General features: G+C 60.4%; 41 protein-coding genes and 2 pseudogenes (2 of these 43 running past the window's edge). 25 read left to right on the top strand and 18 right to left on the bottom strand.

The genetic code is table 11. The features are described 5' to 3' along the window. Both FW764_RS09145 and FW764_RS09140 read right to left on the bottom strand, forming a co-directional pair. Window positions 1–612: the 5' portion of a lysophospholipid acyltransferase family protein gene (locus FW764_RS09145; protein ID WP_446433653.1), read on the bottom strand. Its footprint begins 201 nt before the window's first position; the window shows 612 of its 813 coding nt (coding positions 1–612); its start codon is at window positions 610–612; its stop codon lies beyond the left edge, outside the window. Then, window positions 588–1,307, bottom strand: a complete 720-nt coding sequence (locus tag FW764_RS09140; protein ID WP_446433652.1) for a beta-ketoacyl synthase chain length factor — start codon at window positions 1,305–1,307, stop codon at window positions 588–590. Before FW764_RS09140 ends, FW764_RS09145 begins: the two co-directional genes overlap by 25 nt. Before the next feature lie 348 nt (window positions 1,308–1,655). Here FW764_RS09140 and FW764_RS09135 point away from each other — a divergent pair, with 348 nt between their 5' ends. Further along, a complete protein-coding gene (locus tag FW764_RS09135; RefSeq protein WP_446433651.1) occupies window positions 1,656–2,426 on the top strand; it encodes a ParA family protein in 771 nt (256 codons plus the stop codon). A 179-nt stretch (window positions 2,427–2,605) separates the two neighbouring features. Here FW764_RS09135 and trxC read toward each other — a convergent pair whose 3' ends face one another. Beyond that, window positions 2,606–3,040 (bottom strand): thioredoxin TrxC, encoded by a 435-nt coding sequence (gene trxC / locus FW764_RS09130; protein WP_446433650.1) that lies wholly within the window; start codon window positions 3,038–3,040, stop codon window positions 2,606–2,608. A gap of 234 nt (window positions 3,041–3,274) precedes the next feature. Between trxC and FW764_RS09125 the strand changes: the two genes are divergently transcribed. Together FW764_RS09125 and FW764_RS09120 are read left to right on the top strand one after the other, a co-directional pair. Continuing rightward, on the top strand, window positions 3,275–3,571 hold the full coding sequence (locus tag FW764_RS09125; protein ID WP_446433649.1) for a type II toxin-antitoxin system HigB family toxin: 297 nt from the start codon (window positions 3,275–3,277) through the stop codon (window positions 3,569–3,571). Beyond that, entirely contained in the window at window positions 3,568–3,969 is a 402-nt protein-coding gene (locus tag FW764_RS09120) for a helix-turn-helix domain-containing protein (protein WP_263274397.1), read from the top strand. The genes FW764_RS09125 and FW764_RS09120 overlap by 4 nt, the downstream gene beginning before the upstream one ends. 5 nt (window positions 3,970–3,974) lie before the next feature. Here FW764_RS09120 and selO read toward each other — a convergent pair whose 3' ends face one another. The 5 genes and pseudogenes from selO to FW764_RS09095 all read right to left on the bottom strand — a co-directional run. Next, window positions 3,975–5,438 carry a protein adenylyltransferase SelO gene (gene selO / locus FW764_RS09115; RefSeq protein WP_446433648.1) on the bottom strand — a complete coding sequence of 488 codons (1,464 nt, stop codon included), beginning with the start codon at window positions 5,436–5,438 and terminating at the stop codon, window positions 3,975–3,977. A gap of 48 nt (window positions 5,439–5,486) precedes the next feature. Then, window positions 5,487–8,825 (bottom strand): mechanosensitive channel MscK, encoded by a 3,339-nt coding sequence (mscK, locus tag FW764_RS09110; protein WP_446433647.1) that lies wholly within the window; start codon window positions 8,823–8,825, stop codon window positions 5,487–5,489. A 54-nt stretch (window positions 8,826–8,879) separates the two neighbouring features. After that, a complete protein-coding gene (locus tag FW764_RS09105) occupies window positions 8,880–10,622 on the bottom strand; it encodes a potassium/proton antiporter (RefSeq protein ID WP_446433646.1) in 1,743 nt (580 codons plus the stop codon). A 169-nt stretch (window positions 10,623–10,791) separates the two neighbouring features. Beyond that, window positions 10,792–11,391, bottom strand: a pseudogene (locus FW764_RS09100) (methyl-accepting chemotaxis protein); the annotation flags it as partial. Window positions 11,392–11,694: 303 nt separating this feature from the next. Continuing rightward, window positions 11,695–12,351 (bottom strand): annotated as a pseudogene (locus FW764_RS09095) (MCP four helix bundle domain-containing protein); the annotation flags it as partial. Between the two features lie 342 nt (window positions 12,352–12,693). Here FW764_RS09095 and FW764_RS09090 point away from each other — a divergent pair. Together FW764_RS09090 and FW764_RS09085 are read left to right on the top strand one after the other, a co-directional pair. Beyond that, entirely contained in the window at window positions 12,694–12,924 is a 231-nt protein-coding gene (locus tag FW764_RS09090) for a hypothetical protein (RefSeq protein ID WP_446433645.1), read from the top strand. Then, window positions 12,921–13,214: a cell division protein ZapA gene (locus FW764_RS09085; RefSeq protein WP_446433644.1), complete on the top strand. Its 294-nt coding sequence runs from the start codon at window positions 12,921–12,923 to the stop codon at window positions 13,212–13,214. The genes FW764_RS09090 and FW764_RS09085 overlap by 4 nt, the downstream gene beginning before the upstream one ends. On the opposite strand, the gene FW764_RS09080 is transcribed toward FW764_RS09085, so the two are convergent. After that, window positions 13,211–15,013 carry an acyl-CoA dehydrogenase gene (locus FW764_RS09080; RefSeq protein ID WP_446433643.1) on the bottom strand — a complete coding sequence of 601 codons (1,803 nt, stop codon included), beginning with the start codon at window positions 15,011–15,013 and terminating at the stop codon, window positions 13,211–13,213. The two genes, FW764_RS09085 and FW764_RS09080, sit on opposite strands and share 4 nt — an antisense overlap. Window positions 15,014–15,164: 151 nt before the next feature. After that, window positions 15,165–19,118, bottom strand: a complete 3,954-nt coding sequence (gene putA / locus FW764_RS09075) for a trifunctional transcriptional regulator/proline dehydrogenase/L-glutamate gamma-semialdehyde dehydrogenase (RefSeq protein WP_446433642.1) — start codon at window positions 19,116–19,118, stop codon at window positions 15,165–15,167. A gap of 461 nt (window positions 19,119–19,579) precedes the next feature. Here putA and putP point away from each other — a divergent pair, with 461 nt between their 5' ends. After that, the gene (putP, locus tag FW764_RS09070; RefSeq protein ID WP_446433641.1) at window positions 19,580–21,064 is read left to right on the top strand and encodes a sodium/proline symporter PutP; all 1,485 of its coding nucleotides are present in this window, start codon (window positions 19,580–19,582) and stop codon (window positions 21,062–21,064) included. 78 nt (window positions 21,065–21,142) lie between these two features. Here putP and FW764_RS09065 read toward each other — a convergent pair whose 3' ends face one another. Next, window positions 21,143–21,631: a DUF2165 family protein gene (locus FW764_RS09065; RefSeq protein ID WP_446433640.1), complete on the bottom strand. Its 489-nt coding sequence runs from the start codon at window positions 21,629–21,631 to the stop codon at window positions 21,143–21,145. A gap of 187 nt (window positions 21,632–21,818) precedes the next feature. On the opposite strand from FW764_RS09065, the gene FW764_RS09060 reads away from it, so the two are divergent. After that, the gene (locus FW764_RS09060) at window positions 21,819–23,837 is read left to right on the top strand and encodes a type VI secretion system Vgr family protein (RefSeq protein ID WP_446433639.1); all 2,019 of its coding nucleotides are present in this window, start codon (window positions 21,819–21,821) and stop codon (window positions 23,835–23,837) included. Between the two features lie 15 nt (window positions 23,838–23,852). After that, window positions 23,853–24,578 (top strand): DUF4123 domain-containing protein, encoded by a 726-nt coding sequence (locus tag FW764_RS09055; RefSeq protein WP_446433638.1) that lies wholly within the window; start codon window positions 23,853–23,855, stop codon window positions 24,576–24,578. Here the strand turns inward: FW764_RS09055 and FW764_RS09050 are convergent. Beyond that, the gene (locus tag FW764_RS09050; protein WP_094949249.1) at window positions 24,564–25,841 is read right to left on the bottom strand and encodes an O-acetylhomoserine aminocarboxypropyltransferase/cysteine synthase family protein; all 1,278 of its coding nucleotides are present in this window, start codon (window positions 25,839–25,841) and stop codon (window positions 24,564–24,566) included. The genes FW764_RS09055 and FW764_RS09050 overlap by 15 nt on opposite strands. 250 nt (window positions 25,842–26,091) lie before the next feature. Here FW764_RS09050 and FW764_RS09045 point away from each other — a divergent pair, with 250 nt between their 5' ends. After that, a complete protein-coding gene (locus tag FW764_RS09045) occupies window positions 26,092–26,928 on the top strand; it encodes a 23S rRNA (adenine(2030)-N(6))-methyltransferase RlmJ (RefSeq protein WP_034117387.1) in 837 nt (278 codons plus the stop codon). 62 nt (window positions 26,929–26,990) lie between these two features. On the opposite strand, the gene msrA is transcribed toward FW764_RS09045, so the two are convergent. From msrA to aceE, 4 genes are all read right to left on the bottom strand, one after another. Further along, entirely contained in the window at window positions 26,991–27,638 is a 648-nt protein-coding gene (gene msrA / locus FW764_RS09040; protein ID WP_083355611.1) for a peptide-methionine (S)-S-oxide reductase MsrA, read from the bottom strand. 71 nt (window positions 27,639–27,709) lie between these two features. Next, the gene (locus tag FW764_RS09035) at window positions 27,710–30,403 is read right to left on the bottom strand and encodes a putative bifunctional diguanylate cyclase/phosphodiesterase (protein WP_446433637.1); all 2,694 of its coding nucleotides are present in this window, start codon (window positions 30,401–30,403) and stop codon (window positions 27,710–27,712) included. A 319-nt stretch (window positions 30,404–30,722) separates the two neighbouring features. Further along, on the bottom strand, window positions 30,723–32,366 hold the full coding sequence (gene aceF, locus FW764_RS09030; protein ID WP_446433636.1) for a dihydrolipoyllysine-residue acetyltransferase: 1,644 nt from the start codon (window positions 32,364–32,366) through the stop codon (window positions 30,723–30,725). A gap of 11 nt (window positions 32,367–32,377) precedes the next feature. Then, window positions 32,378–35,023, bottom strand: coding sequence for a pyruvate dehydrogenase (acetyl-transferring), homodimeric type (gene aceE / locus FW764_RS09025; RefSeq protein WP_083355608.1), 2,646 nt, complete (start codon window positions 35,021–35,023; stop codon window positions 32,378–32,380). Between the two features lie 383 nt (window positions 35,024–35,406). On the opposite strand from aceE, the gene glnE reads away from it, so the two are divergent. The 8 genes from glnE (at window position 35,407) to FW764_RS08985 (ending at window position 45,515) form a co-directional block, all read left to right on the top strand. Next, window positions 35,407–38,346, top strand: a complete 2,940-nt coding sequence (gene glnE / locus FW764_RS09020) for a bifunctional [glutamate--ammonia ligase]-adenylyl-L-tyrosine phosphorylase/[glutamate--ammonia-ligase] adenylyltransferase (protein ID WP_446433635.1) — start codon at window positions 35,407–35,409, stop codon at window positions 38,344–38,346. Window positions 38,347–38,565: 219 nt separating this feature from the next. After that, window positions 38,566–39,600 carry a lipopolysaccharide heptosyltransferase II gene (gene waaF, locus FW764_RS09015; RefSeq protein WP_446433634.1) on the top strand — a complete coding sequence of 345 codons (1,035 nt, stop codon included), beginning with the start codon at window positions 38,566–38,568 and terminating at the stop codon, window positions 39,598–39,600. Window position 39,601: 1 nt separating this feature from the next. After that, window positions 39,602–40,663: a lipopolysaccharide heptosyltransferase I gene (gene waaC, locus FW764_RS09010; RefSeq protein ID WP_446433633.1), complete on the top strand. Its 1,062-nt coding sequence runs from the start codon at window positions 39,602–39,604 to the stop codon at window positions 40,661–40,663. Continuing rightward, on the top strand, window positions 40,663–41,787 hold the full coding sequence (locus tag FW764_RS09005; protein ID WP_446433632.1) for a glycosyltransferase family 4 protein: 1,125 nt from the start codon (window positions 40,663–40,665) through the stop codon (window positions 41,785–41,787). Before waaC ends, FW764_RS09005 begins: the two co-directional genes overlap by 1 nt. After that, a complete protein-coding gene (gene rfaP / locus FW764_RS09000) occupies window positions 41,784–42,590 on the top strand; it encodes a lipopolysaccharide core heptose(I) kinase RfaP (protein ID WP_446433631.1) in 807 nt (268 codons plus the stop codon). The genes FW764_RS09005 and rfaP overlap by 4 nt, the downstream gene beginning before the upstream one ends. After that, the gene (locus FW764_RS08995; RefSeq protein WP_446433630.1) at window positions 42,590–43,324 is read left to right on the top strand and encodes a lipopolysaccharide kinase InaA family protein; all 735 of its coding nucleotides are present in this window, start codon (window positions 42,590–42,592) and stop codon (window positions 43,322–43,324) included. The genes rfaP and FW764_RS08995 overlap by 1 nt, the downstream gene beginning before the upstream one ends. After that, window positions 43,321–44,073: a lipopolysaccharide kinase InaA family protein gene (locus FW764_RS08990; protein ID WP_446433629.1), complete on the top strand. Its 753-nt coding sequence runs from the start codon at window positions 43,321–43,323 to the stop codon at window positions 44,071–44,073. The genes FW764_RS08995 and FW764_RS08990 overlap by 4 nt, the downstream gene beginning before the upstream one ends. After that, window positions 44,073–45,515 (top strand): lipopolysaccharide kinase InaA family protein, encoded by a 1,443-nt coding sequence (locus FW764_RS08985; RefSeq protein ID WP_446433628.1) that lies wholly within the window; start codon window positions 44,073–44,075, stop codon window positions 45,513–45,515. The genes FW764_RS08990 and FW764_RS08985 overlap by 1 nt, the downstream gene beginning before the upstream one ends. A gap of 4 nt (window positions 45,516–45,519) precedes the next feature. On the opposite strand, the gene FW764_RS08980 is transcribed toward FW764_RS08985, so the two are convergent. Together FW764_RS08980 and FW764_RS08975 are read right to left on the bottom strand one after the other, a co-directional pair. Then, window positions 45,520–46,905 carry a hypothetical protein gene (locus FW764_RS08980; RefSeq protein WP_446433627.1) on the bottom strand — a complete coding sequence of 462 codons (1,386 nt, stop codon included), beginning with the start codon at window positions 46,903–46,905 and terminating at the stop codon, window positions 45,520–45,522. A gap of 78 nt (window positions 46,906–46,983) precedes the next feature. Next, window positions 46,984–49,086, bottom strand: coding sequence for a TonB-dependent receptor family protein (locus tag FW764_RS08975; protein WP_446433626.1), 2,103 nt, complete (start codon window positions 49,084–49,086; stop codon window positions 46,984–46,986). A 159-nt stretch (window positions 49,087–49,245) separates the two neighbouring features. Here FW764_RS08975 and FW764_RS08970 point away from each other — a divergent pair, with 159 nt between their 5' ends. The 8 genes from FW764_RS08970 to FW764_RS08935 all read left to right on the top strand — a co-directional run. After that, the gene (locus FW764_RS08970) at window positions 49,246–49,587 is read left to right on the top strand and encodes a YceK/YidQ family lipoprotein (protein ID WP_446433809.1); all 342 of its coding nucleotides are present in this window, start codon (window positions 49,246–49,248) and stop codon (window positions 49,585–49,587) included. Between the two features lie 153 nt (window positions 49,588–49,740). After that, window positions 49,741–51,498 carry a carbamoyltransferase family protein gene (locus tag FW764_RS08965; RefSeq protein ID WP_017138507.1) on the top strand — a complete coding sequence of 586 codons (1,758 nt, stop codon included), beginning with the start codon at window positions 49,741–49,743 and terminating at the stop codon, window positions 51,496–51,498. Further along, window positions 51,482–52,612, top strand: coding sequence for a glycosyltransferase (locus tag FW764_RS08960; RefSeq protein ID WP_446433625.1), 1,131 nt, complete (start codon window positions 51,482–51,484; stop codon window positions 52,610–52,612). Before FW764_RS08965 ends, FW764_RS08960 begins: the two co-directional genes overlap by 17 nt. Beyond that, complete coding sequence (locus FW764_RS08955; protein WP_446433624.1) at window positions 52,612–53,508, top strand: antimicrobial resistance protein Mig-14; 897 nt, start codon at window positions 52,612–52,614, stop codon at window positions 53,506–53,508. The genes FW764_RS08960 and FW764_RS08955 overlap by 1 nt, the downstream gene beginning before the upstream one ends. Further along, on the top strand, window positions 53,505–54,920 hold the full coding sequence (locus FW764_RS08950) for a PIG-L deacetylase family protein (RefSeq protein WP_446433623.1): 1,416 nt from the start codon (window positions 53,505–53,507) through the stop codon (window positions 54,918–54,920). Before FW764_RS08955 ends, FW764_RS08950 begins: the two co-directional genes overlap by 4 nt. Before the next feature lie 57 nt (window positions 54,921–54,977). Beyond that, window positions 54,978–55,862 carry a DUF6625 family protein gene (locus FW764_RS08945; protein WP_446433622.1) on the top strand — a complete coding sequence of 295 codons (885 nt, stop codon included), beginning with the start codon at window positions 54,978–54,980 and terminating at the stop codon, window positions 55,860–55,862. Further along, window positions 55,859–57,013 (top strand): glycosyltransferase family 4 protein, encoded by a 1,155-nt coding sequence (locus tag FW764_RS08940; RefSeq protein ID WP_446433621.1) that lies wholly within the window; start codon window positions 55,859–55,861, stop codon window positions 57,011–57,013. The genes FW764_RS08945 and FW764_RS08940 overlap by 4 nt, the downstream gene beginning before the upstream one ends. After that, window positions 57,010–57,671, top strand: partial view of a glycosyltransferase gene (locus FW764_RS08935; RefSeq protein ID WP_446433620.1) — the 5' portion only. 223 nt of this gene lie beyond the right edge of the window; 662 of the gene's 885 nt are visible here — the first part of the coding sequence; the start codon lies at window positions 57,010–57,012; its stop codon lies off the right edge, out of view. The genes FW764_RS08940 and FW764_RS08935 overlap by 4 nt, the downstream gene beginning before the upstream one ends.

Raw genomic sequence — 57,671 nt, 5'->3', positions numbered from 1 at the left:
GGGGCTGACCTTGATCACCACGGGGGTGATGATTGTCGCACCGCGCAGCGCAATGGCGGCGCCACCGCGATGAAAGGCGGGCGCTGCGCCGGGTGTGGTGCGCGTGCCCTCGGGAAAGATGATCAGCGTTTGCCCTTCACGCAGGGCCTGGGCCGCGGCGTCGAGCATCTCGGCGCTGCCGTCATTGCTGATATAGCACGCGTCACGCACCGGCCCACGGGTGAACGGGTTTTGAAACAGGCTTTGCTTGACCACGCAATTGGTTTGGCGCATCAGGCCGATCAGGAACACCACGTCGATCAGCGACGGGTGGTTAGCGATGATCATCTGGCCCGGTCGTCCAAGTTTTTCCGCGCCTTCGACGCTGTAGGTCAGCACACCAGCACGTTGCATCAGGCGAATGAAGAACCAAAACAGTTTGCTGATGGTGTGGCGAGCGCGGCGCTGGTGTTTTTCAGCACTGCCCGGCAGGCAACTGAGCAACGGGAATACCAGCAAGCGCAGGCACAGCCCGCCCACGCCAAACATAAAGAAGCTGGCGGCGGTGGCGAACAGGCGCCAGTAATAGGCGTCCCGTGGCTTGTCGGTCAGAGCTTGCGTTGCCAGTTCCATACACGGTTCTTCCAAGCATGTTGGCAGGCGACCTGTTCAGTGAGCAGGGTGCGCAGCAGGTTCAGGGCATGGGGCCACTGGGTTTGAGTGAGTTGGACAGCGCCGCTGTTTAGTTCCAATCGCCACTCGTCGCCCGGTGTCAGCAGCAGGCCGAGGGCGTAAGGGAAGGGCACGTCATGGATCCAGTTGGCGTAGGCTTCGGGCGGCTGTTCTTCGGTGATCACCAGCAATACCGCCGGGGCGCCTTCGTTGAGCAATGCGGCGGCTTCGAGCATGCCGTGCTCCAGGCCATCGCCGGCGGCGGCGAGCGCGGTCATTTCGCTGGTTTCATTGCGCAGGATCGACCACAGGCCGATCACCGCGTTATGCACCGACAAGCTGAACTGGGTCGGCGACAGCGGCTGGTCATTGGCCAAGTCGCTGAGGATGTCGAGGGTGCGCGGGGTTTCGCCGTGCCGGGATATAAATACGAGTGGCAGGCCTTCAAGGCCTTCGGCCAGCGGCCAACCCACGCTGAACGCCATGCGCGCCAGACGGCTCAGGCGCCGACGCTGCATGGCTGGCAGGAAGGATACGTCAGGCGAGACATTGCTGGCAGGCAGCGCCACTGGAGCCAGGCACCAGGCGTGCCAGTCGTGCGCACCCTCCAGGCCAGGGGCCCAAGCGCGCCATTGGGCGATGTTGAAAGTGATCACTGAGAAGTTATCCCGCCCCTGCGGGCTTCCATGTGCGGCCGTTGGCCCCGAATACCGGGACAGGGAGCATTAGCCGAATGGCGCGCATTATCCCGGTGCTGCGGGGTTCTAGCAAACATTGGTAAAAAAATGTTCACGGCTGGTTACAGTTTGGTTGGAAAGATTTACAGATTGTCCTTTACCTGAGGTCTGGCTAGGTTGTGGGACTATTCTTTTTCGTGTGTCGGCGACGTATGGCAGTCGAAGCGAGCAGGGCGCTTGATGCAGCAGTGCATGGATGAACGAGGTAGCTAACAGGCGCTTGTGCCCTCTACACTCGGACATTCATTGATACACGGAGGTTTTTCCATGCGGCGTGTGGTGTTCAATCAGAAAGGCGGCGTTGGCAAGTCCAGCATTGCCTGCAACCTGGCGGCGGTCAGCGCAAGTGAAGGCTATAGAACCCTGTTGGTGGACCTCGATGCACAGGCCAACTCAACTCAGTACCTCACCGGGCTGACCGGCGACGATATCCCGATGGGCATTGCCGAGTTCTTCAAGCAAACCCTGTCTTCCGGGCCGTTTTCCAAGAAGAACCGCGTGGATATCTACGAAACGCCGTTCGACAACCTGCACGTCATCACCGCGACCGCCGAGCTTGCAGACCTGCAGCCCAAGCTTGAAGCCAAGCACAAGATCAACAAGCTGCGAAAGCTGCTGGATGAATTGAGCGAGGATTACGACCGAATTTATCTGGATACGCCGCCAGCACTGAATTTCTATGCGGTATCGGCGTTGATTGCTGCTGATCGCGTGTTGATCCCGTTTGACTGCGACAGCTTCTCGCGCCAGGCGCTGTATGGCCTGCTGGCGGAAATCGAAGAATTGAAGGAAGACCATAACGAAGGCCTGGAAGTGGAAGGCATCGTGGTTAACCAGTTCCAGGCCCGTGCGAGCCTGCCGCAAAAGATGCTCGATGAGTTGATTGCTGAAGGGTTGCCGGTACTGCCGGTGTACCTGGCCAGCTCCGTGCGCATGCGCGAGTCGCACCAGGAGAACAAGCCGCTGATTCACCTGGACCCTCGGCACAAGCTGACGCAGCAGTTTGTGGAGTTGCATAACTTGCTGGAAAACGCGTGACGCTTGCCAGCACCACAATAACCCTGTGGCTGGCTGGCTGGCTGGCTGGCTGGCTGGCTGGCTGGCTGGCTGGCTGGCTTGCCTGCGATGCAGGCAACTCGGTCTGCCAGTAACACAGAGGTGATGCCATCGCAGGCAATCCAGCTCCCACATTTGACCGAGTTGATATTGGGTTTGGGTTACACCCCCTGGCTGCGCAACCAACTCATCAACTGCGGCAACGGAAACGCCCCGCTCTGGCGCGCCACTTCGCGGCCGTTCTTGAACAGAATCAAACTGGGAATCGAGCGAATCCCCAACTGCGCCGACAGCTGCTGATTAGCCTCGCTGTCCAGCTTGGCCAACCGACACTTACCCTCCAACTGCCCAGCCGCCTGCTCAAACACCGGCGCAAACGACTTGCACGGCCCGCACCATTCGGCCCACACATCCACCAGCAACGGCAGGTCGCCTTTTATTTGGCTCGCGTAGTCGCCTTGTTTCAGCTCAAAGGGCTTGTTCAGCAACACTGGCTGCTTACAACGCCCGCACTTGGGGGCATCAGCCAAACGTTCGCCGGGGATGCGGTTGAGGCCGTTGCAATGAGGGCAGGGGATGACGAGAGGTTCGGACATTGTGGGCTCCTTGGAATTGGCCATGGAGTGAATTTGGAGTCAGCGACCGGGTTTATCAAGGTGTGGAGCAAATGACTCATACACTCACAGTTTGCCCAAGCTGGTGTGAGGCGGTCTATCTAAGCTGTCAGCGCTTGTTCTGTTTTACGCCATCTGTCTGTTTGCAAATATAGCAAATTGCGATAATTCGGATTCGGATTTAACCTTCATAGCAAGATGCGATAAGGATGTTGCATGCGAGTGATCAGCGAGAAAAGGATCTGGGAAGTAAAGGAAAAGTGGCCACGTTCAGCAACGGCTTTGGATCAGTGGTATCGGGTAATGAAGCAAAACGCCCCCAAAGACTTCGCGGCGATGAAAGCCATGTTTCCCGCCACGGATAAGGTCGGGGAGTTTCATGTATTCGATATCGGAGGCAACAAGCTGCGGCTTGTTGCTGGCGTGGAGTATCGGGCGCAGCGCGTTTACATCAAGCACCTGCTTGATCACCGCGATTATGAGAAAGATAAATGGAAGGAAAAAATAAGATGAGTGCGCTTATGCGAGTAGCGGCCGAACACTGGCAATTTGTTTCGCCAGTGATGCGCAAACCAGAAAACGAGGCGGACTACGACGCGCTGGTGTGTGGTTTGGACGAGTTGTTAAGCCTGGTCGGCGAAAACGAGGACAGCCCGCTGATGAGCTTGGTAGATATCCTCAGTGACTGGATCGAAGCCTACGATCATGAGCATCGCCCAATGCCCGCCGCCAGTGGCGTCGACGTGCTGCGCTACATGATGCGCGAGCACGGTTTAAACCAGAGTGATCTGCCAGGTGTAGGTACACAGTCGGTTGTTTCAGAAATCCTGAGCGGAAAGCGCCAGCTCAACGTGCGGCAAATACGTTGGCTGGCGGAACGTTTCAGGGTGTCAGTGGAAACGTTTATCTAAAGGTTTTATGAAGAGCAACTAATCTCCAAATGCTTACCCCAATCCGGCGGCCGTTGGGCGTATTGCTCCATCCCAGCCTGCTCTTCAAACGGCTTGCTCAGCACTTCATGCAGCCGCCGTACTTCGCTGTAATCACCTGACTCGGCGGCGGCGATGGCGTTTTGTGCCAGGTAGTTGCGCAAGATGTACAGCGGGTTTACCGCATGCATGCGCTCGCGGCGTTGTGCTTCGCTGCACTTCCCGTCCCGTTCAACGCGGGCTTTGTACTGCTCAGCCCAAGCATCAAACCCGGCAAGGTCGACAAAGTCATCGCGCAACCGCGCCACGGCCAGCGCCGCCGACTCATCGCCCAGGCGACGGAAGAACAGTGTGTAGTCCACGCCGCTGTTCTGCATCAGCTTGAGCAACTGTTCCACCAACTTCTGGTCATCGTCTTCGGCGGTGGTCAGCCCCAGCCGGCGGCGCATCAGGTCCAGGTAATGTGCCTGATACAGCGGCAGGTAGAGCCCGAGGGTTTCCTTCAAGGCGTCGACGCTGATAAACGGGGTGAGCGCCTGGGCTAGCGCGCTGAGGTTCCACTGCCCAATCGGCACTTGATTGCTGAAGGAATAACGGCCCTCGTGATCGGAGTGGTTGCAGATGAAGTGCGCGTCAAAGTCATCGAGAAACGCAAACGGCCCGAAGTCGAAGGTGATGCCCAGGATCGACATGTTGTCGGTGTTCATCACGCCGTGGCAGAAGCCATAGGCCTGCCATTTGGCGATCATTTCGGCATTGCGCTCGACGATTTCGCGGAACATTGCCAGGTACGGCTCAGGCTGCTCCATGCACTCGGGGTAGTGCAATGAAAGCACGTGCTCAGCCAATTCTTTCTGCTGCTCGGGCTTTTTGGTGTAGTAGAAATACTCGAAATGCCCGAAGCGGATATGGCTGTGAGCCAGGCGCAATACCATGGCGCCACGTTCCTGTTTCTCACGCCAGACCGGGGTGTTGGAACCGATCACGCACACGGCGCGGCTGCTGGGGATGCCCAAGGCATGCAGGGCTTCAGATGCCAAAAACTCACGAATCGAAGAACGCAATACCGCGCGGCCATCGCCCATGCGCGAGTAAGGCGTCAGCCCGGCGCCCTTAAGGTGCAGGTCCCAATGCTCGCCAGCCTGGTTGTACACCTCGCCCAGCAACAACCCACGGCCATCGCCCAACTGTGGGGAGTAGCCGCCGAACTGATGGCCGGAATAGACCATCGCCCGCGGCTGCGCTTGCGCCCACAGCTTGTGCCCGCCAAACAACTCAGCGAACACCGGCGTTTCGGCTGCAGCCGGGTCGAGATCGAGCAGGGCCATGGCGGCATTGCTCACCACCACCAGGCGCGGCTCGTCGAGTGGCTCAGGCAATACGTGGGTTGAGAACGCGTCGCCAAGGCGTGCGAAGCGGTTGTCGAAGGTCAGTTCGTCGAGGGCTTTCACCGGCCATCTCCAGCAGAATGTCCGAGCATTCTGCTGGGGATAGGCGCGTTAGTCGAGTTTGCTCGGTGGCGGTTCCTGAACACCGCCGTCGTTGGCGGGTTTGGTCGGCGGGTCAACTTCCACCAGCTTGTATTCCTGGCCGTGGAGGTTCTTGAGGTAGATCTCCATCTGGCGGAACGAGATGTTGATGTGGTGGTTCTTGAACTCGCGGTTGATAAAGCGGTTCACCTCGTCGATCACCGGGTTGCGGTCACCGAGGTCGCGCACGTGCATGCGCAGTTCGTGGTCGAGAGTGCTTTCGCCGAAGTTGAGGAAATACACCTGAGGTTCCGGCTCTTTCAGCACGCGCGGGTTTTCTCGCGCGGCCTTGAGTAACAACTCCCTGACCAGGTCCAGGTCGGAGCCGTAGTCCACGCCCAGTTTCAGGGTGACCCGGGTGATGGTGTCGGTCAGCGACCAGTTGATCAACTGGCCGGTGATGAAGGTCTTGTTCGGGACAATGATGTCCTTGCGGTCGAAGTCGGTGATGGTGGTGGCGCGGATGCGGATCTTGCTGACCGTGCCCGACAGGTTGCCGATGGTGATGGTGTCGCCGATACGCACCGGGCGTTCGAACAGGATCATGATGCCGGAGATAAAGTTGGCAAAGATCTCCTGCAATCCGAAGCCCAACCCCACCGTCAAGCCTGCCGCCAGCCATTGTAATTTGTCCCAGCTCACGCCGAGCGTGGACAAGGCGGATACGAAGCCGATGCCGGCAATCATGTACGACAGCAAGGTGGTGGTTGCATACGCGCTGCCTTGGGCCAGATCCAACTTGGACAACACCAGTACTTCGAGCAAACCAGGCAAGTTGCGCGCCAGGGCAACGGTGATGCCGACGATGATCGACGCTCCCAGCAAGTCGCCGATACTGATCGGCACCATGCTGATATTGGCGCCGGTGCCGCTGGAGTATTCGTAAAGGGTGATGTTGTCCAGGTAGGAGAACACGGTGATCAGGTCTTTCCACACCCAATACAGCGCCGCGATGAAACCGCCGAGCAAGGCCAGGCGGATCAGGCGCATGGACTGTTCGTTGACCTGCTCTATGTCCAGGGTCGGCTCTTCGATCACCGTTTCGCCATCCCCGGCTTCCTTGGCCGCCTGGCGTTTGGCCAGGGCGCGTGCGTAGGCCAGGCGGCGTGCGGCAACGCCCAGGCCGCGCACGAAGGTGGCTTCGATCACCAGCCAGAGCATCAGCAGGTACAGGGTATTGATCAAGCGGTCGCTGAGTTTGAGCGCGGTGTAGTAGTAGCCAAAGCACACGGCGATAAACAGGGCGACGGGCAGGGCGGTAAACATCAGGCCCATGGCTTTACGAAACAGTGAGGCTTTTTCGTGGGTCGGGCTGTGGAGCAGCAAACGGCCCAGCAGCCAGGCCATCAGTGCGTAGCAGGTCAACACCACGCCGATGCCCAACACGTCGTCGGCCAGTGCCGCCGGTTGATGCTCGGCGATTGCCACCACGGCCACCAGTGCCAGCACTACCAGCCCGAGCTTGCGCACCCAGCCTTGCAGGAATTGGACCTGGGTTTTTTCCCAACGGAAGTGCAGTTCCGCCACGCCACCCTGCGCGAGGATGCGATAAGCGGTGTAGAACACCAGCCATGCCTGGGCGATTTGCAGCAGGGCCGAGCCCAGGTTGGCGTTTTGCCCACGGGCGTCGATTTGCAACGCGTAGCCGCACAGCGCCAGGCCCAGGGCTACCGGCATAGCCAGCAAGATATTGATCAGGATGGCCTGCGGCGTGTGCCATTGGCTGTCGCGCTTGAAGTGGCCGATGTCCAGATGGACCTTGTTCAGCCGTTGATACAGTGCTTTACGCCGCCATAACAGGGCGCCGATCAACAGTAGCAATGGCAGGAACAGCAGCGGGCGCTGGGTCAGGCCGTCATACAGTTCGCTGACGCTGGAGGCCCATGGCAGGGTGGTGACTTGCTTGCTCAGGTGCGCCGGTACGGTTTCCAGCCACTCGGTGTCCAGCGGCTTGTTGCTGGGGATCCAGAACATTTGCTCGTCGAGTGTCGCGCGCAGGGTGGTGGTGGTACTGAGCAGTTGTTTTTGGTTCAGTTGCAGGGTGATGGATTCGTTCAGCAGCGCGCTCAGTTCACGGCTCAGGCGCTCCAGCAGGTCGCTACGGGTGATCGCCAGTTCAAGCAATGTTCGGCGTAGTTGCGGGGTGACATCATCCGGAGGCTGATTGGCCAGCAGGTTATCCACATAGGTGCTGGGGGTGTTGATTTTCTCGCGTTCCTGGTTGATCTCGAACTGGTACAGGCGAATGTTGGCGATATCGTCCGCCAGATCGCGGTCGACCCTGAGGCTTGGCAGTGCTTGTTTCTGCTTATAGAGAATCTTGGAGAGCAGCAGGCTGCCCTTGAGCACGTTGATCTGCTCGTCCAGTGCCGAGTCGCTTTGGGTCACGGTGTCCAATTGCTGCTTGGTCTGCAGGTTTTTCTGGGTCAGCTCGTTGAGGCGGTCGGTGCTTCTGAGCAGGTAGTCGGACAGCTTCAGGTTGGCCGCGCTTTCGGTGGCCAACAGGCTGCTGCCACCGGCTTTTTGCGCTTCGATGGATTGTTGCGTAACGGTCTGCTGTGACTGCGCCAGGCGCTTCTGGTTGATCAAGGTTTGCAGGTCCTGGATCTCCTGCTCCAGGCGGCTGGTTTTCTCTGTCGTCAGGTCGCGCTGGCTATTGCCCAGGTCCTGCAGTTGGCTGTTGCCGGCCAGTTCCTGACGGCGTAATGGAATCAAGGCATTAAGGGCGGCCAGCTCGGCGTTCAGCAGGTTGCGCTGGTCGCCGGTGAGGGGCTTGCCGTTATCTTTGCCTGCCTTGAGGATGGAATTGATCTGCTGGATGCGGATCTGGCTGCTGCTGATTTCGGTCTGGGCGCGCTCGGGACGGGTTTGGGCGGCAATGGACATGCTATTGGCGTCAGCCATGTCTTTTTGCAGGTCGCCTTGCTGCGTCGTGCGCTGCACCAGCAATTGCTCGAGTTGCGGCACCGGCAAGGAGGAGTAGCGTTGTGTCACCGGGACGATTTTGGTGGCCTTGAGCCGCACCAGCTCGCGCTGGTTGTCGGTTGTCTGGCGCGGGGCGTATTCCAGCTGGCGCTTGAGGTCGGCGAGACGCTGCTCGTAATCCTGCTTGTTGCCCAGGTAGGTCAGGGTCTGTTGCAAGATGGTTTGCAGCGCCTTCATGTCGGCATCGGGCAGCTTGCGGTCGGGCAGCTTGTCCAGGGTTTGCTGGATGGCGTCGGCGCTGGGCGGATCGGCGGCGTAAACGTTGCCGACACAAAGGGTCAGGCCCAGCAGGGCAGTGGCTAAAAAGGTGCGCAGAGTCGTCATGGATACCGGTCGAGCAAGGTAAAGAAGGTGGGGGCGTGGCAATAGCCCCGCAGTTTAGAGGAAGAGGCCAGGGCCTGGACGACTTCCTTCGGGAAATTTGACGCCGACTTTTCCGATTCTGTTCCCGTCCATGACCGCAACGGTCCAAAGCGTATTGTTCCATTCCACTTGGTCGCCTACAACGGGTGCACCGCCGACCTTCTGGGTGATGAAGCGGCTCAATGGCATATCCGGGTCGATACCGTCGAGTTTGAGGCCGTACAGGGCCGAAACCGCGCCTAGTTGGGCGTCGCCTTCAAGGACAAAGTCGCCGAAGAAGCGCAGGTCGAGGCCGCGTTGCGGTGCCTGGCTGAACAGTTTGCCCAGGGCCGGCAGGTTGTGTTCGTGGCCGATCACGCAGAGCAAATCATCGACTTCCAGCACCGTGCTACCCGACGGGTGGAGCAGTTGCTGGCCACGGAACAGCGCGGCGATCCGCGTGCCTTCGGGCATTTTCAGCTCGCGCAGGGCTGCGCCAATGCACCATTTCTCCACACCCAGGCGGTAAACGAACAGCTCCCACTCGCTGGTGACGTGCACTTCCAAGGCCGCACGGGAAATTGGCGCAGGGTCTGGCGGTACGGTCACTTTCAGCAGCTTGGCCACCCACGGTAGGCTCGTGCCCTGCACCAGCAGCGAGACCAGTACGATAAAGAACGCCAAGTTGAAGTACAGCTGGGCGTGAGGCAGGCCGGCCATCAAAGGGAACACCGCGAGGATGATCGGTACTGCGCCGCGCAGGCCGACCCAGGCGATAAAGGCTTTTTCGCGACCGTGGAACGCTTTGAACGGGAGCAGGCCGACCATCACCGACAACGGCCGCGCAAACAGGATCATCCACAGCGCCAAGCCCAGGGCCGGTAGGGCAATTGGCAGCAAGTCATGCGGCGTGACCAGCAGGCCCAGCACCAAGAACATACCGATCTGTGCCAGCCAGGCCATGCCGTCGAGCATGTGCAAAATGCCGTGACGGCTGCGCACCGGGCGGTTGCCGATCACCAAGCCGCACAGGTACGCGGCGAGGAACCCGCTGCCGTGCAGGGCATTGGTCAGAGCGAACACCAGCAGTCCGCCAGCGATGACGAGGATCGGGTACAGGCCGGTGGCCAGGTTGATGCGGTTGACCATCTGCAGCATTAGCCAGCCGCCGCCCAGGCCGACGATGCCACCGATGCCGAATTCGCGGATCAGGTGGGTTAGCAGGCTCCAGTGCAGGCCGGTCTGGCCGCTGGCGAGCATGTCGATCAGGGTGACGGTGAGAAACACCGCCATCGGGTCGTTGCTGCCGGATTCGATTTCCAGGCTGGCGGTGACCCGTTCGTTCAGCCCTTTGCCGCCGAGCAGCGAGAACACCGCAGCGGCGTCGGTCGAGCCGACGATGGCGCCGATCAGCAAACCCTGAATGATGTTGAGGTTGAACAGCCAGGCGGCGGCCATGCCGGTGAGGCCGGTGGTGATCAGCACGCCCACTGTGGCCAGCGACAACGCCGGCCACAGTGCCACACGGAAACTCGCCACCCGTGTGCGCAAACCGCCATCGAGCAGGATGACCGCCAGGGCGAGGTTGCCCACCAGGTAGGCAGTCGGGTAGTTATCAAAGATGATGCCGCCGCCATCGACGCCAGCGAGCATGCCCACGGCCAGGATAATCACCAGAATCGGGATGCCCAGTCGCGACGAAAGAGAACTCACCAGAATGCTCGCACCTACCAGCAACGCGCCGATCAAGAACAGGCTGTTGATGGTCGTCGCATTCAAAGGCAGTACTCCATGAGCAAGAAAGACGAGGCGCAAACTGACCATGCAGTCTGCGTGCCAGCGATTCTAACCTGTTGAATTGCTGTGCTGTCAAAAAGCTTTTGAGGGTATACATCAATCCAATGTGGGCGCTGGCTTGCCAGCGCCCACAAGGGATCACCGGTGTCAGTTAAAGCCTGAAGCGCCCCACCATCCCATTCAAATCCACCGCCAGGCGTGACAGCTCGCCGCTCGCCGCACTGGTCTGGCCGGCGCCGGTGGCTGATTGCACCGACAGGTCGCGGATATTTACCAGGTTACGGTCCACTTCCCGCGCGACTTGCGCCTGCTCTTCTGCGGCGCTGGCGATGACCAGGTTGCGTTCGTTGATCTCGACAATCGCGGTGTTGATGGTGTCCAGTGACATCCCGGCACCTTTGGCGATGTTCAGCGTCGATTCCGCGCGCTCGGTGCTGTTACGCATCGAATCCACTGCATGCTCAGTGCCGGCTTGAATGCTGCCGATCATCCGCTCGATCTCGCTGGTCGACTGCTGGGTACGATGGGCCAAGGCCCGTACTTCATCGGCCACTACGGCAAACCCACGCCCGGCTTCACCTGCGCGCGCAGCTTCAATCGCGGCGTTCAGCGCCAGCAGGTTGGTCTGGTCGGCCAAGCCACGAATCACGTCCAGCACCTTGCCGATGTCGCGCGATTCATTCGCCAGGTTGCCAATCAGCGTGGCAGTGGCTTGCACGTCGCCGCTCATGCGCTCGATGGCGCTGACGGTTTCCTGCACCAAGTCACGGCCATCGCCAGCAGAGGTGGTGGCGGCGCGCGAGGCTTCGGAGGTGCTCACGGCATTGCGCGCAACTTCTTCGACGGCGCTGGTCATCTCGTTGACGGCGGTGGCGGCTTGTTCGATTTCATTGTTCTGCTGAGTCAGGCCGCGGCCGCTCTCGTCGGTGACGGCGTTCAACTCTTCCGCTGCCGACGCCAACTGAGTGGCGGAACCGGCGATGCGTTGCAGGGTGTCGCGCAGCTTGTCTTGCATCTTGGCCATGGCGGCCAGCAGGCGGCCGGCTTCGTCGTTGCCGTCGACCTTGATCGGGCGCGTCAGGTTGCCTTCGGCGACTTCTTCGGCGGCTTCCAAGGCTTGGGCGATTGGCAAGGTGATGCTGCGGGTCAATAGCCAGGCGAACAGCAGGGTCAACGCCGTGGCAATGATCAGCAGGCCTACCACCAAGTTAAACGCCATATCGTATTGGTCTTTGGCTTGCTGATTGGTGGCGTTGGCCATCGTGTTGTTGAGGTCCAGCAGCCGCGTCAGCACCGCGTTGACCTGCTCGGAGTTGCTCAGCAATTCGGTGTTGAGCAAGGTGCGCAGGTCGTCGATCTGGTTGGCGCGAGACAGGCTCTTCATGCGCTCTTCGATCTGGTGATACTGGCTGAGCAAGCGCACGTATTCGTTGTAGGTCGAGCGTTCTTCGCCAGTCTCGATGAGTTTTTCGTAGACGCCCTGCGCGGTGCGGATCTGCTGGTTGCGCAGTTCAAAGGCTTCCAGGGTCTTTTGCTGCACGTCCGGTTCGCGGTTGGTCAGCAGGCGGTACGACAACACCCGCAGGCGCAGGGTCAGTTGGGTAAATTCGTCAAGGGCGCGAATGCTCGGCACGCTGGACTGGGTGATGTCTTCGGTGGCAGCACGAATCTTGCTCATTTGGTTCAAGGCGAACACACCGAGAAACAACATCAGCGCGCCAATAAACGCAAAGCCAAGAAAGGCGCGCGGCGCGATATTCATATTACGAAGAGACATGCGGGAGTCCTGGGGGGAAGCGCGATCCGTGCGGCCATGAGACGAGGTGTGCATTGCGTATCGGCCATGCGACTAAAGTCTTAAGGGGGCGCGCGCTTTTGTCGCATCTGACGAGGGGTTGGACGGATTCAGGAACCAGATCGGGTAAATGCAGTCACTAAGGCTCGAAAGTGCAGCCCGGCCCTTAAAAATCGGGCTGCGCGCCGGGGATAACCCTGGCATCCGAGGTGAATTTTCTTTATCGTCACCGCCCTTTGAAAAAGCTGAGAAATCAAAATGTTAGAAGCATCCCTCAGCCAGCTTGAACAGCTGGTCACTGACCTCGTACAACAGAATCAAGACCTGCTCGGCAGCAATGAAGCCCTGAAAGCGGAGCTGGCCCGCGCTAAGGACGAAAACGACATCCTGCAACTGAACCTGATGGAACAGGAAGAAAAGCACGGCGCCACCGCCGCGCGTATCCAGGCACTGGTTGAGCGTGTGAGCGCAGGTCCTGTCAGCGCATGAATGAAGGGATAAAGGTCGTTTCGATTCTCGGAGAGGATTACTCGATCAAGGCGCCGGACGGGGAAGATCAGACCCTGATGCACGCTGTGACCATGCTTAAGGCCTCCCTGGCCACCACCAAGAAAAAGTACCCGACGCTGATCGGTGACAAATTATTGGTACTGGCCGCGCTGAACCTGTGCGCCGAGCAGATCGAAATGCAGAAGCACCACCAGCAGGAACTCGACCGTTACCAAGAGCAAGTCAGCGCCACGGTCGACGTGATTTCCAAGGCGATCGGAACGGCTTAGAACCACTCATCCTGCATCCCCACGCACGTGTCATCACGCGCCTCCAGAATCGCCAGTTCATGATGGCAGCTCGGCACTTCCCAGGTCAGGAAGTACCGAGCGGCCTGGAGCTTGCCTTTGTAAAAGGCAGCGTCCGCGGCATTGCCCTTGGCTAAGCCCTCCTCAGCGCGAATCGCCTGCTCCAGCCAGCGCCAGCCAATCACCGTATGCCCGAACACTTTCAAATACAGCGCCGAATTCGCCAGGCTGCTGTTGACCTTGCCTTGGGCGAGATCGGTCAGCAGGCCAATCGTCACGCTTTGCAGGCGGTTAACTAACTGTTCCAGGGGGGCTCGCAGCGCCGTGAGTGACGGGTACTGCTGCGCCCGCGCGCCGGTTTCTGCGATCAGGCGGATCAGTTGCTTGAGGCCCGCGCCGCCGTTCTGGGCGAGCTTGCGCCCGAGCAAATCCAGGGACTGAATGCCGTGGGTGCCTTCGTGGATCGGGTTCAGGCGGTTGTCGCGGTAGTACTGTTCCACCGGGTATTCGCGGGTATAGCCGTGGCCGCCGAGAATCTGGATCGCCAGCTCGTTGGCCTTGAGGCAGAACTCCGACGGCCAGGATTTGACGATCGGTGTGAGCAAGTCGAGCAGTTCGTGAGCTTGCTTGCGTTCGGCGTCGGTTTCCAGGGTGGTGGTGTCATCGAACAGCCGCGCGGCGTACAGGCCGAGATCGAAGGCGCCTTCCACATAGGCCTTCTGCGTCAGCAGCATGCGCTTGATATCGGCGTGCTGAATGATCGAGACCGGCGCGGTGCTGGGGTCTTTGCTGTCGGGCAGGCGACCTTGTGGGCGTTCGCGGGCGTACTCCAGCGAGTAGAGGTAACCGGCGTAACCGAGCATGACTGCGCCCATGCCCACGCCGATGCGCGCCTCGTTCATCATTTGGAACATGCAACTCAGGCCCTGGTGCTGTTTTCCCACCAGATAGCCGACACAGTTGCCGTTATCGCCGAAGTTAAGCGCCGTGGACGTGGTGCCGCGCCAGCCCATCTTGTGGAACAGCCCGGCCAGCAGCACGTCATTGCGCGCGCCCAGGCTGCCATCGTCGTTGACCAGGAACTTGGGCACGATAAACAGCGAAATGCCCTTTACCCCGGCCGGTGCATCCGGCAACTTGGCCAGCACCATGTGCACGATGTTTTCCGACAGCGGATGATCGCCACCGGAGATGAAGATTTTGTTGCCCTTGAGGCGATAGGTATCGTCAGCTGCCGGTTCTGCCCGTGTACGAATATCCGACAGCGACGAGCCGGCATGGGGCTCGGTCAGCGCCATGGTGCCGAAGAAGCGGCCCTCGATCATCGGCTGCAGGAAGCGCCGCTTTTGCGCCTCGGTGCCGAAGCTTTCGATCAGGTTGGCGGCGCCCATGGTCAGGAACGGGTAGGAGGTTGAGGCCGCGTTGGCCGACTGGAAGTGCGCAAAGCAAGCCTGGGACAGCAAGGTTGGCAACTGCATGCCGCCCGCTTCGAAGCTGCGCGCGGCGTTCAGGAAGCCGGCTTCGAGGAACGCGTCCACGGCGGGTTTCACTTCCGGGATCAGGATCGCCTTGCCGTCTTCATAGCGCGGTTCGTTTTCGTCGTTCTTGCGGTTATGCGGCGCGAAGTACTTTTCGGCAATGTTGCGCGCCGTGCTGATGGCGGCATCGAAGGTCTCGCGGTTGTGCTCGGCAAACCGCTCGCGCTCGGTCAGGCCCTCGGCATCGAGGACTTCGTACAGCTCGAAAGCCAGATTGCGGGAACTGAGCAGCGTCTCGGACATGGCGGCTTACCTTTTAGGGAATGGCCTGAGTCTAAGCGTGCGAATAGAGGCTGGATAGCAAGATTGATTTGCGTGATGCAGAGGCAGAACAGCGGCGGGGGATTTGAAATGCGGTCAAATGTGGGAGCGAGCAAGCCCGCTCCCACATTAGTTAGCCAATGGTCATCAGGCTGGCGTTACCACCCGCCGCAGCGGTGTTAACACTCAACGCACGCTCGATCACCAGGCGCTCCAGCGCAATCGCCGTTTCACCCTGCGACAAACCATGCACCCCAACAATCGCTCCGCCACGCTGTGCCACTTGCTGACACACCGCACGCAGTTGGTCGGAGTCGCCGTGGTGCAGGACTGCGTCGAACACCACTTCGTCCTTGGTCCAATCGGGCACGCGCTTGATCTTCGCCTGAATTTCCTTCGGCAGGCGTGGGAACACTGCCTTGGTTAGGTCAGTTTCCGGCCATACCGCCGAACCACCGACGGCCAATACCGCAGCCATTTGCGTCAGCAGGTCGCCTTCTACTTCCGCCAGGCACAACACGTGTTCGCGGGGCAGGATGGCGTAGCTGTTGCGCTCGCCGGTCGGGCCGGCCAGTTGGCGAGTGATACCGCTTTGCGATTGCGCGGCGAACTGGTTGCACAGGGCGCTGAGGTCGCTGAACTTGTTGCTGTCGGCCCAGGTTTTCAGAGCGGTCAGCGGTTGGCTCATGGCATCGCGCAGGCGCATGTCCGGTGCGGCCAACTTGTCGCCACGTACGAAGGATTGCTCGATCGCATCCGTAGGACGAGTCGACAGCAGGCGGTACAGGTACAGCGGCCCACCGGCTTTCGGGCCAGTGCCCGACAGACCTTCGCCGCCGAATGGCTGCACGCCGACCACGGCGCCGACGATGTTGCGGTTCACATAGACGTTACCGGCATGCACGTTGTCGATCACCTTGGCGATGGTCTCATCGATGCGGGTGTGCACGCCCAGGGTCAGGCCGTAGCCAGAGGCATTGATCTGCGAAATAAGCTGGTCGATCTCTTTGCGCTTGTAGCGCACCACGTGCAGCACCGGGCCGAAGATCTCGCGTTGCAGTTCATCGAAACTTTCCAGCTCGATCAGGGTTGGCATCACGAAGGTGCCGCGCTTGATCTCTTCGCCGTCGGCAATCGCCACCTGGTACACGTTGCGGCCTTTGTCGCGCATGGCCTGGATGTGTTTCTCGATGCCAGCCTTGGCTTCGGCGTCGATCACCGGGCCGATGTCCACCGACAGGCGCTCCGGGTTGCCCAGACGGCATTCAGCCATGGCGCCCTTGAGCATTTCGATTACACGGTCTGCCGAATCTTCCTGCAGGCATAGGACGCGCAGGGCCGAGCAGCGTTGGCCGGCGCTGTCGAAAGCCGACGAAACAACGTCGATCACGACTTGCTCGGTCAGCGCAGAAGAGTCGACGATCATCGCGTTCTGGCCGCCGGTTTCGGCGATCAGCGGAATCGGGCGGCCCTGGGCATCCAGGCGACCGGCGACGCTACGTTGCAGCAGGCGCGCGACTTCGGTGGAACCGGTGAACATCACGCCTTTGACGCGATCATCACCCACCAGACGGGCACCGACGCTTTCACCCTGACCCGGCAGCAGTTGCAGCACGCCTTCCGGAATACCGGCTTCGAGCAAAATACGCACGGCTTGTGCAGCCACCAGCGGAGTTTGTTCGGCAGGCTTGGCCAGTACCGGGTTGCCGGCGGCCAGTGCAGCAGCGACTTGGCCGCTGAAAATCGCCAGCGGGAAGTTCCACGGGCTGATACACACCACTGGGCCCAGTGGGCGGTGGGCGTCGTTGGTGAAATCGTTACGAGCCTGTACCGCGTAGTAACGCAGGAAGTCCACAGCTTCACGCACTTCGGCGATGGCGTTGGCGAAAGTTTTGCCGGCTTCGCGAGCCAGCAGGCCCATCAGCGGCTGGATCTCGCCTTCCATCAAGTCGGCAGCGCGTTCCAGGATCGCGGCGCGCTCGGCGGGCGGGGTGGCCTGCCAGATCGGGCCGGCGTTGATGGCGCACTGGATAGCATTGTCGACGTCTTCGACGGTGGCTTCCTGTACGTGGCCGACCACGTCACGCAGGTCGGACGGGTTCAGCACCGGTGCAGCCGCTTCATTGCTGGACGCGCAGCCCAGCATTGGCGCAGCTTTCCAGTCGTTATGGGCGGTGGCCAGCAAGGCGCAGGACAGCGACGCCAGGCGGTGTTCGTTCGCCAGGTCGATGCCGGCCGAGTTGGCGCGGTCGCTGCCATACAGGTCACGCGGCAGCGGAATACGCGGGTGCGGCAAGCCGAAGCCGCCTTCCTGCGTCGCCATCTGCTCGATGTTGGCCACTGGGTCGGCCACCAGCTCCTGAATCGAGATGGTGTGGTCGGCAATGCGGTTGACGAACGAGGTGTTGGCGCCGTTTTCCAGCAGGCGCCGCACCAGATAAGCCAGCAGTGTTTCGTGGGTGCCGACCGGTGCGTACACGCGGCACGGACGGTTCAGCTTGCCATCGGAAACTTTGCCTACAACTTGCTCGTACAGCGGTTCACCCATGCCGTGCAGGCACTGGAACTCATACTGGCCGGGGTAATAGTTCTGGCCGGCGATATGGTAAATGGCCGACAGGGTGTGGGCGTTGTGCGTAGCGAACTGCGGGTAGATGACTTCCGGCACCGACAGCAGCTTGCGTGCACAGGCGATGTAGGAAACGTCGGTGTACACCTTGCGGGTGTAGACCGGGTAGCCTTCCAGGCCTTCGACCTGGGCGCGCTTGATTTCGCTGTCCCAGTACGCGCCTTTTACCAAGCGGATCATCAGGCGATGGCGGCTGCGGCGTGCCAGGTCGATGACGTAGTCGATCACATACGGGCAACGCTTCTGGTAAGCCTGGATCACGAAACCGATGCCGTTCCAGCCGGTCAGTTGCGGCTCGAAGCACAGACGTTCGAGCAGGTCGAGCGACAGCTCCAGGCGGTCGGCTTCTTCGGCGTCGATGTTCAGGCCGATGTCGTAGTGCTTGGCCAGCAAGGTCAGGGACAGCAGGCGCGGGTACAACTCGTCCATCACGCGCTCGTACTGGGCGCGGCTATAACGAGGGTGCAGTGCCGAGAGCTTGATGGAAATGCCCGGGCCTTCATAAATCCCGCGGCCATGGGAGGCTTTGCCGATGGAGTGAATGGCTTGCTCGTACGAGGCCAAGTACTTCTGGGCATCGTGTTCGGTCAGTGCGGCTTCACCGAGCATGTCGTAGGAATAGCGGAAGCCCTTGGCTTCGAACTTGCTCGCATTGGCCAGGGCTTCGGCGATGGTTTCGCCGGTGACGAACTGCTCGCCCATCAGGCGCATGGCCATGTCGACGCCCTTGCGGATCATCGGCTCGCCGCTCTTACCGATGATGCGACTCAGGGACGAGGTCAAGCCCGCTTCGTTGTGGGTGGCGACCAGTTTGCCGGTCAGCAGCAGGCCCCAGGTAGCGGCGTTGACGAACAGCGACGGGCTGTTGCCCAGGTGCGGCTGCCAGTTGCCGGTGCTGATCTTGTCGCGGATCAGTGCATCGCGGGTGCCCTTATCGGGGATACGCAGCAGCGCTTCGGCCAGGCACATCAGTGCCACGCCTTCCTGAGACGACAGGGAAAATTCTTGCAGCAGGCCCTGAACAATACCGGCGCGGCCGCCGGCGCTCTTCTGATTGCGCAGCTTTTCGGCAATCGAAGCGGCCAGCTTATTGGTGGCGTCGGCCATTGGCTGCGGCAGGCGCGCCTGCTCGATCAGCATCGGCACCACTTCCGGTTCCGGGCGGCGATAGGCGGCGGTGATCGAGGCGCGCAGTACCGATTGCGGCAGGATGCTCTCGGCGAACTCCAGGAAGCACTGGTGCGCGTGGTCCGGCTGGACTTCGCCTGCGTCTTCAGCGTCCTTGCTGCCCGAGCCATTGAGCTCGGTCAGGGTTGCACCACCCTCGAGTTTCTCCAGGTAATTGAAAATCGCCTGCTTGATCAGCCAGTGCGGCGTGCGATCAATGGAGGTCGCGGCCGCCTTGAGGCGTTCGCGGGTTGGGTCGTCGAGTTTGACCCCAAGGGTGGTCGTAGCCATCTTTTTATCCTCATGGGTGCCACTACTGCGTGGCATCTGCTGGTGGCAAGATTAGCTTTGCGCATCCAGAGGTGCAACCGGGTGCAACCCAAATTTTTCAGGAAATTTTTGATCGTGACCGGGAAAAAATTCCGCGTTCGACCGATTCCGCTCCGCAGTGGTGCATTTGCTTCTGACATTGGCTGTTCTTGCTCCGAAAAGGAGCAAAAAACCACTGTTTTGCTCAAAACACACCTGGGTGCAACTTATTCTCGAGAAACTGGTTGCACCTTATTTACTTTGTTGAATAGCATTCGTGTCCAAGGTGCAACCACCTGAAGGGTTCGGTTCATCGGCTGACGGCTTTCCTGGGGAAACGTCAGTCATAAATGCGCGGCACGTCGTTTCGTCTACCCGTTTATCCACGGGTGGCCGTCTGACAGACCGTCGCTACATAAAAACAATGCCAGGGCGTCACTCTTATGAGCGTTAGCAATCCCACCCTGATCACGTTTGTGATCTACATCGCAGCAATGGTGCTGATCGGCTTAATGGCCTATCGCTCCACCAACAACCTCTCCGATTACATCCTCGGCGGTCGCAGCCTTGGTAGCGTGGTCACCGCCTTGTCGGCCGGTGCTTCCGACATGAGCGGCTGGTTGTTGATGGGCCTGCCGGGCGCTATCTACATGTCCGGCCTGTCGGAAAGCTGGATCGCCATCGGCCTGATCGTCGGCGCTTACCTGAACTGGTTGTTCGTGGCCGGCCGCCTGCGGGTGCAGACCGAGCACAACGGCGACGCCCTGACGCTGCCGGATTACTTCTCCAGCCGCTTCGAAGATAAAAGCGGCCTGCTGCGGATTATCTCTGCGGTGGTGATTCTGGTGTTCTTCACCATTTACTGCGCTTCCGGCATCGTCGCCGGCGCCCGTCTGTTTGAAAGCACCTTCGGCATGTCCTACGAGACCGCGCTGTGGGCTGGTGCTGCTGCGACGATTGCCTACACCTTTGTCGGTGGTTTCCTGGCAGTCAGCTGGACAGATACCGTACAAGCCACGCTGATGATCTTTGCGCTAATCCTGACGCCAATCATCGTGCTGCTGGCCACCGGTGGCATTGACACCACCTTCCTGGCGATCGAAGCCAAGAACCCCGACAACTTCAACATGCTGAAAAACACCAGCTTCATCGGCATCATCTCGCTGATGGGCTGGGGCCTGGGCTACTTCGGCCAGCCGCACATCCTCGCGCGTTTCATGGCGGCGGATTCGGTGAAGTCGATCGCCAAGGCACGTCGCATCTCCATGACCTGGATGATCCTGTGCCTGGGCGGCACCGTGGCAGTGGGCTTCTTCGGCATCGCTTACTTCTCGGCGCACCCGGAAGTGGCTGGCCCGGTCAATGAGAACCACGAACGTGTGTTCCTCGAGCTGGCCAAGCTGCTGTTCAACCCGTGGGTTGCCGGCGTGTTGCTGTCCGCGATCCTGGCGGCGGTGATGAGCACCCTGAGCTGCCAACTGCTGGTGTGCTCCAGCGCGCTGACCGAAGACTTCTACAAAACCTTCCTGCGCAAAAACGCCTCCCAGGTTGAACTGGTGTGGGTCGGCCGCGCGATGGTGCTGTTGGTGGCCCTTATCGCCATCACCATGGCGGCCAACCCGAACAACCGTGTACTCGGCCTGGTGAGCTACGCCTGGGCCGGTTTCGGCGCTGCGTTCGGTCCTGTGGTGCTGATCTCGGTGATCTGGAAACAGATGACCCGCAACGGCGCACTGGCCGGCATCCTGGTCGGCGCGGTCACCGTGATCGTGTGGAAGCACTTCGAGTTGCTGGGCTTGTACGAAATCATCCCAGGCTTCATCTTCGCCAGCCTGGCGATTTACTTCGTCAGCAAGCTGGGCGCACCGACTGCCGGTATGGTCGAGCGCTTTGATGCTGCGGAAAAAGACTACAACCTCAACAAGTGATTCGTCGGGTGCTGAGCGCCCGTTGAATTGAAAAAAAGGCCCGCGTCCTAAGGATGGCGGGCCTTTTTTATGGGCGATTCAGTCGGTATCCGGCTGATTAAGAAAAATCAGCACACCCAGAATTGCCATGTAGAACTTGAACGCCGCTTCCTGGCCATTCCACTGATGGGATTGCCACATCAGAAACCATTCCCCGCCCACCACCATAAAGCCAAAAAACCACACCAAAAAGCCGAGGGCGAGGCCGGTGGTTGCGCGTGCTTTGGCGCGGTTAAAGTCGACACCGCTAGCGTGCCGTGCACGCCACAACGAGAGTGCTCCCCAAGCCAGCAACAGTGCGGTGAGCGCCTCTCCCAAAATGATCAGCCCGTAGGCGCCGTGCCAGAGCCAAGGCGTGGTGATTGAGCGGTACATGGCAGCGTTGCCGGGGAACGTGGTGTCCATGCTCAGCACGTGTTTGACGAAGGCGAAGTTGGAGCTGTAGTCCGTGATGTTGTTGAACGCGACCAAGGTGGCGAAGGCGGCAAGGACGAGGGTCAGGATGATTTTTGCGTAGCGGGTGGCCATGCTTTTTCCAGTGATCCAACGAGAAAGGGGCACTTACGCTAGCACGGCGGTGCTGTACTTTCGACGCAGGGAGCATGAAGCATTTGGCACCCTTGACGTAGGAACTTACTGATTCAGCCGAGCAGCGCTCAGGAAGGTAAAAAGCTGGTGCAGAATCGCTCGCTCACCCCGCTCAGAGAAACACCGGATGTTCGCTCCTGCCAACGAAAGTGCTTTTAACCTGACCCTTGATGGGCAACCCAGCGATCTCAAGGTTCACGGGTTCACAGGTGATGAGTTCATCAGCGTGCCTTTTCGCTTTGATCTTGAACTGGTCAGCGAACAGGCCGATCTGGACCTCGAAAGCCTGATGCACCGGCAGGCTTTCCTGGCGTTTGACGCGAATGGGCATGGTATTCACGGCCTGGTCTATCAAGTGGCCCAAGGCGATGCGGGCAAGCGTCTTACCCGTTACCAGATTAGCCTGGTGCCGCAGTTGGCTTATCTGCACCACAGTACGCACCAGCGGATTTTCCAGAAAAAGACCGTGCCCCAGATCATTGCGCGGGTGCTGGAAGCCCAGGCGATCCACGCCGACACCTTCACGTTTCAACTCAGTGGCAAGTACCCCGAGCGTGAATATTGTGTTCAGTTCGGTGAAAACGATCTCGAGTTTATTCAGCGCTTATGTGACGAGTCGGGCATTCATTACCACTTCCAGCACAGCCCCGAGCGCCACCTATTGGTGTTTGGCGATGATCAAAGCGTGTTTGCCCAGCACGATCAAACCACCCCGTACTCGCCTGACACCGGGATGATGGCCGATACGCCTGCGATCAAGCGCTTCAGCCTGCGATTGGAGACCCGTACCACGGGTGTGGACCTGCGCGACTACGATTTCAAGAAACCGAGCCTGGCATTGCAAAGCGCAGCCTCCGGTGGGCAGCGCCCCAGCCTAGAGGAGCAGCGCTACCCTGGGGGCTTCACGGATCGTGAGCATGGCAAGTCCCTGGCGCAGCGTCGGTTGGAGCGGCATCGCAGCGATTATCGCCAGGCCAGCGGTTCCAGCAACCAGCCGGCCTTAGTCACTGGGCAGTTCCTGAAGATGGCCGGGCACCCACGTCAGCAATGGAATGATTTGTGGTTGGTCACCCATGTGCACCATGTGGGGCATCAGCCTCAAGTGCTAGAGGAGTCTGCCCCAGAAAGATATGAAGACATGTTAACTCAGGGCTACGACAACGATTTTTTTGCAACGCCTTGGGAGGTGCCATTTCGATCGCCCCACATACTCTCGCGGCCGCAGATATCCGGCTACCAGAACGCGGTGGTCACAGGCCCCGCCGACAGTGAGATCCACTGCGACGAATACGGCCGGGTCAAGGTAAAGCTGGCCTGGGACCGCGACGGCGAGCATAACGACCATTCCAGCTGCTGGCTGCGAGTCGCCAGCGCCTGGGCCCATGACCGTTATGGTTCGGTGCTGATCCCCAGGGTCGGCATGGAAGTGCTGGTAGGCTTCGTGAATGGCGACATAGACATGCCGTTGGTGATGGGCTGCCTGCCCAACGCGGCGAACCCTGTGCCCCTCGACCTGCCAGCAGACAAGACCCGCAGCATCTTGCGCAGCCACAGTAGCCCCGGTGGTGGCGGCTACAACGAGCTGCGCATTGAAGACCGCAAGGGAGCGGAGGAAATCTACCTGCGCGCTCAGCGGGATTGGACCCAGCACGTCCTGCATGACCAGCAGGTGCAAGTGGATAACCAGCGCCGGGTGACGGTGGGCGGCGAGTCGCACCATGAGCTGCAAGGCGAAGAACAGCGCATCACCCATGGCAACCGCCTCACCGACCTCAAGCAGGATGACCATCTGGTGATCGGTGGTTCGCAGCAGGTGCGGGCAGGGCGAACCATTCAGATCGGAGCAGGGCAAAGCATTGTTATCGACGCTGGCGCCAGCGTGACGATCCAGGCGGGAGGGCAGTCGATCACGCTTTCGGCGAGCGGCATATTCAGCAGCGTGCCGATTCAGCTGGGCGGCGTGCCGGCTGCCGCCGCTGCGCCGTTAATGCCGGGCATCAAGGAAAAGCTGCTGGCGGTTATTCCCGCCCTGCTCAGCCGCGTGCAAGTGGCCAGCCTGAAACGCAGTGCACCGTTTTGCGAAGAGTGTGAGCGCTGCAAGAACGGTCAGTGTGATATTGCCGAACATCTCCAGGCTCGACCTTAAAAGGAGTTAACCCTTATGCCTCAGCCTTTGGAACCTCATGCCTGGCTGGACCAATACCCTTTGCTCGCCAATGAGCAGATTTTCGCCGTGCTGGGCAGTGCCAGCGACGCCAAGCCGTTTACCGCTTGGCAAGCGAAGACCGGTGCAATGCCGCCCCAGCCAATCTGGGCAGGCACGGCCTATGCGCAGTGGAATGAGGTGATGCCTTACGTTGGCATCATCGAGCCAGGCAGCCCCTTCCTCGACTGGATCGCAACCACCGAAGCAACGGATTGGGGGTGGTTGGCAGTGTCGTCCAGCCCGCTGGAAACAGTGGTCGCGCATCTGCAAAGCCTGACCAAGGTGTTGCTGCCCGAGGGCCAGGACGTGTTTTTGCGCTTTTGGGATGGCGGCCAATTTCTGCCGATTGTGCAGAAATTGGGCGACGAGGCGGGGAAGGTGTTGCCGGTATTTCAGCGTTACCTGATCAACCGCCAACCGCTGACGGTTGCGACAGGCCCGGTGGCTGCCGCCAAAACCAGCCCATGGTGGCGCGTGCCCGCCGTGGTGTTGGAGCATCTGGCCGCGCAATCACCCCAGGTGTTGATCAATAACCTGCTGCAATGGCTCGAAGAACAACGCCCCGACCTGTACACCGCCTTCAAGCCTGTGACCTTGCAGCACAAGGTCGCCTACTTCGTGCGCGGGGCGGATGTCAGTCATGGGGCGCTGGCCGACTATTTGACCTCAGAGTTGAGTTGAACCCAGCGCCTGCTGCAGATCCTCGATCAAGTCTTCAATTGCCTCGATGCCCACCGACAGGCGAATCATTTCGGGCTTCACGCCGGCCTTGGCCTGCTCCTGCTCATTCATCTGCCGATGGGTGGTGGACGCCGGATGGCAGGCCAGGGATTTGGCATCACCAATGTTCACCAGGCGTTTGAAGATTTGCAGGGCGTCGTAGAAGCGTACTCCGGCGTCGTAACCACCCTTGAGGCCAAAGGACAGAATCGCTGACGGTTTGCCCTGCATGTATTTCTGCGCCAATGCGTGGTGCGGGTGATCCGGCAGCCCGGCATAGCTGACCCATTCCACCTCGACGTGGCCTTGCAGAAACTGCGCAACCTTCAGCGCGTTTTCAGTATGGCGCTCCATGCGCAGGGCCAGGGTTTCCAGGCCTTGCAGCAATAGGAAGGCATTCATCGGTGCGAGGGCTGCGCCGGTGTTGCGCAGTGGCACGGTGCGGGCACGGGCGATAAAGGCGGCGGGGCCGAATTTATCGGTGTAGACCACGCCGTGATAGGCCGGCTCGGGGGTGTTGAGACCGGGGAATTTCTCTGGGTACTTCGTCCAGGGGAAGGTGCCGCTGTCGACGATGACGCCGCCCAGGGAGTTGCCGTGGCCGCCGACGTATTTGGTCACGGAGTGCACCACAATGTCGGCGCCGAACTGGATAGGTTTGCACAGGATTGGCGTTGCCACGGTGTTGTCTACCATCAGTGGTACGCCGCGTGCGTGGGCGACATCGGCCAGGGCTTCGATGTCGATGATGTTGCCTGCGGGGTTACCGATGCTTTCGCAGTAGACCAGCTTGGTGTTGTCATCGATCAATTCGGCGATGGCCTCGGCGCAGTCGTCGCGGGCGAAGCGCACATCGACGCCAAAGCTTGGCAGCAGGTGCGCGAACAGGGTGTAGGTGCCGCCGTAGAGCTGCGGCGTGGTGACGATATTGTCACCCGCGCGGGTCAGCGTCTGGATCGCGTAATGGATCGCGGCGCTGCCAGCTGATACGGCTAGGGCGGCGATCCCGCCTTCAAGGGCGGCAATGCGCTGCTCCAGCACGTCGTTGGTGGGGTTCATGATGCGTGTGTAGATATTACCGGGCACGTCCAGGTTGAACAGGTCGGCGCCGTGCTGGGCGTTGTCGAATTCGAAGGCGACGTTCTGGTAGATCGGCACGGCGACGGCCTTGGTGGTCGGGTCGGATTTGAAGCCGTGGTGCAGTGCAATGGTGGCGTCTTTCATGATTGTTATTGACCTCCTTGGTTTCCTTGAGCGCCCCGTACACGGTGGGCGCTGGCTTGCCTGCGATAGCATCACCGCGGTGCAAGGGTAATACCGCGTCGCCTGCCTCGCGGGCAAGCCCGTTCCCACAGGGGCGATTAGACTGTTTTCGGCGGTGTGCCTGCGGTTATGACATAAGCACCGGCCGACACGCAGCCCTGCACCTTTGCCCCGGTAGAAGGTAAACTTCGCCCCCTGCGCAGGAGCAACCATGAATTATCGTCACGCCTTTCACGCCGGCAACCACGCCGATGTCTTCAAACACCTGACCTTGACCCGCCTCATCGCCCTGATGTCGCGCAAGGAGCAGCCGTTCGCCTACCTTGACACCCACGCCGGGATCGGGCTGTACGACTTACAAGGTGATCAGGCCAACCGCACCGGTGAATACCTGGAAGGCATCGCCCGCCTGTGGGGCGCGAGCGACTTGCCGCCGTTGACCGCCGACTACATGCGCGTGCTGCACGAGATGAACCCGGACGGCCAGTTGCGCTATTACCCAGGCTCGCCGGAACTGGCGCGCCGCCTCACGCGGCCTCAGGACCGTGTGTTGCTCAACGAAAAGCACCCGGAAGACGGCGTGCTGCTCAAGGACAACATGAAGGGTGATCGCCGGGTCAAAGTGCACCTGGGCGAAGGCTGGCATGTGCCGCGTGCCTTGCTGCCGGTACCGGAAAAACGCGCGCTGATGCTGATTGATCCGCCGTTTGAGCAGCTCGACGAAATGCAGCGCTGCGCAGCGTCCCTCAAGGAAGCAGTCAGCCGCATGCGCCAGACGGTCGCGGCAATTTGGTACCCGGTGAAAGACCAGCGCATGTTGCGCCGCTTCTACCAGGACCTGGCTGGCACCGGTGCGCCGAAGTTGCTGCGGGTGGAATTGCTGGTGCATCCGCTGGACACGCCCAACACCCTGACCGGCTCGGGCCTGGCGATTGCCAACCCGCCGTGGGGGCTGGAGGAGGAGTTGCGTGAGCTGTTGCCGTGGCTGTCCAAGAAGCTTGGCCAGACCCAAGGTGGGTGGCAGATGGATTGGCTCATCGCGGAGTAATCAGATCTCAAACCAAATGTGGGAGGGGGCAAGCCCCTCCCACATTTTGATCTGCGTCGACTTTAGATCGGGCAGGTCACGCCCGTGCCGCCGATCCCGCAATACCCCTGCGGGTTCTTCGCCAGGTACTGCTGGTGATACGCCTCGGCGAAGTACACCGTTGGCGCTTCTTCGATTTCCGTGGTGATAGTGCCCAGCCCAGCCTTGGTCAGTTCACTCTGATACGCCTCGGCGCTGGCCTTGGCCGCCTCCAGATGCTCAGGTTTCACCGCGTAGATCACTGAACGGTACTGGCTGCCGATGTCATTGCCCTGGCGCATGCCCTGGGTGGGGTTGTGCAACTCCCAAAACATTTTCAGCAGCTCTTCGTAGCTGATTTTGTCTTGGTCAAACACGACCAGTACCACCTCGCTATGGCCGGTCAGGCCCGAGCAGACTTCTTCGTACGTCGGGTTCGGCGTGTAGCCACCGGCATAACCGACCACGGTGCTGACGACGCCGTCGCGCTGCCAAAACTTGCGCTCCGCGCCCCAGAAACAACCCAGGCCGAAGATCGCGAACTCTACGTTGTCGACAAAGGGGCCGAGCAGCGGGTTGCCGTTGACGAAATGCGTCTCTGGCAGCGCCATCGGAGTTTCACGGCCAGGCAAAGCTTGTTCTTGAGTGGGCAACACGTTTTTGTTCACCAGAATTTCCGAGCGCAAGACCATGATCAGTCCTCTCAGTCAGATTGAGTTAGATATTAAGAAGACACTCAGTGTGCCCGAGTGTTACCGCGCTGTCAGGCGATTGGCCCGCGCGGGTAGCGTTTAAGCTTCTCGAGCAGCTCTGCACCGGGGATCGGCCGGTCGAACAAATAGCCCTGGCCCACATCGCAACGATGCCGACGCAGGAACGCCAACTGCTCTGAGGTCTCGATGCCCTCGGCCACTACCTTGAGCTTGAGGTTGTGGGCCATGGCGATCACTGCCGAGGTGATTTCCATGTCGTCCTGGTTGTCCGGGATTTCGTGGATAAAACTGCGGTCGATCTTGATGATGTCGATGGGGAATTTCTTTAAATAGCTCAGCGACGAGTAACCGGTGCCGAAGTCGTCCATGGCCAGGGTCAGGCCAAAGCTCTTCAACTGGTCTAGCTGCAAGCGCGTGTCTTCGGTGGCCTCCAGCAGCAAGCCTTCGGTCAGCTCCAGCTCCAACAGGTTGGCTGGCAGCTGTTCTTCCTTAAGGATCGTGGCAATCGAGGCCACCAGGTCCGGGTCGGAAAACTGCTTGGGCGAAAGGTTGATCGCCACCTGTAAGTTGCCCATGCCCGCAGCGGTCAACTGCCGGCTCATGCGGCAGGCCTGGCGCGCGATCCACTTACCGATGGGAATGATCAGCCCGGTTTCTTCAGCCACGCTGATGAACTGGTCGGGGCGGATCATGCCCTTTTCCGGGTGGTTCCAGCGCAGAAGCGCTTCCATGCCCAGCAAGCGGCCACTGCGCAGGCACAGTTTGGGCTGGTAGAACACGTCCAGCTCGTTCTGAGTCAGGGCGCGGCGCAGGTTGTTTTCCACGAACAGCTTGTAACTGGCCTCGGCGTTCAGGGCTTCGGTGAACACCTGCACTTGGTGTTTGCCGTTGGCCTTGGCTTTGTGCAGGGCCAACCCGGCGTTACGCATCAGGGTTTGCGGGTCACGGCCGTGCAATGGCGCACAAGCCAGGCCCACGGAGCCGGTGACGCTGATCAGTTGGTTGTCGACGAACATCGGTTTGTCGAGGGTCGCCAGCAACTGGCTGGCGACCTGCTGGCCGCTTTCCAGGTCGGTGTCGTCAAGCAACACGGCAAACTCGTTACTGGCAAAACGCGCCAGGCTGCCGCTGGCACTCAGGCTGTTACGCAAACGGCGCGCCAGGCTGATCAGTAGCTTGTCGCCGGTCTGATGGCCGAGGCTGTCGTTGATTCGCTTGAAATTGTCGATGTCCACCAGTAGCAGGCTGATTGGGCTGTCGCTGTCTCGGGCAAAGCGCTCGTCGAGGTTGCGGATGAACGCCGGGCGGTTGCCCAGGTTGGTCAGGTTGTCGGTGTAGGCCAGGCGCTCGATGCGCTGCTGGGCCAGTTTGGTCTGGGTGATGTCTTCGTAGATGCCGATGTAGTGGGTCAACTCACGGTTGTCGCCATACACCTTGGAAATCGACAGCTGGCCCCAGTAGGGCTCGAGGTTCTTTCGTCGGCTCTTGAATTCACCCTGCCAGCTGTTGCTTTTGGCCAGGCTCGACGGCGCGTCGAAGAGCAAATCGCTGAGGTTCTCCAGCGCCGGCAGTTGCGCCAGGCGGTGACCGTGGACTTCTTCGGCGCTGTACTGGGTGATCGCGGTAAAGCTTGGGTTGACGTACTCCACCACGCCGTCGCAGTTGACCAGCAGAAACGCGTTGGCGCTTTGCTCCACGGCACGCTGGAACAAATGCAGCGCGCTGGTGGCGGTGCGCCGGTTGTGGTTGTTGATCACCTGCGCGAATTGGTCTGCCAGCTCGCCGGCGAAGGCGATTTCATCGGTCTGCCACGCGCGGGGGCTGCCGCTTTGTTCCAGGCACAACACGCCAATGACCTGCCCATCGACGCGGATGCTCGCGTCGAGCATCGCATAGATATCCTTAGCGCGCAGGCTCTCGGCCATTTCCCGGGTGCGCGGGTCGCGCATCGCATGGGTGGCGTCGATGGCGCGGCTCGAGTGCAGGGCTTCCAGGTAGTCCGGGAAGCCGCTGGCGTCGATCTCTTCCGGTAAATGGTGTTGTTGGTCGGCGCGGTGGTAGGCCGAGATCGGTACGAGCCGCTGGCCTTCGAGGTTCCAGATGCTCGCGCAATCGATCTGGTAGATGTCGCACGCGCTACGGGTGATCAGCTCGGCGGCTTCCTGCAGCGAGTTAGGCGTGGTGTAGCGCTGGCGCGCCAGCAGCAGGATCAGCTCCTGTTGGGCACGCACGCGTTCCAGGTGCTGCAACTGTTCCTGCTGGGCGCGCTGGTTGAGTTCCAGGGCGATCTGTAGGCGGCTGTTCTGGTTTTCCAGGTCTGCGGTCGGGGCGGCGGTGGGGATTTCGCTGAACAACCCGTCGACCACCATCAAGTAGCCGCGCAGCAGGTGGCGATTGTGCTGTTTGTAGGCCTCGCCCATTTCCAGCAGGCTCAGGGGCCCATCGTTGGTGTGCAGGGTGTAGCGCACCAGGTAATGCGGGCTCTGGGTCAGTTGTTGCTGGATGGCGTCGTGCAGTTGATAACGCGCCTGAGGTTCCATCAGGCTGGCGTAGGGGGTGCCGAGCAAGGCACACAGCTCGACCGCCGGCAGACCGAATTGGCGCTCGCAATTGGGGTCCAGATAGAGCAAAGCCCAGCTTGCCTCATTAAGCCGCTCGAAACGCAGCATACCGAGGCGCGAAGGCACCGGTAACTGCGTCACTACCTCGGCCGCCATGCGGGCGACATCGGGTTGGCTTTTCATGGGGAGACTCGCTTGGAAAAATGCGCACGGCGCCGGGCTCACGCCCTCTTAACTGTCGCCTGCGGCAAGGTTGCATCATGCAGCACGCACTGACAAGAGAGGATGAAGGCTAAGTGCTATATGGCTGTTATCGGCCGCGGGAGCGGTTTCTACAATCCATGTGATGGGTGGCGCATTGACGCAGGTGCGAAGCCCCTTGCCTCTACAAAAAAGCAGGCGAAAAAAAAGCCCCGCCATTTGGCGGGGTTGAGGTACGAGCGTGGCGCTCGGAAATCGGTGCAGCCAGGCCTCCCCAGTGAAAGGGAGGCCCGTTTGAGGTTTACAGCAAGATGGTGCGGATGTCGTTCAGCAGTTGGCTCAGACGCTGCGTGAAGCGTGCAGCAGCGGCGCCGTTGATCACGCGGTGATCGTAGGACAACGACAGCGGCAACATCAGCTTCGGCTGGAACGCTTTACCGTCCCATACAGGCTGGATAGTGGCCTTGGACACACCCAGGATCGCCACTTCCGGCGCGTTGACGATTGGCGTGAAGCCAGTGCCGCCAATGTGCCCGAGGCTGGAGATGGTGAAGCACGCGCCTTGCATGTCGTCGGCGGTGAGCTTCTTGTCGCGGGCCTTGGCAGCCAGCGCAGCCGCTTCAGCGGCGAGTTGCAGCAGGCTCTTCTGGTCAACGTTCTTGATCACAGGAACCAGCAGGCCGTCCGGGGTATCCACGGCGAAACCTACGTTCACGTACTTCTTGCGAATGATCGCCTTGCCGCTTGGTGCCAGCGAACTGTTGAAGTCCGGCAGCTCCTTGAGCAGGTGCGCGCACGCCTTGAGCAGCAGTGGCAACACGGTCAGTTTCACGCCGGCCTTCTCGGCCACGGCTTTCTGCGCAACGCGGAAAGCTTCCAGGTCGGTGATGTCGGCCTGGTCGAACTGAGTCACGTGCGGGATGTTCAGCCAGCTGCGGTGCAGGCTCGACGCGCCGATTTGCATCAGGCGGGTCATCGGCACTTCTTCGGTTTCGCCGAAGCGGCTGAAGTCCACGACCGGGATCGGTGGAATACCAGCGCCGCCAGTCGCAGCGCCGGCAGCCGGAGCTTCCTTGGCCTTCTGCATCATGGCTTTGACGTAAACCTGCACGTCTTCCTTCAGCACGCGACCGTGAGGGCCGGTGGCCGACACAGCGTTCAGCTCAACGCCGAACTCACGGGCCAGCTGACGCACGGCAGGGCCTGCGTGAACCTTGGCACCGCTTGGCGCAGGTGCAGCAGCCGGAGCCGGTGCGGCCTCGGCTTTTGCAACAGGTGCAGGAGCGGCAGCCGCCGGAGCAGCTTCAGCTTTGGCAGCCGGAGCAGCAGCCGGTGCTGGCGCAGCAGCAGGTGCAGCGCCTTGTACTTTGAGCTTGAGGATGAAGTCGCCAGTGCCGACTTCGTCTTCCAGCTTGACCGCGATGCTTTCCACCACGCCGGCAGCCGGCGATGGGATTTCCATGGAGGCCTTGTCGGACTCCAGGGTGATCAGCGACTGGTCGGCTTCGACGGTGTCACCGACCTTGACCAGCAGCTCGATGATCTTGGCCTTGCCCGACGAACCGATGTCCGGAACATGAATGTCCTGAACAGTGGCAGCGGCCGGAGCAGCAGCCGGGGCTGCAGGGGCCTCGGCAGCAGCAGGTTTTTCAGCGGCAGGTGCGGGTTTCTCAGCGGCAGCCTGGGCTGGCGCTGGGGCCGCATCAGCGGCACCTTCGATTTCCAACTCCAGCAGTTCGTCGCCTTCTTTCAGGCGGTCGCCCAGCTTCACCTTCAGGCTCTTGACCACGCCGGCCTTGGGAGCAGGGATTTCCATGCTCGCCTTGTCCGATTCCAGGGTCAGGATGCTCTGGTCGGCTTCGACTGTGTCGCCGACCTTCACAAACAGCTCGATTACTTCACCTTCACCGCTGCCGATGTCAGGTACGCGAATGAGTTCGCTCACAAAAAATCTCCTCAGCAGTCCAGTGGGTTGCGTTTTTCCGGGTTGATCCCGAACTTGACGATAGCGTCAGCCACCACCTTAGGTTCGATCTCACCACGGTCAGCCAAGGCTTCCAGGGCTGCCAACACCACGAAGTGACGGTCAACTTCGAAGAAGTGACGCAGCTTCTTGCGGCTGTCACTGCGGCCGAAACCGTCGGTGCCCAGGACTTTGAACTCCTTGGACGGGACCCACTGGCGAATCTGTTCAGCAAACAGCTTCATGTAGTCGGTAGAGGCGATCACCGGACCTTTGCGGCCGGCCAGGCACTCTTCGACGTAGCTCTTCGCAGGCTTCTGGCCTGGGTGCAGGCGGTTGCTGCGCTCTACGGCCAGGCCGTCGCGACGCAGTTCGTTGAAGCTGGTAACGCTCCACACGTCAGCGCCGACGTTGAACTCTTCACGCAGGATCTTCGCCGCTTCACGCACTTCACGCAGGATGGTGCCGGAGCCCATCAGTTGCACGTGGTGCGCCGCTTCCTTGGTGTCTTCTTCGAGCAGGTACATGCCCTTGATGATGCCTTCTTCAACACCGGCCGGCATGGCGGGTTGCTGGTAGGACTCGTTCATCACGGTGATGTAGTAGAAAACGTCCTGCTGCTCTTCGGTCATCTTCTTCATGCCGTCCTGGATGATCACCGCCAGCTCATAGCCGTAGGTTGGATCAAAGGTGCGGCAGTTCGGGATGGTGGCAGCCAGGATGTGGCTGTGACCGTCTTCGTGTTGCAGGCCTTCGCCGTTCAGCGTGGTACGGCCGGCGGTGCCGCCGATCAGGAAGCCACGGGTACGGCTGTCGCCTGCTGCCCACGCCAGGTCGCCGATACGCTGGAAACCGAACATCGAGTAGAAGATGTAGAACGGCAGCATCGGCTGGTTGTGGCTGGAGTACGAAGTACCGGCAGCGATGAAGGAACTCATGGCACCCGCTTCGTTGATGCCTTCTTCGAGGATCTGGCCCTTTTTGTCTTCCTTGTAGAACATCACTTGGTCTTTATCGACTGGCTCGTAGAGCTGGCCGACGGAGGAGTAGATGCCCAACTGACGGAACATGCCTTCCATACCGAAGGTACGGGCTTCGTCCGGGATGATCGGCACGATACGCGAACCGATTTCCTTGTCCTTGACCAACTGCGCGAGGATCCGCACGAAGGCCATGGTGGTGGAGATTTCACGGTCGCCCGAGCCGTCCAGGATAGCCTTGAGGGTATCCAGTGGCGGAGTAGGGATGTCGAAAGACTTGGCGCGGCGCTGTGGCACGAAACCGCCCAGTGCAGTGCGACGCTCGCTGAGGTAGCGGGCTTCGGCGCTGTTTGGCTCCGGCTTGAAGAACGGCAGGTTTTCCAGCTCTTCATCCTTGACCGGGATGTCGAAGCGATCGCGGAACAGTTTCAGGCTTTCAACATCAACCTTCTTGGTGTTGTGCGCAGTGTTCTTCGCTTCGCCGGCACCGGTGCCATAACCCTTGATGGTCTTGGCCAGGATGACGGTCGGTTGTTCTTTGTGGTTGACCGCTTCGTGGTACGCCGCGTAGACCTTGTACGGGTCGTGGCCGCCACGGTTGAGTTTCCAGATCTCGTCGTCGGACAGGTCTGCAACCATTGCCTTGAGTTCAGGCGTGTTGAAGAAGTGTTCACGTACGAACGCGCCGTCTTTGGCCTTGTAGTTCTGGTACTCGCCGTCGATGACTTCGTCCATGCGACGTTGCAGGATACCGTCGACGTCCTTGGCCAGCAGTGGGTCCCAGAAGCGGCCCCAGATGACTTTGGTCACGTTCCACTGAGCACCGCGGAACACGCCTTCGAGTTCCTGGATGATCTTGCCGTTGCCGCGAACCGGGCCGTCGAGGCGCTGCAGGTTGCAGTTGATGACGAAGATCAGGTTGTCCAGCTTCTCGCGGCCAGCCAGGGAGATGGCGCCCAGGGATTCCGGCTCATCACACTCGCCGTCGCCCAGGAAGCACCAGACTTTCTGCTTGCCTTCAGGGATGAAGCCACGGGCTTCCAGGTATTTCATGAAGCGTGCCTGGTAGATCGCCTGGATCGGGCCAAGGCCCATGGATACAGTCGGGAACTGCCAGAAATCAGGCATCAGCCAAGGGTGCGGGTACGACGACAGGCCGCCACCGTCCACTTCCTGGCGGAAGTTGTTCATCTGGTCTTCGGTGATGCGGCCTTCCATGAACGCACGGGCGTAAACGCCTGGAGAGGTGTGGCCCTGGAAGTAGATCAGGTCGCCGCCGTGTTCGTCGGTCGGGGCCTGGAAGAAGTAGTTGAAGCCGATGTCATACAGGGTTGCGCTGGAAGCGAAGCTGGAGATGTGACCGCCCAGGTCAGAATCTTTCAAGTTCGTGCGCATAACCATCGCCATCGCGTTCCAGCGTACCAGCGAGCGAATGCGGCGTTCCATGAACAGGTCGCCAGGCATGCGTGCTTCGTGGGTAACGGGGATGGTGTTGCGGTATGGCGTGGTGATGGCGTAGGGCAGTTGCGAGCCGCTGCGGGTCGCGAGTTCGCCCATACGGGTCATCAAATAGTGAGCACGGTCTTCGCCTTCTTTGTCGAGAACCGATTCCAGGGCGTCCAGCCATTCCTGGGTTTCGACGGGATCGAGGTCTTGCATGGCTTGCTCCAGGGCGGAAAGGCTACCAGAATCGGTTGCCTGAAGTTTGCGACTGGCCTTGTGGGCAGACGACATAAATTCTTGGATGGCCGAAGGTTGCTTCGGCGTCCTGTAGTTTTACTACAAATCGTCGGCCATTTCAGCCTTTCGAATGTATATACGAGTAGTAAAACTACACAAGACTGAGCGTATGGCTCGGTCTGGCTGGTGAGCATAATCGTTATTGTTGATCTTTTGCGAACAAGAAAAGGTGAAAGTTTAATGTTGCCTGCCAAGATTAATTTAATTTCAGCTATTTATAACCTTTGTTCGACAGTCCTTCACCGAGCGTGGTTCTTGCGTTCACAACCACAAGCCATTTACGCGCCGATCAAGGATAGACCATGAGCCTTCCAACACAGGCCCCATTACCGGCCATTCTCTTGCCTTACGCCCAGCGCGCCGATCAGTCATTTCGTGACGCAGTGGCCGCGCTGGACGACGATCATGGCCTTTCTGCGTGGACGCCGCAACGGTGGGCCGACTTTGCCCGGGTGTGCGCCGCCAGTGATTTTGTGATTGAACAGAGCCTGCGTGACCCTTTGATGTTGCTCGAGTTGGTGGCTTGGGGCGAGCTGGACCGTGGCTTTGCCCCCGGCGAGCTGTGTGGCCAGATCGCCGGCGCCGTGCAACAGGCCGAAACAGAAGAGGAGCTGGGCCGCGTACTTCGTCGCCAGCGCACGCGCCAACAAGTGCGCATTATCTGGCGCGACCTGACGCGGCAGGCCGACCTGGTGCAAACCTGTCGCGACCTTTCTGATATGGCCGACGCCAGCATCGACCAGGCTTATCAGTGGTTGTACCAGCGTCATTGCGTGCAATTCGGCACACCCACCGGCCGGCGCAGCGGTGAGGCGCAGCACATGGTCATCCTCGGCATGGGCAAGCTCGGCGCCGTGGAGCTGAACCTGTCTTCGGATATCGACCTGATTTTCGCCTACCCCGAAGGCGGCGAGACGGTGGGCGTGAAGCGCGCCCTGGATAACCAGGAGTTTTTCATTCGCCTTGGTCAAAAATTGATCAAGGCCCTCGACCCTATGACGGTCGACGGTTTTGTGTTCCGTGTCGACATGCGCCTGCGCCCCTACGGTTCGGCCGGTGCTCTGGTGCTCAGCTTTAATGCGCTGGAACAGTATTATCAGGACCAGGGCCGCGACTGGGAACGCTATGCCATGATCAAGGCGCGCGTGGTTGCCGGTGACCAGGTGGCCGGTGCGCAACTGCTGGATATGCTGCGCCCGTTCGTCTATCGGCGTTACCTGGATTTTTCCGCCATCGAAGCGCTGCGCACCATGAAGCAGCTGATCCAGCAGGAAGTGCGGCGCAAGGGCATGGCCGACAACATCAAGTTGGGCTCGGGCGGCATTCGTGAAGTGGAATTTATCGCGCAGGCGTTCCAACTGATCCACGGTGGTCGCGACCTGAGCCTGCAACAGCGGCCGTTGCTCAAGGTGCTCGGCACCCTGGAAGGCCAAGGCTATTTGCCGCCGGCAGTGATCGCAGAGCTGCGCAACGGTTACGAATTCTTGCGTTACACCGAGCACGCGATCCAGGCGATTGCCGACCGCCAGACACAAATGCTCCCGGACAGCCCGGAAGACCAGGCGCGCATTGCCTTCATGCTGGGTTTTGCCGACTGGGCCGCGTTCCATGAGCGTCTTATGTATTGGCGTGGTCGGGTGGACTGGCACTTCCGCCAAGTCATTGCTGACCCTGACGAAGAAGAAGGCGAAGAAAGCGAGTTGGTCGTGGGCGGTGAGTGGTTGCCGCTGTGGGAAGAGTCCCAGGACGAAGAGGCCGCCTGTCGCCAGTTGGCTGAAGGTGGTTTTACCGATGCGACCAGGGCGCTCAAAGCCCTGGCTGGCCTGCGCGGCAGCCCGCAATTGCGGGCCATGCAGCGCCTGGGCCGAGAACGACTGGATGCGTTTATCCCGCGTCTGCTGGCCCAGGCCGTCGAGCACGCCAATCCGGATCTGGTGCTGGAGCGTGTGTTACCGCTGGTGGAAGCTGTCGCCCGCCGCTCCGCTTATCTGGTGCTGCTCACGGAAAACCCCGACGCTCTGCGCCGCCTGTTGACCCTGTGCGCTGCCAGCCCGTGGATCGCCGAACAGATCACGCGGTTCCCGCTGTTGCTCGACGAATTGCTCAACGAAGGCCGCCTGTTCAAGCCGCCGTTGGCGCCGGAACTGGCTGCCGAGCTGCGCGAGCGGCTCACGCGCATCCCCGAGGATGATCTTGAGCAGCAGATGGAAGCCTTGCGCCACTTCAAGCTGGCCCACCGCTTGCGCGTGGCCGCATCGGAAATCGCCGGCAGCCTGCCGCTGATGAAAGTCAGCGACTACCTGACCTGGCTGGCCGAGGCCATCCTCGAACAAGTGCTGGCCCTGGCCTGGCGCCAGACCGTGGCGCGCCACGGCTCGCCGCAGCGGGTGGACGGCACCTTGTGCGACCCGGGGTTCATCATTGTCGGTTATGGCAAAGTCGGAGGGATCGAATTGGGGCATGGTTCCGATTTGGACCTAGTGTTTATCCACGACGGTGACCCGCAGGCTGAAACCGACGGTGCCAAGCCGATCGACGGCGCGCAGTTCTTTACGCGCCTGGGCCAGCGGATCATTCACCTGCTGACCACCCAGACCAATTCGGGCCAACTGTATGAAGTGGACATGCGCCTGCGGCCTTCCGGCGCGTCTGGTTTGCTGGTGAGTTCGCTGGGGGCGTTTGAGCGCTATCAGGAAAATGAAGCCTGGACCTGGGAGCATCAGGCCTTGATCCGCGCGCGTGTGTTGGTGGGTAGCCAGGATGTGGGCCATGCGTTCGAGCAAGTCCGCGCTAAAGTACTGGGCCGTGAGCGGGACTTGTCGAAGCTGCGCCAGGAGGTCAGCGAGATGCGCGCCAAGATGCGCGACAACCTGGGCACCAAGTCTACGACGGCCGGCACCGGCGCCAATGCCTTTGAGTCCACGGCGGTGTTCGACCTCAAGCAGGACGCCGGAGGTATCGTCGATATTGAATTTATGGTGCAATACGCGGCTTTGGCGTGGTCTGCGCAACATCCATCGTTGCTGCGCTACACCGACAATATCCGCATTCTGGAGGGCCTGGAGCAGGTCGGGCTGATGCCCGCCGCCGATGCCCATCTGCTGCGCGAGGTGTACAAGGCCTACCGTTCCGCCGCGCACCGCCAGGCTTTGCAAAATGAGGCCAGCACCGTAGCCGGGGATCAGTTCGCCGACGAACGGCGCCAGGTGATGCGAATCTGGCAGGCACTGGGGTTAAGCTGATACTCGATTAATTGAGCGATGCCAATCTAATGTGGAAACCGGCTTTATGTGGGAGTGGGCTTGCTCGCGAAGCAGGCGCTGCGGTCTTTTTGGTGGATCGCGGTGATGTTTTTACGAGCAAGCCCGCTCCCACACAAGGCGGTTCCGTGGCTACCGCAACCTAGGGTAATTATCGATGCGGGGAGGCATAAGCCTCCCCGCATCGTTTGTGGAAACTACATGAATATTCTGATCGTTGGGCCCAGCTGGGTCGGTGACATGGTGATGGCACAGACACTGTTCCAGTGCCTGAAACAGCGTCATCCCGACTGCCAAATCGACGTGCTCGCCCCCGAATGGAGCCGGCCGATCCTCGAGCGCATGCCCGAGGTGCGCAAGGCCTTGAGCTTCCCGCTCGGCCACGGTGCCCTTGAGCTGGCAACACGTCGGCGTATCGGCAAGTCCCTGGCCGGCCAGTACGACCAGGCGATCCTGCTGCCCAATTCGCTGAAGTCGGCGCTGGTGCCGTATTTTGCCGGCACCCCGAAACGCACCGGCTGGCGCGGCGAGTTTCGCTACGTGTTGCTCAACGACGTGCGCATCCTCGACAAGGCGCGCTACCCGCTGATGATCGAACGCTTCATGGCCCTGGCCTATGAGCCCGGTGCTGAGTTGCCGACGCCGTACCCGCGCCCAAGCCTACAGATCGACCCGGTGACCCGTGACGCTGCCCTGGCCAAGTTCGGCCTGGCGCTCGACCGTCCAGTGCTGGCGCTGTGCCCAGGCGCCGAGTTTGGCGAGTCCAAGCGCTGGCCGTCGGAGCATTACGCCAAAGTCGCCGAGATGAAGATTCGCGAAGGTTGGCAGGTGTGGCTGTTCGGCTCGAAAAACGATCACGCGGTGGGCGAAGACATCCGTCAGCGCCTGATTCCCGGCCTGCGCGAAGAAGCGGTGAACCTCAGCGGCGACACGTCCTTGGCCGAAGCCATCGACCTGCTGTCCTGCGCCGATGCAGTGGTGTCCAACGACTCCGGCCTGATGCACGTGGCCGCGGCGCTGAACCGCCCATTGGTGGCGGTGTACGGCTCGACGTCGCCAGGCTTTACCCCGCCGTTGGCTGACAAAGTCGAAGTGGTGCGGCTGGGCCTGGAGTGCAGCCCGTGTTTCGACCGCACCTGCCGTTTCGGCCACTACAATTGCCTTCGCCAGTTGCTGCCGCAACCGGTCAGCGATGCCTTGCAGCGGTTGCAGGGCTCTGTGGTCGAGGTTCGTTAGTTTGCGAGTATTGGTAATCAAGACCTCATCCCTGGGCGATGTGATCCACGCCTTGCCGGCACTGACCGATGCAGCACGGGCAATCCCCGGCATTCGCTTTGACTGGGTGGTGGAAGAAGGTTTCGCCGAAATCCCGACCTGGCACCCAGCGGTGGACAAGGTCATTCCAGTGGCGATTCGCCGCTGGCGCAAAAACATCTGGCAAACCATCAAGAGTGGCGAGTGGCGGCGATTCAAACAGCGCATCCAGTCGACCAAATACGACTTGGTGATCGACGCTCAAGGCCTGCTCAAAAGCGCCTGGCTGACGCGCTACGTGCGTGCGCCGGTGGCAGGTTTCGACAAGCACTCGGCCCGCGAGCCAATGGCCGCGCGCTTCTACTCGCGCCGGCTGGCTGTTGCCCGTGGGCAGCATGCGGTGGAGCGTTTACGCCAGCTGTTCGCCGTGGCGCTGGGCTATGACCTGCCAAAAGGGTTGGGCGACTACGGCCTGAGCACCGAAAAACTGCTCGGGCTGCCAGCGAAAAAACCTTTCGTACTGCTGCTGCACGGCACCACTTGGGACACCAAGCACTGGCCCGAAGCCTATTGGCGCGAGCTGGCTGAGCGCATGGGTCGCCTGGGTGTGGACGTGAAGTTGCCGTGGGGCAATGCCGACGAAAAAGCCCGCGCCGAACGCTTGGCCCAAGGCCTGCAAAACGCCGAAGTGCTGCCCAAGCTGAACCTCGCCGGCGTGGCCCGCGTGCTGGCCGGCGCCCGCGCCTGCGTGGCGGTCGACACCGGCCTCGGCCACTTGGCCGCAGCCTTGGATGTGCCGACCATTTCCCTGTTCGGCCCCACCAACCCCGGCCTGACCGGCGCCTACGGCAAGGGCCAGATTCACCTGGCCAGCGACTTCCCGTGCGCACCGTGCCTGCAAAAGCACTGTACCTATCAACCCACGGCCGACGACCTGCGTCGGTTCGACATCAAGCGCGAGTCGCCCCTGTGCTTCACGCGCCTGAACCCTGAGCGTGTGGCAAGCCGACTGAGCACGTTGTTACTGGCTGAGGAGCTGCACTGATGCAACTGGCTTTTGTTCTGTACAAGTATTTCCCCTTCGGTGGCCTGCAGCGCGACTTCATGCGCATCGCCCTGGAGTGCCAGCAGCGCGGCCATCAGATCCGTGTCTATACGCTGATCTGGGAGGGCGACATTCCGCCCGGCTTCGAAGTGTTGGTGGCGCCGGTCAAGGCGTTCTTCAATCACCGTCGCAATGAAAAGCTCAGCGCGTGGATGGAAGCCGATCTGGCCAAGCGTCCGGTGGATCGCCTGATTGGCTTCAATAAAATGCCCGGCCTGGACGTGTACTACGCCGCTGACGGCTGCTTTGAAGACAAGGCGCAAAACCTGCGCCACTCGCTGTACCGCAGCTTTGGCCGCTATAAGCACTTTGCCGAGTACGAGCGTGCGGTGTTTGCCAAGGATGCCAAGACCGAAGTCTTGATGATCTCCGAAGTGCAGCAGCCGCTGTTCATCAAGCATTACGACACCCCGCTGGAACGCTTCCACCTGCTGCCGCCGGGCATCGCCCAGGACCGTCGCGCACCGCCGAACGCCGCCGAAATCCGCGAAGGTTTCCGCAAGGAATTCAACCTCGCCGACGACGACCTGCTGCTGGTGCAAATCGGCTCTGGCTTCAAGACCAAGGGCGTCGATCGCAGCCTCAAAGCCGTGGCCGCCTTGCCGGCAGAACTTAAAAAACGCACACGTCTGTTTGTAATTGGCCAGGACGACCCCAAAGTATTCCAACTGCAGAGCGCTACCTTGGGGCTGGGCGATAACGTGCAGTTCCTCAAAGGGCGCGGCGATATTCCGCGTTTTCTGCTGGGCGCCGACCTGTTGATCCACCCGGCGTATAACGAAAACACCGGTACGGTGTTGCTCGAAGCCTTGGTGGCCGGCTTGCCGGTGCTGGTTTCGGCCGTGTGTGGGTATGCCCACTACATCAGTGAAGCCGACAGCGGGGTGGTGCTGGATGAGCCGTTTGAACAAACGCAGCTCAACCACGCTCTGACTCAAATGCTTACCGACACTGCACAGCGCGCGGCCTGGAGCCGCAACGGGTTGGCCTTTGCCGAGATGGCCGACCTCTACAGCATGCCGCAGCACGCGGCCGATGTGATTCTGGCGGAGCCAAAACGATGAAGTTGATGCTTGCCGAACCGTTCAAGACCCTCTGGGGCGGGCGTGATGCCTTTGCCGAAGTCGAACGGCTGGAAGGCGAGGTGTACCGTGAACTCGAAGCCCGCCGTACCTTGCGTACCGAGGTGGGTGGCCGTGGCTATTTTGTGAAAATCCACCGCGGCATCGGCTGGGGCGAGATCGTCAAGAACCTGGTCACCGCCAAGCTGCCGGTGCTCGGTGCAGGCCAGGAGTGGCAGGCCATCCAGCGCCTGCAGGAAATCGGCGTGCCGAGCATGACCGCCGTGGCCTACGGCGAACGCGGCAGTAACCCGGCCGACCAGCACTCGTTCATCATCACTGAAGAATTGGCGCCCACCGTCAGCCTGGAAGATTTCAGCATCAACTGGGTCAAGCAGCCGCCCGAGCCACGCCTCAAGCGCGCACTGATCGCTGAAGTGGCCCGCATGACCGGCATGATGCATCGCGGCGGGGTCAACCATCGCGACTGCTACATCTGCCACTTCCTGTTGCACACCGATAAGCCAGTGACCTTCGATGACTTCAAGCTGTCGGTGATCGACCTGCATCGCGCCCAGACCCGCGACCGGATCAGCCATCGCTGGCGCGACAAAGACTTGGCTGCGCTGTACTTCTCGGCGCTGGATATCGGCCTGACGCGTCGCGACAAGTTGCGCTTCCTCAAGGGCTACTTCCAGCAACCGCTGCGCCAGATCCTCGCCGAAGAAAACGCCTTGTTGCAGTGGCTGCAAACCAAGGCCGACAAGCTGTACGCGCGCAAACAACGCTACGGGGATGCGCTCTGATGGCGGGTTGGAACCTGGAGCCCGCTTACGCCCGCCTGGCGGATGATTTCGGCAGCCTCGAGGCGGTGTTCGCCCTGGAAGGCGAGCAACTGACCCGCGACCCGCTGTCGGAAGTGATCCGCGTGGAGCGCGGCGGAGTCCATTACTACGTCAAGCGCTACGTCGGTGCTGGCAAAGGCCTGCGTCGCTACCTGGGCAAGCCGCGGGTGAAGTCCGAGTGGCAGAACCTCAAGCGCTTCGCCAAGTGGGGCATTCCCACTGCTGACGTGGTGGCCTGGGGCCTGGAACGCACGGGCTTGGCCTACGCCCGTGGTGCGATGATCACCCGCGAGTTGCCGAAAACCGAAGACCTGTCGGTGCTGGCTGATCGCAACGATCCGTGTTTGAAAGACCCCAAGTGGGTCAGCGTGGTCAGCCGTCAGCTCGCCGAATATACCCGCACCATGCACGAGCACCGCTTCACGCATAACGATTTGAAATGGCGCAACCTGTTGGTCGATGACCAGCAAACCCTGTACCTGATCGATTGCCCCAACGGTGACTTCTGGCGCGGCTTCTGGCTCAAGTACCGCATCACCAAGGACTTGGCCTGCCTGGACAAGGTCGCCAAGTATCACTTGTCGGCCACTCAACGCCTGCGCTTTTACATGCAATACCGCCAACGCACGCACCTGACGGCGTCGGACAAACAGCGAATTCGCCATGTGGTGAAGTTTTTCGAGGGACGCGAATGAGTGATTTCCTGGCGGCCGAAGACCGCGCTTTACTTGAGCGCAACGGCCTCGCTACCTTCGATGCCCTGTGGGCCAGGCAACTGGACGCAGTGGATGAACCCAACACCAGCGATGGTGGCTGGAGCAGCGTGTTTCGCCTGGAGCTCGAAGGCCAGGGTTATTACCTCAAGCGCCAGAGCAACTACCTGACGCGCACGCTGCACTCGCCGTTTGGTGAGCCCACCTTCGCCCGCGAGTTTCGCAATATCAGCCGTTATCAGAAGCTTGGTATCCCGGCGTTGCAAGCCGCATTTTTCGGTGAGCGCAAGGTCAATGGCGAGCGTCATGCGATGTTGCTGACCCGCGCCCTCGACGGCTGGAATGACCTGGATTCTTTGCTGGAGCAGTGGTCGCAACTGACGGACGCCCAGCACCGCGCGATCCTGCTGGCCTGCGCCCAACTGGCTCGGCATCTGCACAGCGTCGGCCAGGTGCATGGCTGCTTTTACCCCAAGCATATTTTCCTGCAGGCCACCGGTGACGCTTATGCCGCGCAGTTGATTGACCTTGAGAAAACCCGCCCGCTGTTGTTCGGCCAGCGTGATCGGGTCAAGGACCTTGAGCCCTTGTTACGCCGCGCCCCGCAGTGGACGGATGCGCAGGTGCGCCAACTGCTGGCCGCCTATCTGCAACAGCCTGAAGACAGCGCACCGGTAGCCGCCTGGTTCCAGCGCCTGACGGCGCGCCGCAGCCATAAGGAGAGCCGCTGATGTGTTTGTCCGAGCTGAAAAAAGCCGGCCGCGCGCCGAGCCTGCCGCTGACCATTGAGCTGGCGGACGCCGCGGGCACCGGGCAGTTGCAACTGCTCAGCCTGCTGCGCGTGATGCCGGGCGAACGCTATGTGGGCGCTGGCGTCTGGCGCGGGCGCACGGTGCTGGCCAAGTTACTGGTGGGCAGCAAGGCCGCGCGCCACTTTCAGCGCGAACTCAGCGGCGTGCGTCTGCTTGCCGAGCAAGACCTGACCACGCCGCGGTTGCTCGCCGATGGCTTGCAGGAAGGCGAGGGCGGTTGGCTGCTGTTCGAGTTTATTGAAGGCGCCGAAAGCCTTGCCGATGCTTGGCAGGCGGTCGAGGCGTTGCCGCCGTTGGCCGATGAACAAACCGCGGTGCTCGCTGAGGCCCTGGCGGCGATTGCCCGGATGCACGCCAAAGGCCTTTGGCAGGAAGACCTGCACTTGGATAACCTGCTGCGCCAGGGCGGCAAGCTGTACCTGATTGACGGTGCCGGGATTCGTGTGGAAGAGGCGGGCAAACCGCTGTCGCGCAACCGCGTACTGGAGAACCTCGGCGTATTTTTCGCGCAGTTGCCGAAAAACCTCGAGCCGTTCACCGAAGAACTGCTGGTGTATTACCTGCTGAGCAACGGCGAACATGCCGTGCCGCTGCAAGCCCTGGAAAAACAGGTGCGCAAAGTCAGCGCCTGGCGCTTGAAAGACTTTTTGAGCAAGGTTGGCCGCGAATGTACGTTGTTCAGCGTGGTGCGTGGCGCCTTTGCCCTGCGTGCGATTCGTCGCGAGGAAGAGGCCGCGATGCTGCCGGTGCTGGAGCAGGCCGATGCGTTGCTCGATCAAGGTCACCTGTACAAAACCGGTGGTGCGGCCAGTGTGGGCAAAGTCGAGGTGGCCGGTCGGCCGCTGGTGATCAAGCGCTACAACATCAAGGGTATTGCCCATTGGCTCAAGCGCTTCTGGCGCCCGAGCCGTGCCTGGCATTCGTGGCGCGAAGGTAATCGCCTGGCGTTTCTCGGGATTGCTACGCCAAAGCCGCTGGCGGTGTTGGAGACGCGGTTTTTCTGGCTGCGCAGCCGGGCTTATCTGGTGACCGAATTTTTGCCGGGCCCCGACATTATCGAGCGTTTCGCGCCCTACGTTGAGCACGGCGATGCGCCTGAAAGCGAACTGCTGGCCCTGGACCAGCTGTTTGCCGAGCTGATTCGCGAGCGCATCAGCCACGGCGACTTCAAAGGTCATAACCTGTTCTGGCACGTAGACCGCTGGGCGTTGATCGACCTGGACGCCATGTGCCAACACAGCTCAGTCGCCAGCTTCGCGCCAGCGTTTGCCAAGGATCGCGCGCGGTTTATGCGCAACTGGCCGCAGAGCAGTGCGCTTTACCGGTTGATCGATCAGCGCCTGCCAACGACGGTTGCCTGACGCCTTACTCAGCCTTGACCAAGGTCGTACGGGTCTTATACGTGCCGTTGACCACGCTCAAGCTGGTGAAAAAGTACCCGTAATCCTGCAGGTACATCTCGGTGTTGGTGGCGTTGTACTTCTCGCCTGTAATCGTGCACGTCAGCTCCTTGGCGTTGCCGCTCAGGGCCGAGTTGATTTTGCTCGCCGGGAGTTCGCGCGCTACAAGGCAGTAGTAGTCGCGTGACAGCACGCGATCTTCTTCTCGGGTGCTGCGGTTTAGGTCTTTGGCGCTTAAGCCCAGCGTTGTACCCACTGGCATCTGCTTCCAGTCGCCAGTGAAACTCAACTGTTGAATATGGCTGGCATTGGAAATATTCAGGCCCTCCCATTCATATTGGCTCTGGAAGGTCAGGCTGATCAGCCCTCGGAAGGACGTGGTGGTGGAGGTTGTGTATTTCGACACGTTGCGAATGCGCAGTTGCCCGATGTCAGCGCTCGGCTCGATATACAGATCGTTGAGCATGCTGGTGGAGCTGTCCTGCTTCTCTACCAAGTGGCGCAGTGGCTTGGTGGCCGTTGGCATATCCAGCGCGTTGATTGCACCCACCACGTCTGCCGAGAGCGGCGGTGGCGTCAATGTTTCCTGACTCTTGGTGCGCGCAGTCGCCACCGGTAACTGTTCGAGCGTTGGCGCGCAGGCGGCCTTGAGCAAGGCTTGGGTGTCCGCTTCAGCCGCGCTGAAAGGCGCATCCTGGGGAGCGGTTTCGGTCGTGCCGAAAGTCACCACGTTGTTCGGGTTCAGGCCAAAGATTGCCAGCGTGCGGTAGGTATGGCGACTGCAACTGAGTTGCCAATGCATGCGCGTCTGGGTGTAGGGCATCTTTTGGAGCTTGTGGGTCAGAATGACCGGTTCGTCGTAGGCGCCCCAGACCTTCACGCTGTCGCCGACGGCCTTCAGGCTGGCCCGATCGATCAGTAACTGGCGTGCTGTCGCGGCACCGCTGACGAGGCGCCAGTCCGGGCGCGGCGTGCGGGCGCAGGCCTCGATAAAGCCGGCGTTATGCTGCAGGTTGCCGACCACTGCCGGGGTCAGTTCGCGCATCACGGTGATTCGCGTAGGCTGACCGCTGGCCGCCAGCGTGCCGGGTGATTCCACGTACATCAGGCTTGCGCTCGGGCTGGCGCAGGACGCCCGCACTTGTGCGATATCCGGCACGGTGGAGCCTTTGCTTGGTGTGACCTGAACCTGGTAGCTGAGGTTGTCGCCCTCACGCAGGATCGAATCGGCCAGCGGCGGCTGTTTGAGCACTTCGCCAAGCACCGGCTCGGCCTTGGCGCGGCTGTTCATGGTCTGAAGGCTGCAGCCACTGAGCAAGCTGAGGGCGACAACAACCGCGATGTGTTTCATGGGCGTTCCTTGCTGATAAAGGGAGTCTTGATGATTAAACGCTGTCGGCCGACCTATATGCTTCTTGAACGGTGCCAGTCAGAACTGATACTGCGCGCCTGCCCCGGCGTACCACGAGCGACCTGGCGCGGCTTCGTAGTAGCGGTTATTGCTGTCGCCGACGATCACTGAACCCACGTATTGGCGATCCAGCACGTTGTCCAGGCGCAAGGTCTGGTGAAAGGTCCAATGCTCGACCTTCTGCTCGAAGCGCGCGCGCCAGTTGAACACGCTGTAACCCGGCGCGGCGCGTTGCTGGTTGGTGTCTTCGACGTAGACCTTGCTGCGGTACATGCCCTCGATGGCGGTGCTGACCCAGTCGCGGGGCTTCCAGTTCAGGTCGGCGAACAGAACGGTTTGCGGGACACCGGGGAGATAGTTGCCTTTGTCGATGGCTTTCCCGTTGCCGATGAAATCACTGTCGTAAGTGGCTTGCAGGCGGGTGTAGGCGAGGCTTGTGCTCCAGTGGTCGCTGAGCTGGCTTTCAAGGCCCAGTTCGAAGCCACGGCGCAGGGTTCGGCCGGCATTTTGATAGGTGGTGCGCCCGTCCTTGGATTGCGCCACAACCAACTCGTCTTCGGTGGTGATCTGAAAAAGAGCGGCGTTGAGGCTCGTGTCTTGGCCGATCCGCGCTTTCAAGCCGACTTCATACTGCTTGCTGACCGACGGCTTGAGCGCAAAGTTGAAGCCGTTTGAGGTGCGGGAATAGGCGGACTCCGCCTGGGTCGGCGTTTCGAAGCCTTTGCCCGCGCTCACGTAGCCATGCAGGTCCGGCGTGAAGGCGTACATGACGCTGACCGACGGCGTGTTCTTCTGATAGGTCTTGTTGCCGCTGTCGTTACCGTCGCTGAGGAAGTGGTCGTCCACGTCCATCTTCAGGGTGCTGTGGCGCAAGCCTGCTTGCAGGGTCCAATCGCCCAGCAGCCAGTTGGCTTGCACGAACGGGTCGAGGCTGGTGGCGGTGTCGATTTCATCGCGGCCCAGGGCGCCTTTGACGCCGTGCACGCCATCGACGGTGTTGGAATAACCTTGGCGGTCATCCTGGCTGCGGTCGTAGTCGAGGCCGGTGATGAGGGTCAGGTCGCCGGGGGCGCTGCTGATGGGTTGCAGCCAGTGGACGGAGCCGCCGTAGAATTTGCGGTCGAAGTCCACGACGCCGCCGCGTGAATTGGCGAGGTTGGGTTGGCCTTTGATCGTATCCGGAATCGACAAATACTGAATCACACTCCGCCGCCCCGTATACGCATTCACCTGCAAGGTCGCATCGCCGAAATAGCGCGCGTAATTCATGCCTAGTTGCTGATGATCGATACTTTTGCGCGTGTTGTACTGCAATGCTTGCGGTGCCGCCGAGCGCGGGTCGGCCTTATACGCCGCCCAAGTCTGCCCCAGCGGGTCCTGCGTGCCATTTTGCTCCAGGCTGCTGTAGATCAGCGCCAGCTTGCTGTCGTCATCCGGCTCGAAGTTCAGTTTGGCAAACGTCTGGTCACGGCGGGCGCTGCTATGGTCGCGGTAGCCGTCGGTGTCCATGCGCGAGGCGTCGAGCACGAAACCGGCGCCGTTCGCCGCGCCTTCGGCGCTGAGGTGATTTTTACTCAGGCCGTCGCTGCCCACCAGGGTTTCGGCGCCGATGCGCGGCGGGCCCTCGCCGTCGCGGGAAAACATCTGGATCACCCCGCCGGCATTGCTGCCATACAAGGTGGCGGCCGGGCCACGCAGGACTTCAATGCGTTCGGCGGTGTCGAGGTTGAAGGTGGCGGCCTGGCCCTGGCCGTCCGGGGTGCTGGCGGGGATGCCATCAGCCATCAGCTTGATGCCGCGCACGCCAAACGCCGAACGGGCGCCGAAGCCGCGCGAGGAGATTTGCAGGTCCTGCGCGTAGTTCTGGCGGTTTTGCACCACTAGGCCGGGCACGCGAGACAAGGCTTCGGAGGCGTTGATGCCGAGCTGGCCGTCGCTGATTTGCTCATGGCTGATGCTGTCAACCGAATACGGCAGGTCGAAGGTTGGGCTGGCGCTGCGTGAGCCGGTGACGACACTGGGATCGAGGATCAGTGCGGACTCGTCGGCCCTGGCGCTGTTGCTCACCCCCAAAAGGCTAGCAAGCAACATCGCGAAACAGATCGGGGTGACAACGTTCATAAGCAAGCCGACATCCATAGCGCAGCGCTGGCGCGTAAAGTGCGCAAGTTTAACGATTCGGCGGGCGTTTGCCGACTGACTCATCCGTGGTTTGTCGATCTATCTGATGCGCGCAACCCTGGGTTAAGCTGCCGTTTTCTACTTAAGAAGATGCGACTGATGAAGCGTGTAAAGAATGCATTTCTTGCTGCGATTGCCCTTTCGACTGCCGGTTGCGGCACGATCAATACGGTATTTAGAGAAGACGCGGTGACGAGCCGCAACCTTAAAGAGTTGCGCAGTCACTGTGAGAATGTGCCGCGTATTTACAGTGGCGTGGTGTATGACTTCTGCTCCCTCAATGGCGAGCCCAACAGCAACGGGAATATGGCGGGCACGCAGGTTAACTCGATCCCTTGGGTGGCGATTGATTTTGTCGCCTCAGGCGTGCTGGATACGTTGGTGCTGCCTTACACGGTCTATCGGCAGAGCAAGGACGGCAGTATTGAGATCTTTCGCTAGGGCGCAGTGACAACCGGTCGCCATAAACGCTAGATCATCAGCGGACGTCTTTACGCTATAATCTCGCCCTTTAGCTGTTTCTCGCCCTGGTGAGAGGCACACTTTTTTAAGGCGTAACCCGCCTGCATGCAGACTAAAAGAGGCTAGACCCCTGTGGCATTGACGATTCTTGGCCTGTCCGGCGCCCTTAGCCATGATCCTTCCGCAGCCTTGTATATCGACGGCAAGCTGATCGCGGCCGCCGAAGAAGAGCGCTTCGTACGCGACAAACATGCAAAGAACCGCATGCCCTACGAATCGGCAAAGTTCTGCCTGGAACAAGCCGGCATCAAGCCTTCCGACGTTGACGTGGTGGCGATCCCGTTCGCCCCGATCAGCCTGTTCGGCGAGGCGCGCTGGCACTATGCCAAGCGTTACTGGTACGCCCCGGACCGCGCCCTTGACGCGATCCTGATGGGCAACCGTCGCTACAAGCGCTATCGCAACAAGATCGTCTGGTGCCTGGAGCAATTGGGCTTCGATCCGAAGAAAATCAAGATCGAGCCGGTTGAGCACCACCTGGCCCACGCTTCCAGCGCCTACCACTGCTCGGGCTTCCAGGAAAAAACTGCGATCCTGGGCATCGACGGTAAAGGTGAGTACGCCACCACGTTCTTCGGCTACGGCGAAAACGGCAAGATCCACAAGATCAAAGAATTCTACGATCCGGACTCCCTCGGCGGCCTTTACGGCGCGATCACTGAATTCCTCGGTTTCGAGATGCTCGACGGCGAGTTCAAGGTCATGGGCATGGCGCCGTATGGCGACGCCAGCAAATACGATTTCTCGCGCCTGGCCTCATTTGAAAACGGCGAGTTGGTGATCAACACCGATTACGCCAACGTCATCGGCCTGCGCCGCTACAAGGAGAAGGGCAAGGGGTTCTACTTCTCGCCAAAACTGATCGAGTGGCTGGGTCCAAAACGCGAAGGCGACATCGCCGACGAGCCGTACATTCACTACGCGGCCAGCATGCAAGCGCTGTTCGAGAAGCTGGCCTTGCAGATGATCGACCACTACCTGGGCGATATCCTTAAGGACACCGGCAAGCTGGCCTTCGCCGGCGGCTGCGCGTTGAACGTCAAGTTGAACCAGAAGATCATTGCCCGCGACGACGTCAAGGAGCTGTTCGTGCAGCCGGCGTCCGGCGATGCCGGCACCGCAGTCGGCGCGGCCGCCTATGTGTCTCACGCCCGTGGTGTACCGGTAGAGAAGATGGAACACGTCTATCTCGGCCCGTCCTACAGCAATGAAGACGTGATTGCCGCGTGCGCCAAACACGAAAGCAAGCCGGTGTGGCGCAAGATCGAAAACATGCCCAAGCGCATCGCCAAGATCATGGTCGACGGCAACCCGGTGGCCTGGTTTCAGGGCCGTATGGAGTTTGGTCCGCGCGCCCTGGGCGGTCGTTCGATCATCGGTTGCCCAAGCGCGACCGGCGTGGCTGACCGCATCAATCACCAGATCAAGTTCCGCGAGCGCTGGAGGCCTTTCTGCCCGTCGATGCTCGACACCGTGGCCCCACAGATGATCAAGGTCGATCACCCGGCGCCGTTCATGACCTTCACCTTTGAAGTGTCCGAAGAGTGGAAAACCCGCGTACCGGAAGTGGTCCATGAAGATGGCACCTCCCGCGCCCAGGTGCTCAAGCGCGAATACAACCCGCGTTACTACGACATGATGAAAGAGCTGGAAGTATTGACCGGCAACGGCGTGTCGCTGAACACCTCGCTCAACCGCCGTGGCGAAGCGATGATCTGCTCGCCAACCGACGCGCTGAACATGTTCTTCGGCTCCGACCTGCAGTACCTGATCATGGAAGACATCCTGGTCGTCAAAGACGGCGTGGACCCTTATGACTCGGTCGGCTGAGCGCCACGTCCTGCAGTTCTGCCACGGCTATGACGGGCCGTTTCTGGATTGCGCGCGGCAATACGCCAGCCTGTTCGCAGGCACAGGCTATAAAGTGACCACGGTGTTTCTCACCGGGGTCGCTGACCCAGCGGTGGCTGCCGGTTGCGCCTCTGATGACGTGTTGTTCATGGAGTTCAGCTCCAAGGCCATTCGTGGCCTCAAGCTGGGCGCCATCCGTGAGCTGCGCAAGATTGCCGCATCGCGCAATTTCAGTTTTTGCATTGCCCACCGCTTCAAGCCGATCTACATCGCCTTGCTCGGCACTCGCCTGCCGGTGATAGGTGTGCATCACGCCTTTGGTGATTATCAGCGCCGCAGCCGCAAGCTGTTTGCCTCGATTTTCCGCAAGCGCCTGAGCCTGCTCGGTGTGTCCGATGCGGTACGTGATGACATGCGCCGTTGCCTGCCGGCCTGGCCGGCCGCGCGTATTCAGACGCTGTACAACCGCATCGATGTCGAGGCCCTGCAAGCCCAGCAGGTTTCGACCGATGACGCTCGGGATGCGCTGGGGTTGTCGCCGGACGAGTGGGTGGTCGGCAACGTCGGCCGCCTGCACCCGGACAAGGACCAGGCGACCTTGCTCAAAGGCTTTGCCTTGGCATTGCCGCATTTGCCGGCGCAGAGTCGGCTGGCGCTCCTCGGCACCGGGCGACTGGAGAAGAACCTTAAGGCGTTGGCCCGCGAACTGGGGATTGCGCAGCAGGTGCTGTTCCTCGGCCAGGTGCCGGACGCACGCCGGTATTTCCGTGCGTTCGACGCTTTTGCCCTGAGTTCCGACCACGAACCTTTCGGCATGGTGCTGCTGGAGGCCATGGCTGCCGGCGTGCCGCTGCTGGCAACCGCGTGTGGTGGCGCCCGCGAAGTGGTCGAAGGCGTGGGCATTCTGTTTCCCTACGGTGATGCCGAACACCTGAGCCAGGGGCTTAGGCACCTGTCGTCGATGGACCGTCAACAACACCAGCAGTGTGCCGAAATGATGCTGGAACGCCTGCAACAGCGGTTCTCGGATCAGGCGGTTCGCGATACCTTCTGGCAACTGCCGCACGTTACTGAACTGACCGCGAGGGCTTGATGCTCAATCGATTCCAAGGCTGGCGCGAACGTGGCTGGTCCGTCGTTGACGCGTCTACCTACAGTGGCGCCTGGCAGCGTTATGGTGGCAGTGTTGCCACGCACCCACAGGTGGTTGAACGCCTGGCTGGCCTGGCCGATATTCCCGTGCGCTACTTGGCGTGGGAGCAAGGCGGCGAGCTCAAGGCGTGCATTGCGACCTGGGGGCGGGATTTGGCCTTGTCCAAGGACGTACTCAAACGGCATGGCAAGAAGGGCCTGTTTGACTTGGGCAATGCTGAGTTGATCCTGCCCGCCGCCGCGCACGCCCAGGCGCCTTTGCGCCATCGCGCGCGCTACCTGTCAGCGCTGAATGAAGGCCGTTTTGCCGGCCTCAAGCTCCAGGTCGAGCAACTGGCCATGGCGCGTACCCCAGAAGAATTGTCGAAGAAGTTTCGCTATAACCAGCGCCGCGAGTTGCGTCTGCTGGAAGAGGCGGGCGGTGTGGTACGGCCAGTGCAGGATTTCTCCAGTGCCGAGCTGGCGTCGATTTACTGCGATTTGTTCCAGCGCCGCTGGGGCTTTGTCGCCACCGGTGCCGAGCGCATGGCACACGTGATCGAGTTGCTGCGCGAGTGGCTGATCGGCTCGGTGATTTTTCTCAACGATGCGCCGATTGCTATTCAGTTGGTCTACCGCGTTGAAGCGCCGGAGTGGGTCAGTGTCGAGTACATCAATGGCGGCGTAGACCCTCAAACCCGTGCTTTTAGCCCTGGTAGTGTGCTGAGCTTCCTCAATACGCAAAGTGCCTGGGAGCAGGCCCGTGAGGCCGGTAAGCCGCTACGGTTTTCATTCGGCCGGGCTGACCGCGAGTACAAAGACCGTTGGTGCAACCCCGTACCGGTATTCAACATATGAGTGAGTCGACGAGCCGTAAGCAGGCGCTGCTCAAGCGTCACCGCCGCAATAAACGCATGAGCTTGCTGGTAGGTTTACTGCTGTTGATTGGCGTAGGTGTGTTGGTGGCCTGGTGGCTGCCGCTGGTGCTGGCGGTGGTGGCCTGGGTGGCTCATGAAGCCTGGTTTGCCGACCATCTGTTTTACTCGCCCAAAGACGACTATCAGTATCAATTTGCAGCGGATACCGAACAGCCCAAGGTCACTATGACCAACGGCCGGTTGGTGCTTGACGAGGCGCTGGAGCTGGTGGGCGATGAGACCCTGATCCTTGCGCTGCGTCTCAAGAGCGGTGTGTTGGGTCGCTTTATCGATCCGTTTATTGGATTGCCGGGGGCTGACCGTCAGGTGTTCGAGCGTGGCGTCAATGGTCTGCGCTATCTGAACCTCACCGGCCAGACGCAAGCCTTGCTCGATGGGCAACTGCTGCTGCAGGCTCGGTTCTGCCGTGTGCAAGGTGCGCCAGTGCTGTCGGTATTCCGTCAGCCCGATGTGCGTCAGCAACGGGTGATGGTCATTGCGCCGCATGCCGATGATGCCGAGCTGGCCGCCTTTGGCCTTTACAGCCAGGCGACTCAACCTTGGATCGTGACCTTGACGGCCGGCGAGATCGAAGCCGAGCACTATCAGCACATGGGCCTGGGCACGCCTGAGGCTGCACGTCTGAAGGGCCGGTTGCGTGCCTGGGACAGTGTCGCAGTGCCGCGTTGGGCTGGGGTGGCGCAGGAACAGTGCGTTCAGCTGGGGTATTTCTGCCTGCAGTTGGCCGCGATGAAGGCTGAGCCTGATCGTGCCGTGACCTCCCGAGAGGCTGAATTGAGCGACATCCGCCTGTTCCGCCAATTCAACCCGTTCCCATTGCCGGGGGATGCCGATGGTCAGCCGACCTGGAACAACTTGTTGGCTGACCTGCGCGCCGTGCTGCTGATGGCTCGCCCCGAGGTCATCGTGCTGCCCCATCCGGTGCTCGACCCACACCCTGACCATATCTGCGCGCAGCAAGCCGTATTGGAAGCCCTGCAGGGGCTGGAATGGCAGCCCACTACATTGCTCGGTTACGCCAACCATCTGCATGACAATGACCGCTGGCCGATGGGAGATTCGGGCAGTGGTATCGCTTTGCCGCCATGCTTTGATTCGACGTACACTCTGCGGCCTTATTGCCTGCCGGTGTCCGAAGAGCGGCAGTGTGACAAAGCCATGTCGCTGGGCATGATGCATGACTTGCAACCGCGGATGCCGCTCAAGCGGCGCGTGCGTCGAGTCATACAGCGCCTGCTGGCTGGAAGGACCTTCTCGCCTTGGGGGGAGAATGAGTTTTTCCGCAAAGCCATTCGGCGACACGAACTTTTTTGGTTCATCAAGCACAATTAACGTTAAACAACGTGGTGGAGCGCTGAGCGCTCCCGTAAAAATGACAGTGAGTCCCCAGTGATCAATCCGTGCCCCCGCATCCTCTTCCTCATTCCTTACTTTGGCCAATGGCCTTTCTGGATGCCGTTTTTTCTCGAAAGCTGCCGACACAATGCGGATATTGATTGGCTGTTGTTCAGTGATTGCCCGATACCGGACAACGTTCCAGATAATGTCAGCATTGAAAGCATCAGCTTTGGCGATTACTGCACGCTGGTTTCAAACCGCTTGAACATCAACTTTGCGCCTCGGGCGGCTTATAAATTGTGTGACATCAAGCCTGCGCTGGGGCATATCCACGTTGATCGGCTCGAAGGCTACGATTTTTGGGCGTTTGGCGACCTGGACCTGATCTATGGCAATTTGCGCCGGTATTTCACCGCTGACCGCTTGGCCGGTTATGACTTGTTCTCGACCCATGAACGACGCGTTGCTGGTCATTTGTGCCTGATGCGTAACACCGCCAGAAAGCGCCAAGTCTTCATGCAGATCAAGGATTGGAAAGCACGCTTTGCCGATCAGGAGCATCATGCGCTGGATGAGGGTGCGTTCAGCAGGATTTTCCTGTGGCGCAAGAACTTTCCCAAGCCATTGTTCCAGTTGGTTGGCAAACTCAACCCGTGGCGCCGTCGCAGTGAGTTCACTGAGGCGTTCAGTACGCCGGGTGGTGTGATCAAGTGGCATGACGGCAGTGATCGTTTCCCGCACCAATGGTTCTGGAACAACGGCCGCTTGACCAACGACAGGGATGGTGACCGGGAGTTTCCGTATTTCCATTTTGTCTGCTGGAAACGTAATCAGTGGCCGTTGGTGCCGCCGCCGAGCGTCGAGTACACCCAGACGCTGGCTGCTGAGACATCCTGGGTTGTTGATGCCACCGGTTTCCATCGAGGAGAGTTATGAGTCGGCGTTTCAAGGTTCTGCAATTGCAGCCTGACTACAATGTTAAATCCCATGATTTTGCCGACCTGGCCGAACAGATCGTCAAGGCATTGCCTACGGACCGCTATGAAGTCACCGCCGCGTTCCTGCGTGGCCGGCCAGCGCCTGGAGGACCGCTCAGTCGTGCGGCGACCTCCGTGTACTTCGAGTTTTCAGACGCGTCACTCAAGGGGTTGAGGCTGCGTGCCATGTGGCGGCTGTATCAGTACTGCCGCAAGGAAAAGTTTGACGTTGTGGTGTGCAACCGTTTCAAACCGGTCAACATGATGTTGCAGTTGAACCGTTGGTTAAAGATTCCGCTGTGTATCGGTATCTCCCACGGCTTCGGTGAGTATGACCGTCTTTACCGCCGTAAGCAGGCGCAGCGCTGGATCGACGAGCACTGGCGTTTTGTTGGTGTGTCGCCGGCGGTCAAGCAGTACCTGCTGGGCTGCGATTGCGGGTTTACCGATAGCAATACGTTTGCAATCACCAATGCCATCGACATCGAGCAGGCCGAAGCCTTGCAGCATTCGCGTGAACGCGCACGCGAGTTGCTGGGCATCGACCCGTCGGTGCGGCTGATCGGCGCACTGGGGCGCCTGGTGCCTGTTAAAGGCCACACCTATTTGTTGCAGGCGTTCGCGGCCCTTAAAGATAAGTACCCTAATGCGCAGCTCGCCATCATCGGCGCGGGGCGCGAGGAGTCCAATCTCGCCGCGCAGATCCAGAGCCTTGGCCTGACTGGGCGCGTGCACTTGTTGGGCTTCAAGGAAAATGCCCTGCAGTACGTTCGTGCCTTCGATATCTGGGCGATGCCTTCGCTGGCAGAGGGCCTTGGCCTGGCACTGTTGGAAGGCATGAGTGGTCGCCTGCCGGTGATCGCTTCAAACGTTCCGGCCATGTTGCCACTGATTGAAGGGGCGGGCGGCCTGGCGGTAGAGCCAGCTAATGTTCCCGAACTCACTCAGGCGCTGGACACTTACTTGGCGTTGTCTGATGAGGCACTCGCGCAAAAAGGCGAGCAGGCCTACCAGTATCTCCAGGCGCAGCACGATATTGAGGTATTCCGCCAGGAATACCTGGATCTGATTGATTCAGGATTGGCTCAAACACGCAGGAACAACGTATGAACCAGAGTCAGCCCTTGGTCACAGTGATCATTGCGTCTTACAACCATGCTCCCTACATCGAGCAGAGCATCCTCAGCGTCTTGAACCAGACGTATCCCAACATTGAACTGTTGGTGATTGACGATGGATCGACCGACGACAGCGTCGAGCGCATTCGTCGTCTGCAGGAACACCATACGTTCGACTTTCGTGTTCAGCAGAATCAAGGGCTGACCAACACGCTCAATGGTGCGATTGCACGCTCCCAAGGCCCGCTGATCGTACCGTTCGGCTCGGATGACATCATGTTGCCAGAGCGGATTGCGATCCAGGTGGCCTACATGGATGGCAAGCCGGAGGTGGGTATCTGCGCGGGTAACATCGAACTGATCGACGCCCAGGGCGAGCTGTTTCCTGAGAAGCGCCAGCGCCGCGACGTACCGTTTCGGCGCCTGGACTTCGACGATATGTTCCTGGAGCGCAAACCCTACCCGCCCGCCCCCACGCTGATGATCCGGCGCGAGGCGCTGGAGAAGGTCGGTGGGTTTGATCCGAAGATCCGCCTGGAAGACTTGTTGATCGAGTTGAAAATTACCCGCGCCGGGTACTTTATCGACGGCTTGAGCGTGGTTATGGCCCGCTATCGCAAGCACGCCACCAACTCGTACAAGAATCATCG

The organism is Pseudomonas sp. 1152_12 (genome assembly GCF_052850675.1).
This window is presented reverse-complemented; position numbering and strand designations above follow the sequence as displayed.

Excerpts from the sequence above, each read along its gene's own strand:
- FW764_RS08955 (WP_446433624.1), top strand. The coding sequence starts at position 52,612 with ATGCTCAATCGATTCCAAGGCTGGCGCGAACGTGGCTGGTCCGTCGTT.
- msrA (WP_083355611.1), bottom strand. The coding sequence starts at position 27,638 with ATGGTCTTGCGCTCGGAAATTCTGGTGAACAAAAACGTGTTGCCCACT.
- FW764_RS08970 (WP_446433809.1), top strand. The coding sequence starts at position 49,246 with ATGAAGCGTGTAAAGAATGCATTTCTTGCTGCGATTGCCCTTTCGACT.
- FW764_RS09120 (WP_263274397.1), top strand. The coding sequence starts at position 3,568 with ATGAGTGCGCTTATGCGAGTAGCGGCCGAACACTGGCAATTTGTTTCG.
- FW764_RS08960 (WP_446433625.1), top strand. The coding sequence starts at position 51,482 with ATGACTCGGTCGGCTGAGCGCCACGTCCTGCAGTTCTGCCACGGCTAT.
- FW764_RS08950 (WP_446433623.1), top strand. The coding sequence starts at position 53,505 with ATGAGTGAGTCGACGAGCCGTAAGCAGGCGCTGCTCAAGCGTCACCGC.
- FW764_RS09090 (WP_446433645.1), top strand. The coding sequence starts at position 12,694 with ATGTTAGAAGCATCCCTCAGCCAGCTTGAACAGCTGGTCACTGACCTC.
- FW764_RS08975 (WP_446433626.1), bottom strand. The coding sequence starts at position 49,086 with ATGAACGTTGTCACCCCGATCTGTTTCGCGATGTTGCTTGCTAGCCTT.
- FW764_RS09035 (WP_446433637.1), bottom strand. The coding sequence starts at position 30,403 with ATGAAAAGCCAACCCGATGTCGCCCGCATGGCGGCCGAGGTAGTGACG.
- rfaP (WP_446433631.1), top strand. The coding sequence starts at position 41,784 with ATGAAGTTGATGCTTGCCGAACCGTTCAAGACCCTCTGGGGCGGGCGT.
- FW764_RS09005 (WP_446433632.1), top strand. The coding sequence starts at position 40,663 with ATGCAACTGGCTTTTGTTCTGTACAAGTATTTCCCCTTCGGTGGCCTG.
- FW764_RS08990 (WP_446433629.1), top strand. The coding sequence starts at position 43,321 with ATGAGTGATTTCCTGGCGGCCGAAGACCGCGCTTTACTTGAGCGCAAC.
- FW764_RS09080 (WP_446433643.1), bottom strand. The coding sequence starts at position 15,013 with ATGTCCGAGACGCTGCTCAGTTCCCGCAATCTGGCTTTCGAGCTGTAC.
- FW764_RS09085 (WP_446433644.1), top strand. The coding sequence starts at position 12,921 with ATGAATGAAGGGATAAAGGTCGTTTCGATTCTCGGAGAGGATTACTCG.
- aceE (WP_083355608.1), bottom strand. The coding sequence starts at position 35,023 with ATGCAAGACCTCGATCCCGTCGAAACCCAGGAATGGCTGGACGCCCTG.
- FW764_RS09125 (WP_446433649.1), top strand. The coding sequence starts at position 3,275 with ATGCGAGTGATCAGCGAGAAAAGGATCTGGGAAGTAAAGGAAAAGTGG.
- putP (WP_446433641.1), top strand. The coding sequence starts at position 19,580 with ATGAGCGTTAGCAATCCCACCCTGATCACGTTTGTGATCTACATCGCA.
- FW764_RS09045 (WP_034117387.1), top strand. The coding sequence starts at position 26,092 with ATGAATTATCGTCACGCCTTTCACGCCGGCAACCACGCCGATGTCTTC.
- waaF (WP_446433634.1), top strand. The coding sequence starts at position 38,566 with ATGAATATTCTGATCGTTGGGCCCAGCTGGGTCGGTGACATGGTGATG.
- FW764_RS09135 (WP_446433651.1), top strand. The coding sequence starts at position 1,656 with ATGCGGCGTGTGGTGTTCAATCAGAAAGGCGGCGTTGGCAAGTCCAGC.
- FW764_RS09065 (WP_446433640.1), bottom strand. The coding sequence starts at position 21,631 with ATGGCCACCCGCTACGCAAAAATCATCCTGACCCTCGTCCTTGCCGCC.
- putA (WP_446433642.1), bottom strand. The coding sequence starts at position 19,118 with ATGGCTACGACCACCCTTGGGGTCAAACTCGACGACCCAACCCGCGAA.
- glnE (WP_446433635.1), top strand. The coding sequence starts at position 35,407 with ATGAGCCTTCCAACACAGGCCCCATTACCGGCCATTCTCTTGCCTTAC.
- trxC (WP_446433650.1), bottom strand. The coding sequence starts at position 3,040 with ATGTCCGAACCTCTCGTCATCCCCTGCCCTCATTGCAACGGCCTCAAC.
- FW764_RS08940 (WP_446433621.1), top strand. The coding sequence starts at position 55,859 with ATGAGTCGGCGTTTCAAGGTTCTGCAATTGCAGCCTGACTACAATGTT.
- FW764_RS09055 (WP_446433638.1), top strand. The coding sequence starts at position 23,853 with ATGCCTCAGCCTTTGGAACCTCATGCCTGGCTGGACCAATACCCTTTG.
- FW764_RS08985 (WP_446433628.1), top strand. The coding sequence starts at position 44,073 with ATGTGTTTGTCCGAGCTGAAAAAAGCCGGCCGCGCGCCGAGCCTGCCG.
- FW764_RS08980 (WP_446433627.1), bottom strand. The coding sequence starts at position 46,905 with ATGAAACACATCGCGGTTGTTGTCGCCCTCAGCTTGCTCAGTGGCTGC.
- FW764_RS08995 (WP_446433630.1), top strand. The coding sequence starts at position 42,590 with ATGGCGGGTTGGAACCTGGAGCCCGCTTACGCCCGCCTGGCGGATGAT.
- mscK (WP_446433647.1), bottom strand. The coding sequence starts at position 8,825 with ATGACGACTCTGCGCACCTTTTTAGCCACTGCCCTGCTGGGCCTGACC.
- FW764_RS09050 (WP_094949249.1), bottom strand. The coding sequence starts at position 25,841 with ATGAAAGACGCCACCATTGCACTGCACCACGGCTTCAAATCCGACCCG.
- FW764_RS09060 (WP_446433639.1), top strand. The coding sequence starts at position 21,819 with ATGTTCGCTCCTGCCAACGAAAGTGCTTTTAACCTGACCCTTGATGGG.